This is a genomic window from Pedobacter sp. (assembly GCF_035317785.1).
GTDB lineage: Bacteria > Bacteroidota > Bacteroidia > Sphingobacteriales > Sphingobacteriaceae > Pedobacter.
This window is the reverse complement of record NZ_DATHGC010000382.1, coordinates 57,672-115,342: the sequence shown is the minus strand read 5'-3', so window position 1 is coordinate 115,342 and position 57,671 is coordinate 57,672. Positions and strand designations below refer to the sequence as shown.

Below are 57,671 nucleotides of genomic sequence, written 5' to 3'. Positions count from 1 at the left end.
AATTCAGGCATGATTAAATACAATACTATCGAAACGCCCAGAGGTGGTGAATATCATGTCATTCTTCCGGACGGAACCTCGGTATGGCTTAACTCAGCCTCTTCGTTAAAGTTCCCTACCAGATTTTCCGGGACAACCAGAGAAGTTACGCTTGTTGGGGAAGCTTATTTTGAGGTATTTCACAACGATAAACTGCCCTTTCATGTTCATGTAAAAGACACCAAAGTGGGTGTACTGGGTACACATTTTAATGTTTCTGCTTACGAAGATGACGATGGCGTAACGACCACACTTTTGGAAGGATCTGTGTCGGTGTCAAAGGATAAGAAAGAATTTGTATTGAAACCGGGGCAACAGTCTGTAACGGCCGGAAATGCAGGCCGTATCGTTGTGAAGAGTGCTGATATTGAGCAGGTAATGGCTTGGCGGAACGGGTATTTTAGGTTTAATGATGAAGAAATTGGCAGTATCCTTAAAAAGGTGTCCAGATGGTATGATGTGGATATAGAATATAGGACGGTCAAGCAGGGACAGCGATTGGGTGGAATTTCTTCCCGGTCAAAAAGTCTGAATGACTTGATGGATCAGCTGGAGAAGATAGGCAATCTGCATTTTAAAATAGAAGGAAGGAGGATTATTGTTTTAGACTGATACTAGCAACAATGGCTCCCGAAATTGCCGGAAGTGTTTGCAGCACTCCCGGTTATCGACTCGGGTCAGATCATTATTTTATGGCTTAGACAACCAGATATTAATTAACCTAACAACCAAATGTATAAAAATTCCACTACAAAGGCAAGGAGTGGCCCTGGCTCGCCCTGGCAAAAATTTCTTCTGACAATGAAATTAATTTGTGTCCTATTAATGTTAACTTTTTTACAGGTCAGCGCATCCAGTTACGCTCAAAAGATCACTTTGAAGGCAAATAAGATGCCTTTGCTGACCTTCTTTCTACAGGTACAAAAACAAACAGGCTATGATTTTCTGTACAATACGAATGATCTTGAGGCGACGCTGCCAGTGACGCTGGATGTAACAGCTATGCCCGTAAGAGAGGCCCTGGAACTGTGCTTTAGTGGTCAGCCCCTTGATTTTGATATAGACAAGACATCGATTCTTGTTAAAAGAAAAAAACTCAGAGCCCGCATCAACGGACTTGTCGTTGATACTACAGGGATAGGTCTTCCCGGCGTTTCGGTCAGTGTCAAGAACAACAATGCAGTAGGTACTTCTACAGATATGAACGGACGATATGTCCTGGAAGTAGAGGAAAATGCTGTTTTAGTATTTAGCATGGTCGGCTTTATAACGCAGGAATTGTCTGTAAAGAACAAAACTGTACTCGACGTAGTCATGAAGGTCTCTACAAATAACCTGGAAGATATTGTTGTTGTTGGGTTTGGCAGGCAAAAAAGAAGTGACCTGGTGGGATCGGTGGTTTCAATAACACCCAAGGATCTTAAAGTGCCCTCAAGCAATCTTACTACTGCTTTGGCGGGTAGGGTTGCCGGAATGATCGCCTATCAAAGAAGCGGTGAACCCGGACAGGATAATGCCGATTTTTTTATACGCGGTGTTACTACGTTTGGTTATAAAGTTGATCCGCTGATTCTGATTGACAATGTTGAGGTAACCAAAACTGACCTTGCGCGTTTGCAAGTCGATGACATTGCGAGTTTTTCGATTATGAAAGATGCTACTTCTACTGCGATATACGGTGCCAGAGGTGCAAACGGTGTAATTTTGATAACGACAAAAGAAGGTACGGAAGGAAAGGCGCAGCTTTCTTTTCGTATTGAGAATTCTTTGTCATCTCCGACACGTACAGTAGAACTGGCTGATCCCATTACTTATATGAAATTGCATAATGAATCCATGCTGACACGCAATCCATTGGGCGGGGCTTTCTACACGAGAGAAAAAATAGACAGGACCATTGAAGGAGATGATCCTCTGAATTTTCCTGTGACAGATTGGAAAAAATCGCTTGTGAAGGAATACACGATGAACCAGCGGGCTAATTTGAGTGTAAGCGGGGGAGGCAAGCTTGCAAGATATTTTGTCTCCGGGGCATTCAGTAAAGATAATGGAATATTGAATGTGGATCAACGGAATAACTTCAATAGCAATATCGATCTTAAAACATATACCCTGAGATCAAATGTAAATATGAATCTTACTAATACAACGGAATTTTTAGTGAGGCTCAACGGGTCGTTTGACGACTATTCAGGCCCGATAGACGGCGGATCTAAAGTGTATCGTGATATTATGCGAACCAATCCGGTGCTGTTTGCGCCTTCCTATGAACCAGGTGCGCATCAAAGCTATATTAAGCATATACTTTTCGGTAATTCTGGAAATGGCGATTATTTAAACCCATATGCCAATCTGATGATGGGTTATAAAGATTATTCACGTTCAATGATGCTTGCCCAGATTGAGTTGCGTCAGAAACTATCTTTTATAACTGAAGGTCTTACCTTCCGTACAATGGCAAATACCACCAGGAATTCTTTTTTTGACGTTAACCGCAAGTATAATCCTTTTTTTTATGAAGCGATGGGAGTCAATCTGACAACTGGACAGCCTAATCTTGTTCTTCTGAATGAAACAGGAGGAACGGAATATCTGGATTATTCAGAGGGTCAAAAAACCATCAGTTCTGTCTTTTATATGGAATCGGCTTTGAATTATGCCAGGGTATTTGGAGAAAAGCATTCATTAAGCGGATTATTGGTGCATATTTTAAGTCAACGATTAAATGCAAATGTGGGAGACTTGCAACAGTCGCTTCCATATAGAAACACCGGGATATCCGGACGATTAACTTATGCGTACGACAACCGGTATCATGCGGAGTTTAATTTCGGATACAATGGTTCCGAACGTTTTGCAGAAGAGAAGCGATTTGGTTTCTTTCCATCAGTGGGTCTGGCCTGGAGTGTTTCCAATGAGAAATTTTTTGCGCCGCTCAAACCTGTTGTATCTAATTTGCGTTTACGGGGAACCTATGGCATTGTAGGTAATGATGCTATTGGTAGTGCTGCAGACCGGTTCTTCTATTTGTCTAACGTAAATATGTCTGATGCCAGCCGGGGAGCTGGTTTTGGAACAGAACGCGGCTATACCCGTAATGGTATAAGCATTGATCGTTATTCCAACCCGGATATTACCTGGGAAACAGCGGCTAAGAAGAACCTGGGATTAGAAATAGGACTTTTTGATAAAGTTCAGATCATGGCGGACTTTTTTAGTGAAGAAAGAAAAAATATCTTGATGACGAGAAGCTATATTTCTGCTACCATGGGTTTAAATGCCCCCGTCAGAGCAAACGTTGGAGAAGCTACTGGCCAGGGAATAGATGCATCTATTGATTATTCGGGAAATCTGGGTAGAGGCGTTTGGTTTCAGGCAAGGGGAAATTTCACTTATGCTACCAGTAAAGTAAAAGTCTTTGAGGAGCCTTTATATAAAGAAAAATATCTTTCTACAATAGGGTATTCTTTGTCTCAGCAATGGGGATATATTGCGGATCGCCTTTTTGTAGATGATGAAGAGGTATTAAACTCACCTAAACAGAATTTTGGTGAGTATATGGGTGGGGATATTAAATACCGGGATGTAAATAATGATGGACAGATAACTGGCCTTGACCGGGTTCCGCTTGGTTTTCCAACTAATCCTGAAATCGTATATGGATTTGGTTTTTCTGCAGGCAAGGGAAATTTTGATATTTCTGCTTTCCTTCAAGGGCTTAGCCGTGAATCTTTTTGGATTGATGCAGCGGCTACTTCTCCTTTCGGCAGCTATAGGTATAGCGGTGAAACTGCCAATAAGATAGTCCAAACCCAGCTGCTAAAAGCCTACGCCGATAACCATTGGTCTGAGGAAAACAGAAATTTATATGCCTTGTGGCCGAGACTGAGCTCAACCCGTGTTGAAAATAATGAGGTGAGAAGTACTTATTTTATGCAAAATGGTGCTTTTCTTAGACTGAAGCAGGTCGAGTTTGGTTATTCTCTTTCTAAAAACCTAAACAAGAGGCTTCATACCAACAAGGTTAGAATATATTTCAATGCAACCAACCTATTTACCTGGAGTAGTTTCAAGCTGTGGGATGTAGAAATGGCAGGGAATGGACTTGATTACCCAATTCAGCGGGTATTTAATTTAGGTCTGCAGGCTTCGTTCTGATTGCAAAAGCTAATCTATGAATGGCGTACGGTAATAGCTGAGACCAATAAAGTCATTTAAACAAATAATATAGAAAGTGACAAACCATATACTAATGAAAAGAATAATAATATTTTGTACCATCCTTGTGATGGTTTCATCTGTATCATGCAAGAAATATCTTGACATCGTGCCAGATAATGTGGCGACATTGGAAAATGCTTTTGCCATGAGAAACACTGCGGAACAATTCCTCTTTACCTGCTATTCCTATATGCCTTTACATGGTAATGATGAAAGAAATCCAGCCCTTGCAGCGGGAGATGAATTTTGGAGACCCTTGCCTGCACCGACCGATCCCCAGGAAATTGCTAAAGGAAATCAGCGTATAGTTGACCCCTACATGAATTTTTGGGAAGGATTAAATGGAGGAACCCGCTTGTTTGGCGGGATCAGAGATTGTAATATATTTCTGGAAAATATTGGTGTTGTTCCAGATATGGAACAAGCAGAAAAGGATGTTTGGATAGCGGAAATAAAAGCATTGAAGGCATATTATCATTTTTACCTTTTCCGCTTATATGGCCCCGTTCCTTTAATCAGGCAGAATCTGCCAATATCGGCAGGAGTAGAAGAAGTTCAGATAAAACGTAGCCCCTCCGATGAATGCATAAATTATATTGTTGAGCTGCTGGACGAAGCAGCGCCTGATTTACCGCCTAGAATTATCAACGAGGTTGCAGAACTTGGGCGCTTTACCCGGTCTATTGCCCTTGCGTTGAAAGCAGAGGTACTGATGACTGCGGCAAGTCCGCTATTTAATGGAAATGTTGACTATACTGGAATTGTAAATAAAGATGGTGAGGCTTTATTTAATACTACTTATGATAAATTAAAATGGAACAGAGCCGCTGATGCACTTAAAATGGCCATCGATTTTTGTGAGGCTGCTGGCTATAAGTTGTATGAATATAAAAATCAGTATCCGCAATATGCCATCTCGCCCGTTACCATCATTCAAATGAGTATTAGAAACAGTGTGTGTGAGCCATGGAATTCTGAAGTCATATGGGGGGATATAAATAGCAGGGCTGATGCCATCCAGAACAGAGCGGCTCCTCGTGGTTTAGATCCGGCTTCTGTAGGTGTTGGCGGACTAAATGGAAATATTGCTATTCCTCTCAAGATTGTTGAAATGTTTTATTCAAACAATGGTGTTCCTGTGGATGAAGATAAAAATTGGGATTACGCAAATAGGTTCAGAGTTAAAACAGGTGATACTGAACATAAATATGTAATCAGGGAGGGCTATCAAACTGCTGAGCTCAACTTTAAAAGAGAGCAACGGTTTTACGCAGACTTAGGCTTTGACGGAGGTATTTGGTATGGACAGGGTAAATTTGATGATAAGGGTACTGATTTGCTATTTGTTTCTTCAAAAAAGGGAAATCCTGCTTCAGAAATAGTACCGAATTATTATTCAGCTAGCGGATACTGGCCTAAGAAGTTATTTCATTTTCAGAATATTGTTACTGGTTCATTGGTTAAACGCCCTTATCCATGGCCGGTAATTAAGCTTTCGAATCTTTATCTTTTTTATGCAGAAGCGTTAAATGAAATAGGAGGGCCTCAGCCTGAGGTCTTTTCTTATGTAGATCTGATCAGAAAGCGTGCGGGATTGCTGCCGGTAAAAGAGGCCTGGACAACTTATTCCCGCAATCCAAATAAATTTAATACTCAGGAAGGTCTGAGAGAGATTATCCATCGGGAGCGTTTAATAGAGTTCGCGATGGAAGGGCAGAGATTTTGGGATTTACGACGCTGGAAACAGGCAACAACAGAAATGAACAAATCTATAACGGGTTGGGATATTAATAAATCTACTGCCTCCTTATATTACCGGGAAACATTTATTTACAATCAAAAATTCTCTGCACGAGATTATTTGTGGCCAATAAATGAAAACGAATTATTAAAAAATGGTAACCTAATACAGAATCCAGGCTGGTAACTAAAATATTTTATTATGATTTCATTAAAAAAAATACTTTTATTCGTTGTGCTGTTATGCGTTGCGGCGGCATGTAATAAGGCAGATTTTGTTAAGCCTCAGGATTCCGGACCATTATCCGGCGTTATAAGCGGCATCACTGTGGAGAACCTTCCCGGTTCGGCAAAAATTAGTTATAGTCTTCCGGATTCGAAAAATCTGCTGTATGTCAAAGCAGTGTATTCCACAAAACCCGGAGTTTTTAAGGAAGTAAAGGCATCTTATTTTAAAAACTATATGATATTAGATGGTTTTGCCGATGAAAATGAGTATGAAGTAAAACTGTATGCCGTAAGTAGGGCCGAGCAAATTTCAGAGCCGGTAATTGCTAAAGTTAAGCCTTTAACTCCTCCGGTGATAGCTGCGTTTCGAGATCTTCAACTGAAAGCAACTTTCGGAGGTGCGGTAGTTACTTTTACAAATTCGGCAGAAGCAGATCTTTCTATTTTTTTCTTAGCAGAAGATGAAACTGGAAAATTAGTGCCTGTTCAAACATTTTATTCCAAGCAACAGCAAGTAAGTTATTCTATCAGAGGTTTCGCTGATAAAAAAAGAAAATTTGCTGCATATATAAAAGACCGTTGGGACAACTATTCAGAAACCGTTTATGCAGAATTGACCCCTCTTTTAGAATCGCAGCTTGACAAAGGAAAATTTTCCATCGTCAGGCTTCCCGGCGATACCTGGGAACCCAATGTCGCCGCCCGTACACTTAACAAGATTTGGGATGGGCTCACTACCGGTGCCGGCAATAGTTTTAATGGGAAAGTCGGTGTAGGATTTCCACAGCACTTTACCTTTGACCTGGGCGTGACTGCTGCGATTAGCCGTATGGTTTACTATCCTAAAGCCGTTGCTGGTGATAGCTATACTACTACAGCGCGTTATTTTGAGATATGGGGTAGTAATGATCCGGATCCAGATGGAGGATGGGACAATTGGGTAAAGTTAGTGGACTGCGAGTTGATTAAGCCATCCGGGTTGCCAGGCAGCGAATATACAGCAGAAGATTTTGCCTATTGCCAGGCTGGAATAAATTATGATTTTCCTCCGGGAACGCCTGCTGTACGTTATTTACGCCATAAAACATTAAGCTTATGGAGTGGAAGTAATTTAAATGTTTATGAAATCACCTTATTTGGGGCTACTCAATAGGTGAAATGACAAATTATAAGATCATGAAAATAACTACTGAAAAAGAAAAATTAGGATATTTTATAATGCTGATCGTCTTATGTTGTTCCTGTCTGATTGGGTGCAGTAAAATGGACGACACTTACAAAGATTTTATTAAAGATGGGGAAAGAGTTTATGTGGGAAGGGTTGACTCTTTAAAGGCCAGACCAGGCCTGAATAGACTCCAGTTATCCTGGTTAGCCATATCCGATCGTCAGGTGATAAAAGCTACCATCTTTTGGAATAACAGAACCTCAAAAAAGGATGTTCCAATTCAAAAAACTGCGGGGATAGATTTGATAGAGGTGATATTAACAGACATACCCGAAGAAAATTATGCATTCGAGGTCATAACTTACGACAGTGACAATAATTTTTCGATGCCGGTTAATATTACATCGAGGGTATATGGAGACCAGTATGTACGTTCCCTTTATAATAGACTGATTATATCCACAGCAAAAAAGACCAACACACTACAGATTAACTGGGATGCGGCAAGTACCGGAACTGTGAGGACAGAGATAGAATATACAGATGTTTCAGGTCTTACCAGTACTGTAAATGCGGCAGGAAGCGAACTCATTACAGTAATTGCTAATTATAAAACAGGTACCTCATTTAAATACCGCACCTTATTCCTGCCAGAGCCTTTAGCATTAGATACCGCTTATACAGACTTCGTAGTAATAAACTAAAATTGTATTCCAATGAAAAAGAACATGAAATTAGCGGAATTATCAAACAAAATTTCAAGGCGCAGGCACCTGAGGCAGTTGACGATGGTCACCACAGTATTTGTTTTATCGCTCGTTTTGATCTCCTCCTGTCAGCAGGAAACCGACAAGCCGGAAAGTCTCAGTACCACCAAAGGCGTGCAAAATCAGGAATTTGCCGGGCTGATGTCAGCTGCCGTACACACCAGTATCAAGTTGTTTGATGGGGGAACCGGAGGCTTTCACGCGTATCGCATCCCTTCCATCGTACGTACAGCCAGTGGTACGCTCATCGCCTTTTGCGAAGGGAGGGCAGATAGTGATCATGATTACGGCAACATCAATGTAGTCTGTAAAAGATCTTCTGATAATGGCGTAACATGGCTTCCGCTCCAGACCGTAGCCGGAACCACTCTTGGTACATGGGGCAACCCCACATCAGTTGTGGATTGGGACACTGGCCGGATATGGCTTTTCATGTGCTGGAACGATGCTGACCATAGTGAATTTGGTGGCGGCGATACCGATCCAGTTGATACTTGGGGTCAAAGACGCGTGAAAGTGACCTGGAGTGATAACAATGGTGCCAGCTGGGCAACTCCAGTCGACAAAACAAGTACGCTTTTGCCCTCTACAATGACCTGGGATACCATGGGGCCTGGCGTTGGTATCCAGACTACCGGTGGTCCTCATCCCGGCCGTCTGATCATTCCTGCCAGAAGACGAAATATTTACAGCGATGACCATGGACTGACATGGCAATATCAGATCGTTCCCAAGGGAACAGACGAAGGTACAATCGTAGAACGCGCAGATGGTACGCTTATGCGTAATGACCGACCTGGAAAAACCATATGGGATATAGCCAAAAGAAGATATATTTCAACCGGGACGATTGAGAATGGATTTTCGGAATTCACTGCGGTTTCGGCCCTGCCTGATCCCCGTTGCGAGGGCTCTATATTGCGATACACAGGCGACCGTTCACGCATCATTTTCCTGAATTCAGCCAGCGAGACTACTCGCTATAACATGACGGCCCGGGTGAGTTACAATGAAGGACAAAACTGGTACGCAAGCCGGAGGCTGCACAATACAATCACTCAGGAAGAGGCAGCTGCACAAGGTAAAGGGGGGTATTCAAGCATGACCAAGACGGCTGACTTTGCAATTGGCGCGTTGGTGGAACAGCGGGAGCTACCTTCTAACGACAACAACAACTGGTCCATAGAATTCCAAAAATTCAATTTGACATGGCTCCTCGACGGACAACCTGAACCTTGATAGATAACCGGCCGGAGCTTTCCGGGGCGAATTTCAACGGAAACGATAGCTGACAACGTAGTACATAACCACTAAATATAAACCAAATGAATCTTTTTAGAGCCCGCAGCAGAGATCTGCTTTTCTTAATAGTAATACTCATACTTGCTTCCTTTTCGAAGCCAGAACAACCAGACCCGAATTTTCACCTTTACCTGCTCGTCGGGCAGTCTAATATGGCTGGCCGCGGAACACTTACAGCGGAATACCGCAATCTTTCCCAACCAAACGTGATGATGTTGAACAAAGATGGTAAATGGGTAGAGGCTTCGCATCCGTTACATTTCGATAAGCCGGCCAGGGCGGGAGCAGGACCGGGACTGATGTTTGGCCTTGAAATGGCGAAAGCCAACCCGTCTGTCCGGATAGGATTGATCCCATGTGCGGTTGGAGGCACTGCCATCGAATCCTGGGAGCCGGGCGCAATGGATTCTGTTACCAGGAAATACCCTTATGATGATGCAATTGCGCGGTTGCGTTTAGCCATGAAAAGTGGTGTAATCAAAGGCATCATCTGGCATCAGGGAGAAGCGAACAGCAGACCCGAACGAGCTGCTGGCTACCTTGAAAAGCTTGAAACACTAATTGGCCGTCTGCGCGAAAACGCGCAGGATAAAAACCTGCCTTTTGTTGCAGGCGAACTTGGGCGTTACCGCGATACTTATCAATTGGTGAATGATCAGTTGAGGCTGTTACCGGAAAAAGTAAAACGCACTGCTCTTGCAAGTTCGGAAGGGCTTGTCCATAAGGGAGATAAAACACATTTCGATGCAGCCTCGGCTACGGAGCTGGGCAAACGGTTTGCAACGCAAATGATTCATCTACAGCAAAACAAATAGACAGTGATGCATTTATTACGTAAAATTTCATACAATTAACGACATTATTGTGTTTTTTAATGGCGATTGGCCAACCTGAAACTAAAGCATATGTCTACCAATAATTGTTGAGCAGAACCAAATTTTGTTTATGTAAGTTATTGAATGTTAATTGTATAAACGCAAAAAGCAGCTCAACAAGAGCTGCTTTTTGCGTTTGGTGGAGTTGAGGGGTGCTCAATCGAACCCTTTGTTAAGATTTTGGAGTTGGTAAGACTGATTAATGAGGAGAAGATGAAGGAAAGATTCAATAATCGGTATTGATGCTGTTCAAAAGCGCATCGAGAAGTTGAACCTATTGCCAGTCAAACACTATCTTATCTAATAAGAGGCAGCACTGCTTAGATTTGTAGTAAATTTTGTTTCTGTATACTCATTTCCGAATCTGCCCACATCTTAAGCTGAGTAGTTCAATTCAGCGGTGTTAGATAAAAATCTCAGCAGTGAGCAGATTTAACGATAGCTTAATTTTGCAAATCTACCTTTGCCAAAGCAATTAGCTCGCATGATGGATCAGATGCTGGAACTTAAGTGGTGGGAAGCCGTCCGGCAACAGGACGACAGGAAATTATTCGATCGGCTGTACCTCATGCATTGGGAGAAGCTTTATGCCATCGCATGGAACCGTACCAAGGATGAAGCGGTGGCCAAAGACATCGTGCAGGATATCTTTGTTAGCTTTTGGGAACGACGAAAGGATATCATCATTCGCACAGGCGTTTCACAATACCTCACGGGTGCGCTGAAAAACCGGTTGATTGACTACTTCCAGTCCGAGCAGGTCAAGCAGCGGGTGTTTACCCATGTTCTCGGGCAGATAGATATTTTTTTTCAGCAGCCAAATGGTGTGCTGTCCTATCAGGAAGTAGAAGATATCCTTGAAGACGAGTTGGAAAAAATGCCGGATAACATGCGCAAGTCGTTCCTGTTGAAACTGGACAATCTCAGCACCCCGGATATTGCAAAAAGCCTGAACCTTGCCGAACAAACGGTGAGCAACTTACTCACCGAAGCGTCCAAGCGCCTGCGCAAAAACCTGCCTCATCGGTTTCATGATGGCGCAATACCCATTTTGATTGCCCTCCTTCAGATAGTTCACGATTTGTTAACAAATAAGTAACTTATTGTAGAAGTAAATCCAGCCCTTCCGGCCGACGTATCAGTGTAAAAGACGAAATACGTGCAACCATATTTATTTAAGGAATTATTACGGAAGTACCGTGAAAGAACGGCTTCTTCGAGGGAAACCAAATTGGTAGACGATTGGTATGCATCATTCGGCGAAGCGTTTCCGGAAAAAGACCTGCGGCAGAAAAAAGCCCTACGGAATGAGTTGCATGCTGGCATCCAACATCGGCTGTCCAAGGATGAAGCAGGGCCCGCGAGTTCAATACGTTGGTCTTTGCTGCCGGGAATTGCCGCGGCAGCCATGGCCATGATCGTTATAGGAACCGGTGTTTGGTTTTTGGCGCGATGGGATGGCGCATCGCAGCCACGGAAAAACAGACAATGGGTAACGGTAACCGCCAAACAAGGGACACTAAAAAAAGTGCAATTGCCGGATAGCACAACGGTATGGTTGAATGTGGGAAGTAAACTGGGGTTCTATATCCCGTTTGGCCAAGCCGATAGCCGGGAGGTAATGCTGGAAGAAGGGGAAGCTTTTTTTGACGTAACACCTGATGCCGATAGACCTTTTATAGTTCGCACAGGTACCCTTAGTACGCGCGTGTTGGGCACGTCCTTCAACGTGAAAGCATATGCGGAACTGGATGAAATGCAGGTGTCCGTATTGACCGGGCGTGTGGAAGTGTCGCAGGGAGACAGCCTTGTATTGAGGATATTGCATCACGGAGACGAATTGACCTATAGCAAAGCAACGCAAACAGCCGATATTCAACAGGCAGCAACTGAAAACAGCAACGGATGGATGGTTGGTAAGACGTATCTCCGGCAGGCATCGTTCGATGAGCTAGCGGTGGTATTGCACCATTCTCATGGAATACGGCTTCTGGCCGGTAGTAATGCAATTGCCAAACAGCGCTATAGCATTCAGCTCAGTCGGGATGTCCCCATCGACAACCTGATCAGGGTGATTTGTGAAGTTCATGATAATCAATACAGAAAGGAGGGAAATACGATTACGATACGCTAAGGAATAAAATAACCGGCAGGCGACAGCATCGCCATACCGGTAAGGATTTGGACCAGTAAACGTTTGGGAGCGCATCACTGGCCTTGAATAGCAATTAAGTTAAACAACTACTATTTCCATCGCAAAGATAAGACAGTCTTGGCAATAAACAAGCAGCTTGTAGCTAGCTTATTGGCAGGGTATGTCCGTCTTTAGTCCTTTGGAAGTAGTTTCAATGGAAAAAGAAATCAATGAATAATTTACTACTGTATTTAAAACAAGTAATGAAAATATCCACATTAGCGGTTTTTATAACGATACTGATGACGGAGGTGCTCTCTGCAAGAGAGGCAACGGCGCAGTTTCGAAATAAAGTGAATATCCGTTTGGAAGGAGACAATGCCTTGACGGCTATCCAGCAATTGGAGAGGCAGAACGTGCGGTTTGCCTATAATGCCCAGCAACTGGGGCTTGACCAGATCCGGATAGCCGATCGGACGCTGGAAAAGGCCACAGTGGAAGAGGTGCTGGCGTACCTGCTGGATCATACTGACGTGATGTATGAAGAAACCAAGGGGTTTGTCATTTTAAAACGAAAGCAGCAACCTGGCCGCCTTGTCGGCCGAATCACTGATGAACGAGGTGAACCCCTCCCCGGAGCCAATATCCGGATTGTGGAGCTTAACCGCAGTTTCAGCACGGATGGAAAAGGGTATTTTACCATTAGTTTGCAACCCGGCATATATTCCATGGAGGTGAACTACGTCTCCTACCAACGGCAAACTAAACAAGGCATCAAAGTGGGGGAAGGCAGTACCGTGACTGCGAATTTTGTTTTGCGGGAGTCTTTGGATGCATTGAATGAAGTGGTGGTAACTGCCCTGGGTATCTCACGACAGGAAAAATCGCTTGGCTATTCCGTCGGGAAAGTTACTGGCGACGAATTGGTAAAAGTGCCTCAGGAGAATGTACTGAACGCACTTTCCGGAAAGGTATCGGGCGTAACGATCAACCAGACCGGTCCCACGGGTTCTTCCGTAAGTATGGTGATCAGGGGAGGAACTTCCCTCGCCGGAGATAATCAGCCGCTGTTTGTGATCGATGGTATTCCCGTGACAAGTACATTGAATAATGTCGGTCAATTCGGATCGGGAAACGCGGTTGACTACGGTAATGCCATTTCCGACCTGAACCCGGAAGATATTGAAAGTATGACGATACTGAAGGGGCCGAGCGCAGCTGCCCTGTATGGTTCACGCGCCGGTAGCGGCGTTGTGGTGGTTACCACTAAATCGGGGAAGAATGCAAAAGGACTTCGGGTGGATCTCAGCAGCAGCACCGTATTCGACGTTCCGTACAAATTTTACAGGAAGCAAGATTTATTTGCCCCGGGAAGTCGATCGATCACTCCCGACGATGTCCCCGAGGGTACGATCCTGGACCTACCGGCAACTGTTACTACCGGAATGGGAATACCTTTGGATAAAGGCATTTTCGCCACCCAGTGGCGCAGACCTGAATACGCTAATGAACCCCTTCTCCCGACCGAGGTGGTCGGCCATCCGGATAACTTCAGGAATTTTGTGAATACGGGTTTAACCAGTACGAACTCCTTATCGCTTAGCAATGGAAACGAAAGGATGAACTACCGCGTGGGTGCTACCAACATGACCAACCAGGGAATTATTCCCGGTACCGACCTGAACAGAAATAACTTCTCTGCAGCCGGACAATTCAAAGGAGGGAAAAATTTCACTTTCTCGACGAATATCAACTACACGCAAAGCTGGGCGGACAACAGACCGGCAGGAAACCGTGGCACCAATGTATTGCAATATGCAATGCAAATGCCTAATAATCTCGACATCAAAGAATTCGAAAACTACTGGGTTACGGGTAAAGAAGGCCAGGAGATTGTTCGTCTCTATGAGGGATGGGATAATCCCTATTTTCTGGCATATGAGGTCAAAAATGCTTTCCGCCGTGACCGCATTTATGGCAATATGATGGCAGAGTATCAAATTCTACCAAAATTGAGTGCCATGGTGCGTATGACTATGGATAATTTTTCTGAACGGCGCGAAACCAAAATCCCGAAAGGCTACTCTGGTGAACCCAATAACGGTGCTTATGGCCTGGGCAATATTACAAACTATGAGCGCAATACCGATTTTTTGATCAAATGGAACGATCGTGTGGGTGATTTCGCTTATACGCTTTCGGCAGGAGGTAACGAGATGTATACCAAGGGTACCAACATATCCAATTCGTCGATTTCCGGCAGAGGATTGATCTCTCCGAATGTGTTTACCATCAAAAATATCGCGCCTGACAACCTATTGTATAACAGTGCCTGGTCGCAAAAAGCCATCCAGAGCCTGTATGCGTTCGCCAACCTGGGTTGGAAAGATATGGTGTATCTGGATCTGACTGCGCGTAATGACTGGAGCAGTACGCTCCCCAAGAACAACAGGTCCTATTTTTATCCTTCGGCGTCCTTGAGTTTACTGGTCGATCAGGTGTTCAAATTAGATCCCCGGGCATCCTCGATTAAACTGAGAGGCGGTTGGGCGCAGGTGGGTAACGATACTTCACCTTACCAATTGCTTTCAACGTACAATGCGCTTGAACCATGGGGTACCACAACGCGGTATGGCAAATCGGGCACTATGCTTGTACCCAACCTGCAACCGGAATTGTCGACCTCAAGAGAATTCGGAACGGATTTTGGATTTTTCCAGAACCGTCTGAGATTTGAAGGCACCTATTTCGTGGTGAATAACGAACACCAGATCGTACAAAATCAGCCTATTCCCAGTTCGAGCGGTTACAGTACCACAACACTCAATATGGGTCTGGTGCAGAGCAAAGGATGGGAGTTTACCCTCGGAGGTACGCCCATCAAAACAGCTGGCTGGAAGTGGGATATCAACGTTAATATGACAAGAACCCGTGCGGTACTTAAAGAACTTGCCCCCGGAATTACAAGATTACCGATTTGGAACGAAGCTTCGCAGGGCTCTGCATCGTGGGTTAACGTTGGAGAGGAGATCGGAAACATTTATTCCCCAAAGGAGGTGAGGGTAACCGACCCAACATCTGAATATTATGGATATCCGATCCTTAACGCTGAGGGTCGCTGGCAGAGTGTGTCGAGAGAGGTCGCCAATTATAAATCGGGGAATTTCAATCCCGATTTCATACTCGGCGCCAATTCTGTCTTATCGTACAAAAACTTTGCGTTGAACTTTACGCTCGACTGGAGATACGGCGGCGAATTCTTTTCGGATACCGAGCGTCGTATAAGAAATAACGGCGCATCTCCCCGCGCTTACGAAAAAGAAATTATAGATGCCGGAGGTCGCACCGGCAAGGAACTCAGCGACTGGCTGAAAACCAATCACCACTTATTTACGGATGATGGTCTGCTCAGATATGTGGGAGGCCCCACTCGTGATATGGGCGGATACCACGCTCCCGACGGCATTGCATGGGATGGATCTTTCGCTCCGGGTGTATTGGAAGAAAGAGATGCAGACGGTAATTTTATCAGGTATGTTGAACACCTGGGCCAAGGAGCTGAAACAAAATGGGGTACTTTCAGGCAATTTGATACCTCATGGAGTTTCCCACAGGCAAGCATACTTCCTGCCGATTTTATCAAACTCCGGGAAGTATCCCTGACGTATAATATCCCGTCGAGATATTTGGAGAAATTGAAGATCAAAGGGTTGGCTATCTCCGCTTACAGCCGTAACATTATGCTTTGGACAAAGGCCAAGGTGAACATAGACCCCGAAAGAGCGTTCGTGCCCACTACCGAGGGCGACGGCAGAAGAGGTATCCAGATGAGACAGGGGACGGAGGAGTTCAACATCGAACCCTGGGTAATGCCGATGGGCATAAAATTAAACTTTACTTTTTAACATTTTACAAGGTTGACAATGAAAGTATACGGCATAATATTATTGTTTTTAATGGGTCTTTTTCTGGCATCCTGCAAAGACCTCGATGAAATGAACATCGACCCCAACGGAATTGACCCATCGATAGCGAATCCCAGCCAATTATTACCGACGGTGATAAGTAGAAGCGGCAGCGCGGTCACAAATTTGGGATTTGGCGATATTTCAGGCGTGATGCAACAGACTCAAAAAGACGGCTGGTCTGGTGGTCATAACGATTTTGCATGGCAAAGTTCCAGCCATAATGGAGTTTGGCTAAGTCTATACCAAAACCTCAGCGATTCCAAAGAAATGTTGCACAAGGCTGAAGAAGCGAACAATGACTTTTTCAGAGGGACAGCCCTGATCATGATGGCCTACAATTTCGGCTATATTGCCGATTTGTGGGGCGATGCTCCTTTTTCTGAGGCGCTTAGGAACGACGAGGGAATAATGAGCCCCAAGTACGATTCGCAATTCGATATTTACAAGGGCATACTCAATTACCTCGACCAGGCAAACACCCTGCTGTCAAAAAACCAGAGCGAATATAACACGATCGCTAACGGCCAGGATATCCTCTACGCCGGCAACGTATCCAAATGGCGTAAGTTTGCCAACTCGTTGTCGATAAGGTATAATTTGAGGCTTTCGGAAAAAGAGTCTTCATTCGCTCAGGCGAATATAGGTAGGATCTTGGGAGACCCTGCCAAATATCCCCTTATTTTGGAAGTTGCGGACGAAGCCGCTTTTGCATATCCCGGAAACAATCCGTCGAGTTCATGGCCTACTAACATTGTTGGAAATACCGATCTGAGTTCCGATTATCACAGAAGAAAAATGTGTTCTACGTTGGTAGAAGAGATGCGGCAGCATAACGACCCCAGGTTGGGCGTATGGGCAAACAGAGTCGAGTTGCCCTTGCATCTTGACGAAAGCAAAAGCGACACCTACGACAATGTCGAAGATGTTGTCTTCACGATCAATGGAGAGACAACAACGGTAAGATGTCGCGTGATCGGCAAGGGAGTTGCGGATGATTACGTTGAAAAATACGATGAGCCTGTTAACTATAATCTCGATTTTATCGGGATGCCCCCCAACTGGACAACCCTTTCACTGTTCGCCTATAATGTGAGCCCGGTAACGTATCAGGGAAGGCCGAACCCACACTGTTCGATGCTTAATGATATTTACAAACTGGCTTCCCATGAGTTGTTGAAATCGAGAATGTTGTCTGCTGCTGAGGTTCACTTCGACCTTGCCGAGATCGCGCTGAAAGGATGGGGTGGCAATGCTTCATCTCATTATAACGATGCGATTAGGACATCTTTTGAAACCTGGGGTGTAGCCAATGGTTACGCCACTTATATTGCCCAACCCGGCGCGGCATTTGCCGGCACCCTGGAACAGATCATTACACAAAAATGGGTTGCCAGCTGGAGCGCCACCTGCGAAGCGTGGTTCGACTGGAGAAGAACAGGGTATCCCGCATTTGAAACCGTTGGTCAAGGCGCTAAACAAGAAGTAATACCTATCAGACTGTATTACCCTACAAATGAAGAGACGACCAATGCTGAAAAATTAAGAGGGGCATTGTCGAATTTTGAAGATACACGTTATTCTCTTGAGGAACCCGACAACGAAGCGTTTCCTGTAATGAAAAAGAACAGTGCATGGGCAAAAATGTGGCTGTTGCAAGGTACCAGCAAGCCCTGGTAAAATATATTTTATAATGTTATAATAAATTAGAATTGAAATGAATACTTTTTTTCGTTATTTCGCAGTTTTGATACTGCTCTCCTCGGCTTGCGCCGCCCAAAAACAGAAGGTAGACTTCGTACCCATTACCGAAGTAAGAGACCAAGTATTGAAGCGTCTCATCAAACAGGAGCCCAATGAACGTTTTGATAGTTTGGACGATAAGTTTGTGATGAACTTTATCACAAAGGAAGAAAGGCATGTTTTTGCCAATAATGGTTGGCTATTCACTGTCGATAAGCCTGCAATCGTATCGGTAATGCGGTTCAAAGGGCAGAAAACAGTCCCATTTTGGCTGGAAGAAAGTGGTTTTAGAAACACAGGAAAAACCGTTAGTAATGGTAGTTTCGACTATGATGTGTGGCAAAAACAATTTCCGGCAGGGAAAATAAACCTGGGAATCAATGGCTTCGACCTCGATAGAGTAGTCTATTTTGTTACGATCGGGCCTGTAGAGAAAGGCTCAAAGTTGAACATTACTGATGTCTACCCTAATAAGTTTCCCATTATTAAAATGAAAAAGGGCGCATATACATATAACGACTGGCCTAGCCTGACCATAAAGGAGATGCCCGACGAATTGGAGGGACACACCCTGTTTACCACCATCCGTGGTCGTGCCCGGGAAGCCAGCGTGGTGAAGAGTTTTCGCCCGACAATGCACCCATCGTCTACGACTCCCGACGAAGTCGTGTTGTCCTGGGAGGGTGACAATACCACCACTCAGGCAGTGCAATGGCGAACCGATACGACCGTAACCGACGGCTATGTCCGTTACTGGAAGCACGGTGCTTCTGAAAGTGGTGCACAAGAAGCGGCCGGAACGGCGCTTCGCCTTAAAGACGTTTACATCAGCAATCACATGGAGATCAATCATTGGGGCCTCAACCTTACCGGATTAACCCCGGGTACGAAGTATGATTACAAAGTGGTCAGCAAACAACAAGGCACAAGCAGCGAAATGTATACATTTACAACCGCTCCGGCTAAGAAAGAGACACCGTTTAAATTTATTTACATTGGCGACACCCACAATGCCGATATCGTAAAACCTACTTTGGAACAGGCCCTCAAAGACTGTCCGGATGCGGCATTCTTAACCCATACCGGTGATCATGTCAACACAGGTTTGTTCCGTAATGAATGGGACAGACAATTTTACCTGGGTAAGGATATGTTTGCAAGGGTTCCATATATGCCTGTGTTGGGTAATCACGACAGCCAGGACGGACTTCCCCCGGAACTCTATACGCAACTTTTCAGGCTGCCCCAAAATTCCGGCTGCGGCCTGATCCCCGAACGCAATTATTCGTTCACTTACGGAGACGCACGTTTTATTGTAATCGATGTTACCGGAGGAAATGCCGAGAAAATTAAATGCTGGCTCGACCAGGAGATGAAAAATGCAACCGAGAAATGGAAAATAGTCATGATGCACTTTCCGCCGTATCATAACGACCGCTACTCTCCGCAGCTTCGTGCATGGTGGGGACCTCTGTTCGATAAGTACGGTATAGATCTGGTATTATCGGGGCACATCCACCAATATTTTCGCTCGTATCCAATATTCGGCGACGAAGTAGTGAACACACCCGGAAAGGGGACTGTTTATGTTGCATCAATGGTAGTGAAGGGAAATGAGAGCGAAAGAGTACCGTCGTCTAAATATAACGTAACTTATTCATTTAAAGGAGGGCAGTATCAGATCATTGAAATAAACGGTAATAAACTTGATTTTCTGTCGAAAAGTAGCGACGGAGAGGTTATCGACAAATTTCAAATTGTGAAACCACAATAGTTTTTGCATCATCTCCATTAATTAGTTGGACAGTGTGAGCAAGGTGCTGCACCCTACTCACACTGTTTTTCTGAAATGCAGGTAACAGGATCCCTCCATTTTATCATTTTAAAATACAATCGCATGTTTAAAAAAGTTTTATTCGTAGCATTATTGCAAACAGCAGCTATGGCCACAGCCTGGGCACAGGAAACAACACGTTTTAAGGAGATTGAAAAGGCATTCCTGTCTCCCGATTCAAAGATAGTAATGATCGCCTCCCACCGCGGTACTCATAACGAATTTCCAGAAAATTCTATGGCAGCGTTTAGAAAAGGGATCGAATTGGGTATTGATATTATTGAACTGGATGTCCGCCATACGAAAGATGATTCTTTGGTGGTCATGCACGATGGTTCAGTAGACAGAACAACAAATGGTAAAGGTAAAGTGTCTGATCTTACTTTTGAAGAAGTAAGAAGGCTGCGTCTGAAATTCAATGGCCAGCTTACAGATCAACAGGTTCCTACCTTGGAAGAAGCGCTGAACTTGGCCAAGGGAAAGATATTGGTAGACCTTGATATTAAAACAAATAAAATTGCCGAAATCATGAAAGTGGTTGATAGGACCCAAACAGTAGGTAATACCATGTTCTTTTTAGGTCGTCCTGTTTATGCCAAAATGGTAAAAGAGAAAAATCCCAGTATAAGAACACTGGTAAGAACACACAAGGCGGCAGACATCGATTCCCTTTTTGCTATAACCAAAACAGAAGCTATACATATAGACCCTTCCCACAATACTTTGGAAGTAACCAGCAAAATAAAAAAGAATGGCGGACGTGTCTGGATCAATGCTTTGGGAGTGATAGACAAAAGAGCGGCAGCTGGTGACCTGGAAGCCTATGGGGAATTACTGATGAATGGTGCGAATATGGTGCAGACGGATTACCCCGCTTTACTTATGAAGTACCTGCAAAGTAAAAACCGCTATTATTTGGGCAAGAAAAAAGGGAGGATTTAAAAAATCCTCCCTAATGTGGAGCCGAAGGGTTTCGAACCCTTGTCCAGTTGTGTGATAAATTATGCCTTCTACATGCTTATCTTCCAATCAATTGTCGGGATCTGGCGGGCTGGAAGCCGACCTAGCCGTTCACCTTAGGTACTTTATCTCGCAATTGTACCGTACCTTACAATTGCCAGCGTTGTTATTTCGATGCCCCATATTCTGACCTAACATCGCAGCAGCCAGAGGGACAAAAGCTATTTAATTCTAAATTAAGCAGCTAAGGCGTAGTTATTTTCGCCAATTATAGTGTGAACGTTCTCTTTTAAGTGCTCTCCGTACAACGCACTGCATGCTAACATACTTAGCTCCACCCTGTCAAATCCAAGACGGCCCCATTTGTTAGTAATTACAAAAGTACTAAAATTATGCCAGAGTTCTGCCCGGATATTGCTTTAAAGCATGTTCAAGGCAGTCCATAGCCCTGTTTAAAGCCTCTGTATTAAGTACATAGGCCATCCTTACTTCATTTTTTCCGGATCCTTTTGTCGAGTAAAATCCTGTTGCGGGTGCCATCATGACAGTGGCGCCTTCGTGGTTAAAGTGTTCCAGTATCCATTGACAGAATTTGTCTGAGTCGTCTATCGGCAGTTTGGCCACGATATAAAAAGCTCCTCCCGGGTTCGGACAAAAAACGCCGTCTATGTTGTTGAGTCTTTTGACCAGTGTGTCCCTGCGCAGGGTATATTCCTTGTTTACGGCTTCAAAGTAACTGTCAGGAGTGTCAACGGCTGCAGTACCTGCTATTTGTTCCACCATACCCGGACTTAACCTGGTCTGGGCAAACTTTAGTGCTGCCTGGATCACTGCTTTATTCTTAGTGATGATACAGCCAAGTCTGGCTCCGCAGGCACTGTAACGCTTCGATACCGTATCAAGCAGGACTACGTGTTCGTCAAGGCCGCTCAGGTGCATTGGAGAGACAAATTCCCTGCCATCATAGCAGAACTCCCGGTAGGCTTCGTCTGCCATCAGGAACAGATCGTATTTCACGCACAATACTTTTAATGCTTCCATTTCTGCCCTCGAGTACAAATATCCTGTTGGGTTGTTCGGACTGCAAATCAGAATGGCTTTTGTTTTTGGCGTGATCAGTTTCTCAAATTCTGCGATTGGAGGTAAGGCAAAGCCGTTCTCTATGTAAGACAATATAGGTTTTACAACTACATTGCTCATACAGGCAAAACCATTGTAGTTGGCATAAAAAGGTTCGGGAATGATGACCTCGTCTCCTTCGTTTATACAGGTTTGCATCGCAATAGTTATGGCTTCTGAGCCTCCAACAGTGACGAGTATATCTTCGGGACTGATGTTGTAGCCCAGTTTATTGTAGTACTCTGTAAGTTTGGTTCTGTAACTGAGCGTACCTTCTGAGGCCGTGTATGCCCAAACATTAAAATCGATGTTCTTTATGGCATTGAGCATGCCTTCCGGAGTAGCTATGTCTGGCTGTCCGATATTAAGATGGTAAACTTTTTTGCCCTCTGCTTTGGCTTTGTCAGCGTAAGGGGTTAGTTTTCTTATCGGGGATGCAGGCATCTGAATCCCTTTCTCTGAAATAGTTAGCATGGAACAAAAGTAAAAAACCTCGTTGATTAACGAGGTTTTTTTTAAAAAATATCTTAGTGTGAATCTATTTGGTTGCTGTCGGCGGAACGTTTCCTTTAATGTAAAGCACTTTTGTAGTGGTTTTCGCATTAGAGAGGATGGTAATAGATTTGTTAAAAGGCAATGTGCTTGTTGGGTTGTATGTAACCTTAATAATACCTGATCCGCCTTTTTTTACAGGTGTTTGAGTGTATTCAGGAACGGTACATCCGCAGGAAGTCTCCACCTTGCTAATGATCAGAGGCTCATCTCCGGTGTTGGTAAACTTAAAATCGACAACTGCTGGTTTGTTGGCAGCAATCATTCCAAAGTCGAAGGTTTCCTTGTCAAACTTAAATTCAGCGGGTTTAGCCTGAGCATTTGCTGCAACACTTATTCCTAAAATTAATGTAAATAGCAGTATTAGCTTTTTCATGTTATGTGAGTTTATAAAACAAATTTAATGTTTTATGTGATAATTCAAAAAGTATTCCAACATATAAAATTACCGCACACAGTTGAGTCATACTTTAGATTTTATGTATCTTTGCCGCATACCGATTTGCTTATGATGCCAGATATAAAACTCACCACTAATCCAATCGATGCCTCAGAATTAAGTTTTGATGATTTCAAAACCATTGTTATTAATGATTATAAGATCGCTTATGAAAGCAGGCAAGCCAGCTTATTAGGTCGAAAAGAGGTGTTGACGGGTAAGGCCAAGTTTGGTATTTTTGGGGATGGTAAAGAGCTGCCGCAGATTGCTATGGCAAAAGCTTTTAAAAACGGCGACTGGCGCTCCGGCTATTACAGGGATCAGACCTTCGCATTCGCCACCGGTATTTGTACACTAAAAGAATTTTTTGCGCAGTTGTATGCCAATCCAAGCATTGAGGCTGATCCGGCATCGGCAGGAAGACAGATGAACTGCCACTTTGCCACCCGTTCGATCAATGAGGACGGAAGCTGGAAAGACCTGACTGAAATTAAGAACAGTTCGGCGGATATTGCCCCGACCGGCGGACAGATGGCCAGACTGGTAGGTTTGGCCTATGCGTCTAAATTATACAGACTGAACCCTGAGCTGGAATATTTAAAGAATTTCTCGGTAAAGGGGAATGAGGTTGCCTTTGGTACCATTGGTAATGCTTCTACATCGGAAGGAGTGTTCTTCGAAGCGATCAATGCTGCGGGAGTTCTGCAGATTCCCATGGCCATGTCGGTTTGGGATGATGGTTACGGAATATCTGTCCCTGCAAAATATCAGACCACAAAAGAAGACATTTCTGAGATACTAAAAGGCCTTCAAAGAGACGAAAATGCGCCCGGTTATGAGATCTATAAGGTTAGGGGCTGGGATTATCCGGCCTTGTGTGAAACTTATCAGCGTGCCATTGATGTTTGCAGAGCTGAGCATGTCCCGGTACTGATCCATGTGACCGAAGTAACCCAGCCTCAGGGACATTCCACTTCGGGATCGCATGAACGCTATAAGGAACAGTCGCGGCTCGACTGGGAGAAAGAATACGATTGTATCATTCAGATGCGTAAATGGATGATTGAATCTGCTATCGCTACCGAAGAGGAAATCGAAGAACTGGAAAGTTCGGCAAAGATATTTGTCCGGGATACACAAAAAGAAGCATGGAATGAATTTTTAGCAACGATTAAAGGTGAAAAGGACCTGGTTGTGGAAATGATCAATACCCTCGCCGACCGGAACCCTGGAATCAGGAAGATATCTTCCCTGTTATCGTCGACACCGGATGCATTCCGTAAGGAGGTCATCTCGTCTGTGAGAAAAACATTGCGCCTTACGGTTAACAGTCCATCCCCTGAAAGGGATACCTTGCTGCAATGGTATGCTGCCCAGGCTGACCTCATTGAGGATAAGTATCATTCCAAATTATTTACTGATGGCAACGAGAGTCCTTTTCTGGTCGCTCAGGTCCCTGCTGTATATAATGAAGAAAGCCGGATGGTCGACGGACGGGAAATATTAAATGCCTGTTTTGATGCTAATTTTGCCCGTGATAAGCGATTGGTGGCATTTGGCGAAGATCTTGGGGCTATTGGAGACGTAAACCAGGGTTTTGCAGGTTTGCAGGCTAAATATGGTGAGCTCAGGATTACCGATACCGGCATCAGAGAGATGACCATTATTGGTCAGGGAATTGGACTGGCCCTGCGTGGTTTGAAGCCCATAGCTGAAATACAATATCTCGACTATTTGATCTTTGCGTTAAATGTACTTAGTGATGATCTGGCTAGTTTGTCGTATCGGACTAAGGCAGGCCAAAAAGCCCCGCTGATCATCAGAACCAGAGGACACCGACTGGAGGGTGTCTGGCATTCTGGTTCGCCGATGTCTATGATACTCGGTTCTTTGAGGGGACTTCACATTTGTGTTCCGCGCAACATGACACAGGCTGCGGGAATGTACAATACATTGTTCAGGTCTGATGAACCTGCTTTACTGATTGAATGTTTAAACGGCTACAGATTGAAAGAAAAGCTGCCGGAAAACATTGGCGAATATACTGTGGCCTTAGGAAAAGCTGAGGTTATCAAAGAAGGCACAGATATCACTGTGATATCTTACGGTTCGACCTTGAGGATCGTGGAAGAAGCAGCCGAAGAACTCGCGCTGCTCGGCATATCGGTTGAGATCATAGATCCGCAAACGCTTTTGCCTTTTGATAAAGCGCAGATCTGTGCCTTGTCACTGTCAAAAACCAATAAACTGCTGGTGGTGGATGAAGACGTTCCCGGAGGCGGGGCTGCTTTCATTTTGCTGCAGATACTGGAGGAACAAAATGGATATTACCACCTGGACGGTCAGCCAAGGACATTGACTGCCAAAGCGCACAGGCCGCCTTATGGATCAGACGGTGATTATTTTAGTAAGCCTTCTGCTGATGATGTAATAGAAGTGGTTTACAATATGATGAATGAGAGTAATCCTGGTAAGTATCCGGCGATATTTTAGATAAAACAAAACAAGCAGGTTATAACCTGCTTGTTTTGTTTCTCAGCAGATGATCTGCAAGGACCAAAGCAGCCATGGCTTCTACGATGACCACCGCTCTTGGCACTACACATGGATCGTGACGGCCTTTACCTTTTATCTCTGCAGCCTCTCCAGCGGCGTTTATGGTTTGCTGATTGTGCATGATCGTCGCAACAGGTTTAAATGCTACGGTAAAGTTGATCTCCATACCATTGGAGATTCCCCCCTGAATTCCCCCTGAAAAATTTGTTAATGTTTTTGGTGTTCCCGTCTGACTGGCCAGGAAGATGTCATTGTGTTCAGATCCCTTCATTTCACTTCCCATGAATCCTGAACCATATTCAAATCCATGTACCGCGTTGATGCTTAGCATGGCTTTGCCCAGGTCGGCATGCAATTTATCAAACACAGGATCACCAAGACCAACAGGACAGTTTTTGACGATGCAGTTGATCTTTCCGCCTACAGTGTCTCCATCTTTCCTTATGCCGTCTATAAACTCAATCATTTGGTTTGCAGTGGCGGGATCCGCGCAGCGAACAATATTGTCCTCGCGCACAGCCAGCAATTCGCTGATGTCATTGCCTTCCAGATTCGGGGCTTGTATTTTTCCAACGGAAGAAACATGGGCAAAGATCTCGACGCCATGATGCTTTAAAAATAACTTGGCAATCGCACCTGCGGCTACTCTTGCTGCGGTCTCTCTTGCGGAAGAGCGGCCACCTCCGCGGTGATCACGGATGCCATATTTGGCATCATATGTATAATCGGCATGGGAAGGTCTGTAGACATCGGTATTGTGGCTGTAGTCTTTGCTGCGCTGGTCTTCATTGGGAATTAGCATAGCTATAGGAGTACCTGTGCTTTTGCCGTCAAATGTCCCGGACAGGATTTGTACGACATCACTTTCTTTACGCTGGGTAGTGATTTTTGATTGTCCGGGTTTGCGTTTGTCCAGTTCTGACTGAATGAAATCCAGGTCAATTGGCAATTGTGCAGGACAGCCATCCAGGATTACGCCAATTGCGACTCCATGTGATTCACCAAATGTAGTGATGCGAAATATTTGTCCGAATGTATTACCTGCCATTTTAATAGTATTAACGTTTACTGATCTGATTAAACTTCTTTAACTGTAAATTCTGCCTTTTGCAAGTCCTTCCAGAAATCCGGATAAGACTTTTCTACGACATCCATATCTTCAAGTACAATTTCTTTGATGAGCAGGCTCAACGGAGCAAATGCCATGGCCATCCTGTGATCTTCATAAGTTTTGAAACTTACCCGGTCAGGGAAATTAAGTCCATCGCAATTTAAGGTATAAATAAGATTGTTTTCCGTGAGCGTTACCCCAATTTTGCCCAGTTCATTTTGTAATGCAAGGATACGGTCTGTCTCCTTGATCTTGAGCGTCTCCAGGCCCGTAAAGGCGAGATTTTTCTTTAATGCGGCTGCACATACAATGATCGTCTGTGCCAGATCAGGGCAATCTTTCAGGTCCAGTATTTCATCGCTGAAATTCTGTTCGGTTGATGTAACAGCGATTCCATTATCAGTTTTACTGGTCCGGACACCAAAAGCCACCATGATCTCACGTATCCGGCTGTCGCCCTGCAGGCTTTTGCCTTTTAGGTACGGAAGGCTGATCTGTCCGTTGTCCAGGAGTGCAGCAATACTGTACCAATAAGAGGCGGCGCTCCAGTCCGGCTCTACCGTAAGCACAGCAGGTTTAAAAGGCTGAGGCTTGATGGTGATGCTGCTGTCATTCCAGCTGTGTGAAATTCCTGCCTCTTCCAGCATATCCAGGGTCATCTTTACATAGGGAAGAGAGGTAAGTTCCCCCTCAATTTGCAATGTTAATCCTTGTTGAAGAGTTGGAGCGATCATCAACAGCGCCGAGAGGTACTGGCTGCTCACATCGCCTTTGATCTTAACTGTGTCTGTGCTTTGCTGCAGAGGCCCGTTGATCAGCAAAGGAGGATATCCTTCCTGCTGGGCGTAGGACAGGTCAGCGCCAATGGCTTTGAGCGCTTCAGCTAAAATGCCTATTGGACGCTGCTTCATTCGTTCAGTTCCGGTTAAAAAGAATTTTCCGGGCAGTGCAGAAAGATACGCAGTTAAAAAACGCATTGCAGTTCCCGCAGGCCCTACATCAACTGTTTGCTGATGTGGGCTGTCATGCGAGATATTGTTTAAAATACCATTCAGGGTAACCGTATCTGCCGCGTTGGACACATTGTCAACTTTCACCAACCCCTTACTAAGTGAACTGATAATTAGTGCCCTGTTACACTCGCTTTTGGACCCCGTAAGTGTTATTTCTGTATTGATATGTTTGTTTCCGGTAAAGGAAACAAGCGCATTTTTGCTCATTGTTAAGATTTAACTTCTGTATGTGCTTCTGCTGCAATACCCTGTTCGGCTTTGCCCGCGTTCATGATCTCAGTTTGTTTACGGATAGATTCACCATGAACAAGCTCCAGGAATTTTTCAGTGAAGTTTACATCCAGGTTCAACGCTTTTGCAAATGAGATTCCTTTTTTAATAATCGCATCCCAGCGGTTTACTTGTAAGATAGTTACCTGGTTGTCACGTTTAAATTCACCAATTTTACCAACAATAGCCATGCGCTCACCTAATTTCTGCAATAAAATATCATCTATTTTGTCAATCTGCTTACGCAAATCTGCAAGCTGATCAACGAAAGCTTCGTTTTTAGATTCTGGTTCACGAACCGTTAAACGTTCTGCAAGTTCACCAAGGGCAGCAGGAGTAAGCTGTTGTTTAGCGTCTGTCCAGGCAACAGAAGGATCTACATGTGACTCGATCATTAATCCTTGCATATCTAAATCCAATGCTTTTTGAGAAATGTAAGGGATCAGTTCGCGGTTACCGCAGATATGACTTGGATCATTGATGATTGGAAGGTCAGGTAATAATGTTTTCAACTGGATCGCAAGTTCCCACATGGGTTCGTTACGGAATGAGCTTTTCTCGAACGAAGAGAAACCGCGGTGAATGGCACCTAACTTGGTAATACCAGCACGGTTGATACGCTCCAATGCACCTGCCCATAATTGCAGATCCGGGTTAACCGGGTTTTTTACCAATACCGGAATGTCTACGCCTTTTAAGGCATCAGCGATTTCCTGAACTGTAAACGGGTTAACTGTAGAACGCGCGCCAATCCATAAGATATCTACGCCGGCAGCCAAAGCTTCCTCTACATGTTTTGCATTCGCAACTTCAACGGCAGTTGGTAAGCCTGTTTCTGCTTTAGCTCTTTTCAGCCATTCCAGTCCGATGCTTCCAATACCTTCAAATTCTCCCGGACGGGTACGTGGTTTCCAGATACCAGCTCTCAATACAGATACTTTTCCTGTCGCGGCCAGCAAATGAGCTGTGGTCAGCAGTTGTTCTTCTGTTTCAGCACTGCAGGGACCAGAGATGATCAATGGCTCGTTTTTAATGTTTAGCCAGGTGTTTAATGGCTGGATGTTCAATTGTAATTTCATTTTTTTGGGGTTTGATAATGTGTTAATATTTTATTTAAGCGGGCCGACGGGAGAACTATACTTTATCGTTCTTTTTGTATTCACCCATAATGTTAAAGTTCACGGTGTATTTTAATGCCTGACGTACAGCTTTGTCGTAGCCTTCCATGTTGTTCCATTCCACATCCACGTAAAAGTAATAGTCGTTTCTTTTTCCGAGTACGGGCATGCTTTGGATCTTGGTCAGGTTCACCTGCTGTTCGGCAAATATGTTCAGTACTTTAGATAACGCACCCACGTGATTGCTTACCTGGAAGCAGATCGACGCTTTGTTAATCTCTTTCACTTGTTCGGATTTATCATCTTTAAGGATCAGAAAACGGGTAAAATTCTTTTTGTTGGACTCTATCCTTCGTTCAATAATGTTCAGACCATATAGTTCGGCAGCAAGTGTATTTGCTATGGCGACTGTGTCCGTAAGCTGTTCTTCTTTGATCTTTTTGGCGCAGGCTGCTGTATCACTGCCTTCGATTACCTGGATATGAGGGAAGTCGTAAAAAAAATCAACACACTGACGAAGCGCAATAGGATGGGAGGTTGCAAATTTTATATCCTTAAATTTTACACCGGGTAGAGCCATTAAGTGCAATTGAATAGCAAGGTAAACTTCACCAACAACTGCAAAGTTGTATTCTCTTATTAAGGTGTAATTGGGCAACAGGCTGCCGGCAATAGAATTTTCTATAGCCATGATGACATAGTCAGCTTCCTTGTTTTCCAGTACCTCACAAGTTTGTTTAAAAGAACTGCATTCAACGGTCTGAATGTCGTTCCCAAAGAACTTGAAGGCAGCTTCTTCATGGAAAGACGCTTTGATACCCTGAATTGCTACTCTTGTTGGTTTTTTCATTTTCTTATTAATGCTTTGCCCTTTGCCGGACGGTATTGCTTTGTTTTTTGTGCTTAATAAAAAAGTCCCGGCGTTTGGCCGGGACTTTCGTATACATTTATCTTGTTGATATCATTGCATATTAGTCCCGGCTCTTACTAAAGTAGTAGAAGTAACCAAACCAATATGTAGTGATATTTTTCATTTAGAACCTATTGTTTCTTTTTGTTTCGCCAAATGTACTAACAAAATTTAATTTGTCAATACTTATTTAAAAAAAATTATTTACTGTTTCTCAGGTTTTGTTGCTGAACTTCAGAATTTTAACACTTATACCTATTTAGGCAAACTGTTATAGTAATCCAAACTCTCCAAAATAGCTGCTGCAGAGACCCTGCAGTTAAAATCACAGGCGCCGATTTTGCTAAGCAATGAAAACATGATCTGCCCGTTTTCGTTTTTCTTGTCGCTTTGCATGAACTCCATCAATTGTCCGAAACTTTCTTTTTTAATGTGATAGTCCGGATAAAGCGCCAAAATATAAGTGCTGATGTCGGTGAGTTCCGCTTGAGTCAGCGTGTTGTTGCCGGCCGACAAGTACCCTTCACAGATCATCCCAATGGCGATGGCTTCTCCATGGGTCAATGGCTTTTTATCATTGATCAGGGAATAGGTTTCTATTGCATGACCTATGGTATGGCCATAATTTAAGATCTTGCGCAGGCCTTTTTCGTGCGGATCTTCAGTGACAACTTTATTTTTGATCTCTACAGAACGATAAATGGCAGGAGCAGTGATCTCTTCATAATCGGATTTTTTAAGATCTTCATAATAGGAGCTGTCTGCGATCAGCCCGTGCTTAATCATTTCTGCAAATCCGGACAGCAATTCGCGTTTTGGAAGAGTTTTCAAAAAGGAAGTCTCGATAAAGACCGCTTGCGGCAGCGTAAAAGTACCTACCATGTTTTTTACATTGTCTACATCGATCCCTGTTTTACCGCCTACGGATGCATCAACCTGTGAGAGCAGGGTAGTGGGGATGTTGATAAAATCGATTCCGCGTTTGTAAGTAGAAGCTACAAAACCGCCCATGTCTGTGATCACGCCTCCACCCAGATTGATCATTAAGCACTTGCGGTCTGCGCCAAAATCCAGTAATGTTTTCCAGATGCCGATACAAAAGTCTATATTTTTATTTTCCTCTCCCGGATCCGTCTCAATCAGGTCAAAGCCCGTATAATCTCCAAGCATTTCCTGAAATAAGGGAAGGCAAAGTTCAGAGGTATGACCGTCAGCAAATACAAAAATTTTGCTGTACTTCTCTGACGTTAAGATTTCTGTTAATGGTGCGAGCTGTGATTCAAAATGAATGGTGTGTCCGGCGCTGTCTAGTTTGTTCATTAAATTACAGTTATTTTCTGGCCCATAAAATCAATTACATCCCCTACGCGTACCTTAAGCCGCTTGCGGTAGTCTACTTTTCCATTATATTTGACAAGACCGTCTTCTACAACGGTTTGGGCTTCACCACCGCTTTGTACAAGGGCAGTTGCTTTGAGCAATTGAATCAGGGGAATGAATTCGCCTTCCAGTTTAAATTGTATCATGATAGGGCAAACTTACAATTATTTATAAAGTGTTTTACCACCCATAGCATTGGAATTCATATTTTTGCCATCGAATTGACTAACTGACATTCATAAATGGAACTATCCCCCAAGAAATCGTTGAATTTTGATGATACAGAAGTTGCATTCCGCAACCAATCCAACACCGAGCTTAATTCAGCTTATTGGCTCTTTAAGATCATTAGCAGTAATTTTCTGACTAAAATCGGCCCGCCCATTACCAATTTCTTTTTAAATGCCGGTCTTCCTGTTAAAGGAATCATCAAGGCAACTATTTTCAAACATTTTTGCGGTGGAGAGACCATCGCTGAATGCGAAAACACTGTAGCGCAGCTGGCCTCAGGTCATGTAGGGACTATTCTGGACTATTCTGTGGAGGGGGAAGATGAAGAATCAGTTTTTGATTTTACCTGTGAAGAGATCATCAGGACCATTGAAAGGGCCGCTGGGGATAAGCGCATACCCATTACGGTATTTAAAGTCACAGGAATTGGCCGCTTTGGTTTACTGGAAAAACTGGACGCAAAAAATGAACTTTCTGAAACTGAACAGCGTGAGTTTGAAAAAGTGAAGCAGCGCTGCGAGAAGATCTGCAGAACAGCGTTTCATAAAAATGTGCCTGTTATGATTGATGCCGAAGAAAGCTGGATCCAGGACACCATTGACCAGCTGGCAATGGACATGATGCGTTTATTTAATCAAAAAAGCATTATTGTTTACAACACTTACCAGATGTACCGCCATGATAAGCTGGCAGATCTGAAAGCAGACCATCTGATCGCTAAAGCCACGGGATATATTTTAGGGGTGAAAATGGTGCGCGGTGCCTACATGGAAAAGGAAAGGAAAAGAGCAGAAGAAATGGATTATCCCTCGCCGATACAACCTGATAAGGCGGCGTCTGACCGGGATTACGATGAATCTTTAAATTATTGCATAGCTCACATTAATGAAATTGCTTTTGTTTGCGGTACACACAATGAAGAAAGCTGCCGGATTCTTGCCCGGCTTTTGGATGAGCATAACATCAGCCACAATCATCCGCATGTTTATTTTGCCCAGTTGCTGGGTATGAGTGATAATTTAAGTTTCAATTTATCGGACGCAGGCTATAATGTGGCTAAATATGTGCCTTATGGTCCTATTAAAGCTGTTATGCCTTATCTTTTCAGAAGAGCGCAAGAAAATACCTCCATTGCCGGTGCAACGAGCAGGGAGCTCGGATTGATTATAAAAGAGAAAAAGCGCCGAAGGCTTTAAGGAGCAACCAAAGGCATCATAAAAAACAGCCTTAGCTTGTGCAAAGCTGTTTTTTATGATATTATCCTTCTAAATATATCATTCCAGATCAAACCGGTCAAGATTCATGACTTTGTTCCAGGCCGATACAAAGTCTTTCACAAATTTATCCTGCGCGTCTGCGCTTCCGTACACTTCAGCAATAGCTCTCAGTTCTGAGTTAGACCCAAACACCAGATCTGCACGGGTGGCTGTCCATTTTATTTCACCAGTAGCGCGATCACTGCCTTCATATAGTTCCCTGTCCTGAGATGCCGCTTTCCATGCAGTGCTCATGTCGAGCAGGTTTACAAAGAAATCGTTGGTGAGCTGTCCCGCGCGTGAGGTGAAAACACCATGTTTAGAACCATCAAAATTTGTGTTCAATACGCGCATTCCACCCACTAAAACTGTTAATTCCGGTCCTGTAAGGCTGAGCAACTGAGCTTTGTCTATCAGCAGCTCTTCAGTGGATACCGGAATTTTTGATTTACGGTAATTACGGAAGCCGTCAGCAATGGGTTCCAGGTAGCCAACAGATTCCACATCGGTTTGTTCCTGGGAAGCATCCATGCGGCCGGATGCAAAAGGAACGGTGACCGCATGTCCCGCATCTTTTGCTGCTTTTTCGATACCTGCACCACCGGCTAGCACAATCAAGTCTGCCAGAGAAACCTTTTTGCTGTCTGACTGTGCACTATTAAATTCTTTTTGAATACTTTCCAGCGTGTCGAGGACCCTTTGTAACTGTGATGGATTGTTGACCTGCCAGTATTTTTGAGGAGCCAGACGAATCCGGGCACCATTGGCACCGCCGCGTTTGTCTGATCCACGGAAGGTGGAAGCTGAGGCCCATGCCGCAGACACCAGTTCCGATATGCTCAGCCCTGATCCCAATACTTTTGACTTCAAAGCCGCAATGTCATTTTCGTCTATTAGTTTATGGTCAACCGCAGGAATAGGGTCTTGCCAAAGCAGTTCTTCTTCCGGCACATCAGGGCCCAGGTAACGTGCACGAGGTCCCATATCACGGTGTGTCAATTTAAACCATGCACGGGCAAAAGCATCCGCAAATTCTTCCGGGTTTTCCAGAAAGCGCCTGGATATTTTTTCGTAAGCCGGATCAAACCTTAAGGCAAGGTCAGTGGTGAGCATGGTTGGCGCATGTTTTTTTGAGCCATCAAATGCATCCGGTATAATACCCCCTGCATCTTTGGCTACCCACTGGTGCGCACCGGCCGGACTTTTAGTAAGCTGCCATTCAAAACCAAGGAGGTTTTCGAAGAAATTATTGCTCCATTGAGTTGGTGTTTTCGTCCAGATTACTTCAAGCCCGCTTGTAATCGTGTCAGCGCCTTTACCAGATCCATAGCTGTTGCTCCAGCCCAGGCCCTGCAATTCCAGGTCAACGGCTTCCGGTTCTTTGCCTACGTGGGTAGCAGGGGCAGCGCCATGTGTCTTACCGAAACTATGGCCGCCTGCAATCAGGGCAACTGTTTCTTCATCATTCATTGCCATACGGCCAAAAGTATCACGGATGTCTTTAGCGGAGGCGATAGGGTCAGGATTGCCATCAGGTCCTTCAGGGTTTACATAGATAAGGCCCATCTGCACAGCAGCAAGCGGCTTTTCCAGCTTGCGGGAGTGGGTATCGCCGTCTGCATCATCATCCGAAACCAAAACGCCATGATTCTCTTTCACACCCTCAGATCCGTGAGCATAACGCAGGTCACCACCAAGCCAGGTACTTTCGGAACCCCAATACACATCCTCATCTGGCTCCCACACGTCGGGACGTCCGCCGGCGAAACCAAATGTTTTAAAGCCCATTGACTCCAATGCTACATTACCAGCAAGGATCAGCAGGTCTGCCCATGAAATTTTGAGACCATACTTTTGTTTAACAGGCCACAGCAGTCTGCGGGCTTTATCGAGGCTCACGTTATCAGGCCAGCTATTCAACGGGGCAAAACGTTGTTGTCCTGCACCCGCACCGCCACGGCCATCACCCACACGGTACGTGCCTGCACTATGCCATGCCATACGAATAAACAATGGGCCATAATGGCCGAAGTCTGCCGGCCACCAATCCTGTGAGTCGGTCATCAGTGCGTGAAGGTCTTTTTTCAGGCTGTCCAGGTCGAGGCTTTTAAAAGCTTCGGCATAGTTAAAGTCTTCACCAATCGGGTTGGATAAGGAAGAATGCTGACGAAGAATGCTCAGCTTCAATTGGTTTGGCCACCAGTCACGGTTCCGGGTGCCGCCACCGCCAACATTGTGCTTCATACTGCCATTGTGAAACGGGCACTTGCTGATATCGTTAGAATCGTTTTCCATTTTAATGATTTTTTGTTAATGAACGGATGCTTATTATCTAAATATACAACAGATAATAACGACTAACAAACTGCTTTTTTCTATAGCATTATAGCTAAAAACTATTCATTTATTTAATGAAGCATTAAGGGGTTATAAGAGATGGTTTTCAATTAAAACCTGTTCCAGCTCTTTAGGGTGTCTGGTCATCAGCAGCGTATTTAGTCCGGCTTGTTTGGCGCCCTCGATATGCTGCGGACTATCGTCTATAAATAAAGTCTCAGCAGGATCAAGTTGATTCTCCCTGACGACCTGTTCAAATATTGCCACATCAGGTTTGCGCAAAAACATCTGCTGTGAATAATAGGCCTTTTCAAACAGCTCACTATTGTCACTTATACTGAATTCCCTTTTCAGGTAATCCAATATATAGTTGTAATGTGTTTCATTAGTATTGCTCAGCAAAAAAGTGCGGTATTTTTGCTTTACTTTAAGCAGCACATCATGAACTCCGGGAGGTACGCCGATCAATAAACTGTTCCAGGCCGCATCGATTTCCTGGTCGGTTAAGTTTTCATCCCCTGCCGCCAGGCGTATTCCGGCCCTGAATTCAGCTGGAGAGATGGCCGCAATTTCAAAATCATTAAAAAGATTATTGTGGCTTTTATGTGCGAAAAACTCCTGGATATCTGCAATACCGAGTTGTAAAAGAGCATTTTGCGCCTTCTTAAAGTCTATTTCGAAGATGACATTGCCATAATCGAAAATGATGTTTTTTATTTTTTGTGTTGAAACAGTTTCCATAATTGAATACAAATATGTAACATTGCACTCGCAAAATCTAAAAGATTTTACAGGGCCATTAGCTCAGTTGGTTAGAGTAGAAGACTCATAATCTTTTGGTCGATGGTTCGAGCCCATCATGGCCCACCCTTTGGGTAAACACGTTTCAGCGTTGTTTGCCCATTTTTTTTGCCTTCTTTTTTTTTGGAAATCATGCAGATGACAGAGACGACTTCTATATTGCAGCCCACCGCAATATATTAAGTGTAAAAATTTTGTGGCTGACTTTGGATTATAATGTTAAATTTGTTTTAAGCAGACATTAAATTCATGAATTGCAGACTCTTATCTGATAACGAATTAATTGTTCTTTTCAAAGGAAGTTGTCAGCATGCATTTAAAGAAATTTACCTCAGGTACTGGCAAAAGGTCTACCAAGTCGCTTACCGGAAAGTACATCACAAAGAACTTGCCGAAGAATTAACCCAAAATCTCTTCACAGAACTCTGGAGACGAAGAGAAACAGCAGTTATAAACTCATTAAGCGCCTATCTTTTCGGGAGTTTAAAGTATAGCATCATTAACCACTACAAATCATTATTGGTTCAGGAAAATTACCACAATTACATAAAGGCATCCAATAATTATGGAATTGTAAATAATACGGATTATTTGCTGATGCTTAACGAATTGTCTGAAGCCCTTGCCAAAGGGATTGCGTTATTGCCAAAAAAAACTGCCGAAGTATTCAGGATGAGCCGCATAGAGCACAGGTCAGTAAAAGACATTTCCGAACAGCTTAATATCTCAGAAAAAGCAGTGGAATACCACATCACACAATCACTGAAATCAATTCGGTTTTACCTTAAAGAGTACATGCTTCTTTTGGTTACTTTTATTATTTTCCAATAAATCTTAAATTTTCAAATATTTTTTAGGGGTAGGGTCGACTTAGCTTACATATAGTTTAAAAGCTATAAAAATGAGCAGAGAAGCGTTTCATCTATTGTTAGAAAGATACCTGCAGAACAAGTGTACGGATGAAGAAAAAGAAATTATTGAAAAATGGTATGGAATGCTTGATCAGCAGGACATGCAGGATATTGCCCCGGCGCAGGTAAAAGCGCTTGAACAAAAGTTATGGGACAGAATACACGAAAATGCACTCGCATCAGAAAGTGAAATCCCCATTCGTAAACTGAAACCTGCGTTCAGATTATCAATGATTTTAAGGACAGCCGCGGCGATGATTGCAAGTTTTATATTGATAGCGGGTTATCTGTTTTTTAGTACGGAGAGTGAGAAACCTGAATTCATCAAATCTGCATCTGCAAATGATATCAATTCTACTGCAAATGATACCGGTAAACCATTGATCGTTAAATTGGAAGATGGAAGTTTGGTCACGCTTCAGCCAAATGCAATGCTGAAATACCCCCGGCACTTTTCTAAATCCGTTAGGGAAGTATCCTTAGATGGAGAAGGATTTTTTGAAATCAGTAAAAATCCATTAAGACCATTTCTTGTCTATAATAAAAACGTCATTACCAGAGTGGTAGGCACAAGCTTTATTGTAAAAACCAATAGTGCGGCAACTGAAACAGAAGTAACTGTTAAAACCGGAAAAGTAATCGTTTCTCCAAATTCAGGTAGCCTATCCTTTAAAATTGACGGGCTGCTAACATCAGGTAAGGGGGTAGTACTTACTCCAAACCAAAAAACGGTCTACAATGCATCGGAAAATAGCTTTGCAACCACCCTGGTTGACAAACCATTGCCGATCGTTACAAAAAATAATAAACAGACTGCAAAGGAGAGTTATTCCTTTAATGATATCCGTGTAGCAGAAGTGCTAAACCAGCTTCAGAAATCGTACGGAATCGAATTCACTGTGGAAGACAAAGAGTTATACAATTATACGTTTACAGGGGATCTGTCTGAACAGAACCTTTATAGTCAGCTGGATTTTTTATGTGAATCCATACAGGCCACCTATGAGGTCAAAGGGACTAAAATAATTATCAAAGGAAAACAATAAAATTCAATCAACCAGAACTCACCTAAACCAGTCAGACTTATGAAAAAAAGAGAATTCTACTAAGTAAACACTCAAAAAAAAACTGACAATGTTGTGGGACATTGCCAGTTAACAATTCTGTACGAAAACTTTCATATTAACGAACAAAACTCCTAAAGTTATGAAAATAAAGCGATTTGTTGCTTTAATAAAAACAGCAATGAGGATATCTATAGCCCAAATATTTCTTGTAGTTCTCTTTACATGCGGCGCAGCGGCAAAAAATGCGGAAGCTCAGGAAATACTGAATAAGGAAATTTCCATCAGTATCAATGATGCCAGGGTAACTGAGATACTCAACGAAATACAAAACCAGACAAAAGTTAAATTTATTTATAGTCCATCGGTAATTAAATCTGACCGCATCACATCTGCAAATTATATCAAAAAACGACTTGGAGATATTCTGGATAAAACATTAAACCCATTAAGTATCTTTTATAAAGTGATCGACAACCGGATTATTCTCTATGATAAAGACGCTTCAAAAAAACCAGCTCCACCCGATGCCAATAAACCTCCTGTATCCGTTAAGGGCAAGGTAACTTCTGCAAAAGGCGAAACACTGCCTGGTGTAAGTGTAAAGGTAAAAGGCACGACCATCGTTACCGTTACAGATGCAAATGGGAATTTTGCAATCAATGCGCCTGATGCAAGTGCTACGCTGATCTTTTCTTATATCGGCTTTACTTCTAAAGAAGTTCCCATAAATGGAGAAAACACTTTAAGCGTACAGCTTATTGAAGAATCGACTTCATTAGGAGAAGTGGTTGTTTTAGGCTATTCCACTCAAAAAAAGAAAGACCTGACCGGTGCCGTTTCAGTTGTAAACGTAGCCGAAATGATTAAACAACCCAGTCCCTCTATAAACAATCTTTTACAGGGACAAGCCTCAGGAGTCACCATCCTGGGTTCAGGTCAGCCCGGGGAAGAACCTCAGGTACGTATCAGGGGGGTAAATACGTTCGGAAACAATAATCCGCTTTATGTAGTGGATGGGGTGCCAACACTTAACGTTGCTGATTTAAACCCTAACGATATCGAGTCCATGCAGGTGTTGAAAGATGCGGGTTCGGCCTCTATATACGGGTCGCGTGCTGCAAATGGGGTAATTGTCATCAGTACAAAAAAAGGTAAAGATAAAGTGAAGGTACAGTATGATTCTTATTACGGTACTCAACGCCCTAAAACCGGGAATGTCTGGAACATTTTATCTCCGCAGGAGATGGCAGACTTAAAAAGGCTCGCCGAAACAAATTCCGGTGCCGATAGCTTTGATGATCCATTATATGGCAATGGGCCGACTTATGTTTTACCAGATTATATTTATCCGCTTAAAGCTAAAGAAGGAGATCCTTCAGTAAATCCAGCTTTATATAATGTGAAGCCGCTGTTTACATCTGACGATGAATACAATGCCTTCTACAGGATCAACAGGGCAAATAAACAAGGTACGAACTGGAACGACGAAATATTTAATCCGGCTCCAATCACCAGTCAGAATGTCTCTGTAAGCGGTGGTTCAGATCAGGGAAACTATCTTTTTTCGGCAAACTACTTTAACCAAAGAGGAACGCTGGACAGGACTTACCTGAAAAGGTATACGGTTCGCTCCAATACACTGTACAAAATCGGCAAGTACGTCAGGGTGGGTGAAAACCTGGCTTATACCATTACCAACAATCCCAAAGTAGATGGACTTACCGGCGATAATGCGATTGGCCATGCATTCAGAGAGCAGCCCATCATTCCTGTATACGACATCAAAGGGAATTTTGCAGGTGGTTACGGTGGCAAGCTGGGTGATGCCTACAATCCTGTAGCCATGCTTTACCGTACTAAAGACAACAAAGCAACAGACAACAGGTTATTTGGAAATGTCTACGCAGAGGCTGATCTTCTTCCGTTCTTAACGCTCAGAACTGTATTTGGCGCCGACTCTTATTCGGGTGCATCAAGATCATTTGTCTATCCTCAATATGAAAATGCGGAGAATACCACGAGCAACAGTTATGCGGAATCTTCTAATACAGGACTGGAATATACCTGGACAAACACATTGTCATTTAATAAAACTTTCAATCTGCACAGTTTAAAAGTGCTGGTCGGAACGGAATATAACAAGAACCGTTACAGTACAATGAGCGGTAGCAACAAGGGATATTTCTCTTTTGATCCGGATTATACGAACCTGTCCAATGGCAGCGGACCAATGGAAACCACAAGTGAAAGGACTGCAGATGCCTTATTTTCTCTGATTGGCCGTGTTGATTACGCATTTAATGACAAGTACCTGATTGGTGCTACCATCCGTCGTGATGGTTCTTCAAAATTCCTTAAAAATACTTATGGGGTATTTCCGGCTGTAAGTGCAGCATGGAGGGTTTCTAAAGAAAGTTTCCTGTCGGATGTGAGCTGGATCACTGACCTTAAAATAAGAGGAGGCTGGGGGATCATGGGCAACCAGGTAAATGTTTCCGGCGCCAATTCTTTTACCACATTTGGAAGTGGAATCGGCCAGTCTTATTATGCCATTGGCGGCGGCAATGCTGTTGTTGCGGGCTTTTATCAAAATCAAACCGGAAATCCTGATGCCAAATGGGAGAAAAACGTGAACTCAAACTTCGGATTTGATGCGACATTGTTTGGTGGAGGAATAGAGATTTCCGCAGACTATTATCAAAAAAATGTTCGTGACCTGTTATACAATCCTGAAATGATTGCAACTGTTGGCGCCGCCACGGTTCCGTTTGTAAACATTGCGCAAATGAAAAACGATGGCTTCGATATTTCACTGACCGGGCATAAGGATATCGGTAAGGATTTTAAAATCAATGCTACGGCAACGATCACTACGTACCGTAATGAAATAAAAAAAGTATCTGGTGATGTGGATTATTATGATGTTGATTCAAGGAGATTCGATGGCAGCCGTATCATCCGTAACGCTGTTGGCCATTCTGTAAGTGAGTTCTTTGGCTACCAGATAGAAGGATTCTGGAACTCGGACAGCGAAATTGAAGCTGCAGATCAAAAAACCCGGGATGCCACTGGTGATCCAAATAGTGTTTATCAGGACAATGTTAAAGTCGGCCGGTTTAGGTATGCCGACGTTAATGGCGATGGGATGATCACTGCCGATGACAGGACTTTCCTCGGCAATGCAAATCCTGATTTTAGCTATGGGCTCAATTTGGGCGCAAGCTTTAAAAGCTTTGATTTCAGCGCTTTCTTCTATGGTGTTCAGGGCAATTCAATCTGGAACCAGGTGAAATGGTGGACGGATTTTATGCCTTCATTTGGTGGTGCAAAAAGCCATACTGCGCTTTACGATTCCTGGACAAGTACCCGTCATAATGCAAAGGCACCCATCCAGGAAACTGAGCAATCATTTAGTACAAACAGTGTCCCTACTTCCTATTTTGTAGAAAAGGGATCATACCTGAGGCTAAAAAATGTGCAGATCGGCTATACGTTACCGGCGAATGCACTTCAGAAAGTTGGCGTCAGCAGATTGAGGCTTTATGTCTCGGCGGCTAACCTGTTTACAGTTACAAAATACTCAGGGGTGGATCCGGAAATCGGAACATCAAGCGAAACCGGACAGCAAACTGCTTATGGTGTTGACGATGGGTCTTATCCAAGTCAGCGGACCTTTCTATTGGGCATAAATTTACATTTTTAACGGTTAATGTTTAAGAAAATGAAAAGATCAACATATATATTATCAGTTGTCATGTTGTTTGCAATGCAACTCATCTATTCTTGTAAAAAGGCATTGGATCAGCCTCCTCTTGGCTCATTGTCAGAAGAATTGATAGCCACAAAAAATGGAGTTAACGGATTACTGATTGGTGCCTATGCAGCTCTTGACGGTATGCAGGGCGGTGATGTCGCCCTCGGCGGCGGAGACGCCTGGCAGGCATCTCCAACCAACTGGGTATTTGGATCTGTGGCCGGGGGCGATGCCAATAAAGGGAGTGATGGTGCAGATCAGCCTGCTATTGATCCTATTGTCAACTTTTATTCAGGTGCAACCAATGCTTATTTCGACGGAAAATGGAAAGCGCTGTATGAAGGTGTTTCAAGAACAAATAATGTCTTGAAGTTGATGGTAAAAGCCACAGATTTGAGCGATGCAGAACGTAAAAGCATAAGTGCCCAGGCTCGTTTTCTCCGCGGCCATTATTATTTTGAATTGAAGAAGATGTGGAACATGGTTCCCTGGGTTGATGAAACCACGACCAACTTTAATCAACCAAATAATGTGGATATATGGCCGAGAATTACTGAGGATCTTAAATACGCTTACGACAATCTCCTGCCTGCACAAGTCGAAGTGGGAAGAGCTAATAAATGGGCAGCTGGCGCTTACCTGGCAAAGGCTTATCTCTATCAGCATAAGTATGATGAAGCCAAGCCTGTCTTTGATGCGGTGATCACACTGGGGCAAACAAGTTCAGGTATAAAGTATAATTTAAATAAAAACTTTGAAGACAATTGGCTGCCAAGCCGTGAAAATAATCCTGAGGCAGTTTTTGTCATTCAAATGGCTGCAAATGCAGATCCAACCGGTCCGTCAAATGCCAACAATGGCGATATGCTTAATTTTCCTTATGGTGATGGCAGTCCTTTCAGCTGCTGCGGATTCTTTCAGCCATCAGTAGATCTGGTCAATCATTTCCGGACTGATCCTGCTACAGGGTTGCCATACTTCACTGCCTATAACAGCTTTCCTGTAAAAACTGATATGGGTGTAGAGGCAGAAGATGATTTTATACCTGATGCGGGAACACTTGATCCGCGTTTGGACTGGACAGCCGGGCGCCGGGGCATACCGTATCATGACTGGGGAATTTATCCGGGTAAGCCGTGGGCCAGAGATCAGAGCTATGGCGGGCCATACGGACCGAAAAAGAATGTTTACTGGAGTGAAAATGCCGATAGCGATGGAGATCAGGGCACCTGGGCCCCGGGAACGGCCGTGAATTATTCTATTATCCGCTTTGCCGACGTACTTTTAATGGCCGCAGAATGTGAAGCACAGCTCGGAAATTTAGACAAGGCACAGGAATACGTAAACAGAGTAAGAGAAAGGGCAGCAGATCATGAGAGCTGGCTGTTCAAATATAATGATGATGAAGATCCATCCGCTGGCTTTTCAGATGAACCCGCGGCAAATTATAAGATCAATGTATATCCGGCAGGCAATTTTACCGGACAGGGCAAAGATTACACATTGAGGGCCATCTATTATGAAAGAAAAATAGAGCTGGCTATGGAAGGGCACCGTTTCTTTGACCTGGTGCGCTGGGGAATTGCGGATCAGGAATTAAATGCTTACTTTAATTTTCAGGGTAAGATCACTTCCGACGTGAGGAACGGTAAATTTGTGAAAGGAAAGAATGACTACTACCCTATACCGCAGCGCCAGATAGACTTAAGCCAATCAAACGGAGCACCGGTTTTAAAACAAAATCCAGGATATAACTAATCTAGACAATGAACCAACCACAACGTTTTTTATCGCTCGATGTATTTCGGGGTATGACCGTATGTTTCATGATCATCGTGAACACACCTGGTAGTGGTGCAGAACCTTTTGCCATGCTGAACCACGCAGCATGGCATGGTTTTACGCCAACAGATCTGGTATTTCCATCTTTCTTATTTGCTGTCGGAAATGCCATGAGTTTTTCAACGAAAAAATTTGCCGGGATGGAAAATGCTGCAGTGCTGGCAAAAATACTTAAGCGTACCCTGCTCATATTTCTTCTTGGATACCTCATGTATTGGTTTCCTTTCTTCTATTATAACGAAGGAGGAGGCATTAGCCTTTCTCCAATAGCTAATACCAGGATATTGGGCGTATTGCAGCGTATCGCACTTTGCTATGGCATAGTATCCCTGCTCATTCATTACCTGAGTACAAGAGGTGTGATAATCACAGGTATTTTGTTCTTAATCGGTTACTGGGTAGCTTTGCTGCTGTTTGGCGATACGGCAGATCCTTTCAGTATGGCCGGTAATGCGGGACAATACCTTGATCTAAGGGTCTTGGGCGAAAAGCACATGTACCATGGCGAAGGTATTGCCTTTGATCCCGAAGGGATACTGAGTACCATACCCTCCTGTGTAAACGTGATCATCGGGTATCTGGCCGGTAAGTTCATACAGGAAAAAGGAAAAGGATTTGAAACGATCTCCAAATTACTCCTTACGGGTGGCCTGCTGATATTGCTCGCAATATGCCTTAATTCCGTATTTCCAATTAATAAAAAACTTTGGACGAGCTCCTTTGTCCTGGTTACCTGCGGCTTGGATCTGGTCATCATTGGCGCATTGATCTATATCATTGAGGTAAAAGCTTCGGTAAAATGGACTTCCTTTTTTACCGTTTTTGGAAAAAATCCGCTGTTTATCTATCTCGTCTCAGAAGTGCTGCTGACAATTATTGGGCTAATCGTTCCCGGCCTGAATTTCAACCAATGGATCAGCACCCGGTTCTTCCAGGTCATTGCTCCCGGCCCGGTTGGGTCATTGCTCTTTGCAATTTCCTTTATGCTGACCTGCTGGTTGGTTGGCTATATACTTGATAAAAGAAAAATATACATACGCGTTTAGCTGTAAATAAAAAATGAAGAAATTCTGTATTCTGATCACGCTGCTGTTTAACAGTCTCCTGAACGCCTATGCGCAATCTGCGTCGCCATTTAAAGTAAGCGATCTGCACATTACACGCGAAGTAGTGAATAATATTGATGGCGGTACACACTCCGTATTGACCATAACCAATAATGGAAAACAAGCATTACCTGCAACAGGCTGGAGCATCTTTTTCAATTCCAGACCGATGAATGTTGCCGGTCCCGACACACTCAATGCGAAGATAAGCCACGTAAACGGTGATCTCTTTCGTCTGGCCCCTTTAAAGAGTTTTAATGAGTTAAAGACAGGATCATCGGTTAAGATAAATGTGCTTTCGACAGAGGTTAAAAATATTACTGACCTTTCATCTGGCTTTTACCTCGTTTGGGACAAGGCTCCATCAAAGGGATATAACATCAGTAATACCAATATCAATCCGGTTGAGCAGGTAGAAAAAACTGAAATTGTGGTTGCCGCGTATGCATTTGGCCAAAATAAAGCGGTAAAGGACATTCCTTCAGATCAATTGCCAAAAGTTTTTCCTACACCGGTTTCTTATAAAGAAGGTGCGGGCATTTTCAACCTGGTACCTGAAGTTTCTATCGTTGCCGATGATGAGTTTGCAAAAGAAGCGGCATTTTTTGCCGGTGAATTACTGGCCATTTTGGGCAAAAAACCTACACTTGCGAAAGTCAGTGCAAAAAATTCTATTGTACTGATAAAAGGTAAAGTCAGGGGCCTTGAATCTTATAAATTAAGTATCACACCAGAAAGAATATTGATTACGGCAGACGATCCTGCAGGTGCGTTCTATGGCATTCAATCGTTAAAAACATTGTTCCCTTCCACTTCGTGGGGAGCTGTCCAAAAAGAAATCGCAGTACCAGCGGTAGAAATCGAGGATGCTCCCAGATTTGGATTCCGTGGTTTTATGATGGATGTAGGTAGAAACTTCCAGTCTAAAAAACAAGTATTGAAGACCCTGGATGTCATGGCCCTTTACAAGATGAATGTGCTGCACTTTCATCTAACTGAAGACGAAGGCTGGCGGCTGGAAATTCCCGGCCTTCCTGAACTGACCAGTGTCGGTTCTCAACGCAGTCATACCATGGGCGACGAAAATAACATCCTGCCATCTTACGGATCCGGTGCAGATACAGGTGTGAACTCCGGAAGCGGATTTTATACCCGCTCAGATTTTATTGAAATTCTAAAATATGCGACAGCAAGACACATCCGCGTGATCCCCGAAATCGAAACACCCGGACATGCCAGGGCTGCAATCAAGTCTATGGATGCGCGGTATCACCGGCTCATCAAATTAGGGAAAAAGCAAGAGGCCACACAGTATTTGCTGCGTGATCTGGATGACAAATCTGAATACGAATCTGTTCAGGGATTTAAAGACAACGTTATTAATGTGGCTTTGCCATCGGTATATACTTTTCTGGAGAAAGTTGTAGATGAAATGCGCTCCATGTATGTAGCCGCAAACGCACCCTTAGCTACCATTCACTTTGGCGGTGATGAAGTACCTGCCGGAGTGTGGGAAAAATCCCCTGCAGTAACCAATCTGCTGAAAAAAGATACTTCAATCCGGGGAGTCGACGAAATGTGGTACTACTATTTCAATAAAGTGAATGCTATGTTAAAAGCAAAAAAACTCTATTTATCAGGATGGGAAGAAATTGGTTTGCGTAAAGCACTGGTAAATGGAGAGAAAAAAATGGTGCTGGACGATCGTTTTTCTAAAGAGAACTTCCATGCAGATGTTTGGAACAACTTAAAGGGAAATGAAGATCTGGCGTATAAATTGGCAAATGCTGGTTATAAAGTGGTCCTTACCTGTGTCACCAATCTTTATCTTGACCTGGCTGCCAATAAAAGCTTTAACGAAACCGGCCAGTATTGGGGTGGTTATGTTGGAATAGATAAGCCTTATTACTTTGTTCCCTATGATTTATTTAAAAATTTAAAGGAAGATGAAAGTGGCAATCCGATTGATAAAAAAACACTTGAAGGTAAAACCTCCCTCACTGAATTTGGAAAATCTAATATCGTAGGAATCCAGTCACCCCTGTGGAGCGAGATCATCAAAACTCCCGAAAGATTTGAATATATGCTTTTACCAAAACTATTCGGCGCAGCCGAGCGGGCATGGGCAAAGGACCCGGAATGGGCTACAGAAACAGATACCGCCAAAAGTAGCATCGCGTACAATCAGGTGTGGTCTGAGTTTTTGAATATTGTTGGTAAAAGGGAATTGCCAAGATTAGACCACTATGCCGGTGGTTACAACTACAGAATTCCGACCCCTGGTGTCGTTATAGAGAACGGACGGGTTATTGCAAATGTCCAGTTCCCGGGTTTTGTAATCAGGTACACGACAGACGGAACCGAACCGACTGCAAATAGTGCCGTATATGCTTCACCTTTAAATTCAAAAGGAACAATTCAACTAAAGGCATTTAATGCGGAAGGAAAGGCAGGAAGAGCCGTAAAAATACAAAATAACTAAAGAAGAACCGGGAGGCTTTTTGTGACTAAGCTTCAAGGTATTTGTTCAGAACGTCTTCCAGTTCTTTTGGAAACAAGGGTTTCTTCAACAGTTTTATAACGTAGGGATTTGCTTCTGCTTTTTTGATGTCACCAAAATCAAGGGTAGAAGAAAGCATGGCGATCAAACACTTGTTTTTAAGTTTTTCGGGAAACTTTTTAAAGATCTCCATAAAATCAAAACCATCCATTTCCGGCATTTGTATATCCAGCAAGATAAAATCAGGCAGGCTTTGCTCATCATCAGCATGTTTGTTTAAATAGGCCAGTGCTTCATCACCAGACAGGCAGGTGATGATCTCATCAAATAGCTTTGATAGGTTGATGATTTTTGAGTTGATCTTCAGGTCCACTTCATTGTCGTCTATCAGCATTACTTTTCTGTATTTATTTTCCATTTGGAATTGTAATTTTAAAGGCGGTCCCCTCAGAAAGATCAGAGCTTACGGTTATCTTACCATTAATTTTATTTAGCGCCTCTTTAACAATGAACAACCCGAGACCGGTTCCATGATTTGTTTTAATCTTAAAGAACTGCGTAAAGATCTTTTCAAGGTGTTCATTTAAAATACCCATTCCATTATCACTGATTACGATCTCTGCAGCATTATTTTTAACCTCAATAATAATATTAACCTTTTTATCTCCTTCGCCTTCCTTCTGATATTTTATCGCGTTTGATATCAGGTTACCCAATATCACTTCAATTCTAAATGCATCACCATAGAAATCACTGTCCTGTTTGATGTCTACATGAAAATGAGTGTCCTTATCAGTATAGGAATAGAGATTGATCAGTTCGGGAATCAGTTTTTCAAAATTAACAAGAGTATTTTCTGAAGCAATCTTATTGTTTTTATAATACTGAAGTGTTTTCTGTATGTAGTAATCCAATTTGTTTGAACAGGTTTCTATGAGGCTCCAGTATTCGCCGCAAGAATCATATAAGCCTTCCATCTTTACGACATTTATCACACCCATTGCAGAAACAAGAGGAGCTCTTAATTCATGTGAAATGCTGTAAATGAATCTGTTCAGTTCGTCATTGGTCTTTTCGAGTTCTGAGACTTTTTCGCGCAGGTCGATTTTTGCCTTATACGCATCATACGCGTTTTTTATGGAATTGTGCAGTTCAAGATCATTCCAGGGTTTGGTAATGTACCTGTAGATATCACCGTGGTTGATCGCATCCGCAAGCGCTTCAATATCTGTATATCCGGTAAGCAGAATTCTAACCGGATCGGGATGGGTTTTGGCAATGCTTTTAAAAAATTCTACACCCGTGGTCTGGGGCATTTTTTGATCAGCAATGATCACATGCAGCACAACGTTTTCTAAAATTTTTAACCCTTCAGCAGCAGAAATAGCTGTGTAAATTTCATATTGTCTTCTGAAACCAGCCTTAAATGCGTTTAAATTGTTTTCCTCGTCATCAATATACAGAACCCGGATTGTTGGCATATAGACCTGCTATTTAGTGTTTAAAGGCAAGTTAATAATAAATTCTGTTCCTTCACCCAAATTTGTGATAACATCTATATTGCCATGATGATTTTCTATAATCCTAAACGCAATTGATAGGCCAAGGCCAGTTCCTTCTCCTACATCCTTTGTCGTAAAAAACGGTTCGAAGATCTTTTGCTTTACCACTTCAGACATTCCGGTCCCCGAATCTTTTAGGCTTATTTTGGCAAAATTGCCCTCACGCCAGATTTTGAGTGTGATATACTCGTGCTCATTTTGAATTTCCTTAGATTTGATCGCATATATTGCGTTTGTGATGAGGTTCATAAAAACCTGGTTTATTTTACCGGGCATACACTCCACTTCCGGGATAGGCTGATAGTCTTTGATGATCTTCAGATTAGCAGGGAATGTACTCTTGATCAGGATAAGTGTACTGTCCAGTCCTTCAGCCATATCTGCAGGTTTGGTGTCATTCTCATCCAGCCGGCTAAAATTCTTAAGACTCCTGATAATCTCAGCAGTTCGTTTCGCACCCTCAGAAATTCCTGATAGCAGAGATTTGATCTCTTCCCTTACGAATGCGATGTCTATTTGTTTTTTAAATGATTCGATTTTAGAAATTTGAGGGGGCAGTTCCGCACTAAAATCGAGTTTTTCATACATCGTAATTACATTGGCCAGATCAATAATATCAAGTTCCAGTGGTTTAATGTTAGAGGTGACGAAATTAATTGGATTATTGATTTCATGAGCGATACCTGCTGTCAGTTGACCCAAACCAGCCATTTTTTCTGCATCGACCAATTGTGATTGGGCTTCTTTTAAATTAATTAAAGCCACATTTAGTGATTGGTTGGTGTTTTCCAAGGCTTCTGTTCGTTCTTTTACCTTTATTTCCAATAATATGTTTTGTTCCCGTACCAATTTTTCATTCTCGGTTAACACCCTCAGTGCCTCTGCCTGCGATTCTTCTTTTTCTTTTTTGAAGATATTTATTTTGTCGGCCAGTGCAAATGAAAGTAATACTGCTTCAAGCCCGGAACCGATAAGAATGGAATTATTAGTAAAGAACGACGAAACGAGTACACCGATATCCTTTAAAATAAATATAATGACTCCAAGCAGAAAACAGGACCATGAAATCACAAAATATAACGCCGGCCGGTAATTTCTGCGGTAAACTACTATACCAGTCGTAATGAGAGAAATAGAAACGATTATTGTTAAAATTTGCAGCATCATCTGAGCCTGGAGTGGATACCCGAGCAAACTGATCAGCAGTCCGACACTATATAACAATATGAGTATATTCAAATAGTAATTTACCCGTTTTGAGTACTGCCTGACATGAAGAAACTCCGCAGCGAAAAGCACGGATGTTATTCCAACCAGAACAATAGACAGAACGATGCCTTGTATATTTAGTGAAAGGTTATCACCCCATAAAAATATCTGGGAATATCCCAGCAAGGACATTTGCGTAAAGCCTACACTTAAGATATAGATTACATAAAACAGATAGCTTTTGTCCCTTACCGTAAAATATATAAAAATGTTGTACAAGAACATCGTTATAATCAGTCCGATGTACAAGCTAAATATACTGTCTCCTAATGTTATGGAACTCAAAGTAGATTTGAAACTACCCAGGTATACGGGCAGAGTTAAAGGATTGGAAGATTTTACACTCAGGAAGTATGTTGTAGTATCTTTTGATGTTGGAGAGAGTCTGAATATTGGATTTTGATGATGTACCTCGCGTTTTTTAACGTCGACGACCATACCGGATATATGGCTGTTGAACTGACCATTTTGCTCAGGCATAAAAAGTTCTACCCTGTCAAAAGTCGGATTTTTGATTTCAAGAAAAATATCCTTGTACTTTTGTGGATTAACAATTTGAACCTTTAACCAGATGGTAGATGAAGTGAGTCCAAAGTTTGCTATTTTTTCAGCAATAAGCTCGAATCCCTGTTTTGCAATTACTTGATCCAATGAGAGTTTTCCAGACAGATCTTCATAAACGGAAATATTATTACTGATGTTTTGTTGTTTATAGATATCCTCGTTAATGCGAATTATTTGAGCAATTGCACCATTTTGAAAAAAAATAAATGCAAATAAAAATGCTAAGGAAAGAATCTTTTTTTTGAATAAATTCACAATAAGAAATTAAGTTATTTTTAAATCATACATTACTTCGATATCTCCTCTAGGTCCACTTTCTTTCTTTATTTGAACTGGATTCTCAATTAAGTCGAACACCAGTTCCCTTATTCCAGGTTCTGCATTTTCAAGTGTCCTCAAATTGCCGATAATCACTGCCGTTGCAATCAAATCTAATTTGGGATAATAAAACTGTCCACTATTGCCTAAATCAACGTTAACGTCGAAGCCTGTTTTCTTTACGCCTTTAACTGTTGCCGGAGCACACAAGGCAAAAAGACTATTCAAACCTAACGCATATGCCAGAGCGACAGAGGCTCTTATTAAAAAAATACTTCCCACTCCAAACCCTGCAATTTCTCTCGAATTCCAAAGTCCGCAAAGCTCTCCTGTTTTAAGCGGCTTTCTTTGCTCGATCTGCTTATATATATTCATGTCAATCTTACCGATAGCTTCCTGTATCGGAAGGGCAAGTACTTCATCAGCGATTTGAATCCGGGCACCGCCCAATGCCCTTTTGTCTTCCATTGATTCTACGATAATAACATAGGTATTATCGTGATGGACCCACTGATGTTTTGCAGAGGTGATCATTGTTATTCCATATATTTCCAGAACCTTTCTGTGCCCCTCTATAAATTTGTGACACGCAGCTTCATCGTCAGTGGCTTTAAACGCTTTGAATCTTATCATCTAAGTATTTAAATTTGACATAAATATTTGATTCATAGGTAAGCGTTCTGATGGTGTACCACTATTTTCTGCATAAAATAATCTAAAGAGAAATACGGGTATTTCTTTTTTGTCAGTTTGAGGAAAGCATTTATAAAACAAACTGCTCAGATGGGAAAATTTTTCTTTTAAAAATTCGTCATTATCCAGTGCTTTACCAAATTTGAGAATATTAAAATGGAGTATGCTTGCCGTCATTGGGTGTACGGAGATCTTATTTTTATTTGCGGTTAACCAAGCCCTTTCAATCGCTTTTCCACCATCAATAAAATTTGCGGCATCATACTCAGACATCGTAATTAGTCCGAGAGCCGACGAAGCATTTCCCGCCTTTCTGGACATCCGCTCCAATCCGGAGCCCATTTTCCAGTTTTTAAGTAAATTGAGCACTTCCGGATCTTTCGCCAACCTCATACCTATTGCTTCCAGAGGGGTCAGTTCAAAAGAAGCTAGATCTAACCCATCGCCACTTTCTTTACTTTGCTCTTTTGTCCACCTTAGCTCTATGTTAAATAATTCATGGTGACCTGTGGGAGTAAAAAGGCGTAGTTTGTCCGCTTCTCCCATTACCTGAGCCATAGTGTTTATACTATTCCCGTCCTCCGTAAAATAAAATTTAGCGCCCTTGATTAACTCGGTTTCTTTCTTTATTTCCAGGAGTTGATCACTGTCGATGGGTTTTTTAATCTTGGGAACATTTCTGTTGGTATGCCTGATTCCGGTAAAATTAGCAAGAGGATCTTTTTTGAAATTGGTATCGGCTTTTGAGAATTGGATAACAGCGATAAGCGAGGAAATGGTTTTGTCAGGAAATGTCATTTCATGTGCAATTAATCCCAGTGATTCGGCTTTTAATCTGACACTTTCAAGAGCAACGCCAAATCCCAGGTAAGCGACAATGTTGTCTTGGTTCGCAAATGAGGAAGAACGTCCTGCATCATGAAACAGGTAAAGTGAATCATTTTCATAATACCATTTCCAAGGTTGATTGTTGCCTGCAGAAGCTGCCCTCTGTGCAGTGATCATAATCTCATCCAGTTCCTCATTTTTAAGTGAGATGCGATTTGGTATTGAATTGACTTTTATTTTCTTAGCTAATGCTTCAATGTCCTCAAAGGTTATTTTGTCGTCTGAGAATGATATGGTTTGCTGCTTATCTTCCGTTTTAGGATCTGAAATGATTTCCTCAATATCAACAAAAAATCTTCCCGATATACTTAGTTGCTTAAGCAAAATTCTTCTGGCCAGATCCGCTGTAATGCCGCCTCCGTAAGCAACAGCACTGGCCAGTTGTGGCCAGGAAGTGATGGTTTGTTCAATTTCCATCATAGAAGCCTTCATCCTGGTTGATAATGTTTCTACGCCCGCAATTGGTAAAATGTAAGGCACTTTTTCTTCATTTGTTTTTAGAAACTTAACTTTGGAAACATCCAGGTGTTCAATGTAACCATGAAGTATCGGACGCGCAGGCTCAAGATCAAAGCGTTCAATGTCTATAGTCCCCCTGTCGCTAGCTTCCATCAATACGGGTATTTGGTATTTTCTTGCTTCGAGGCGACAGAGAATTTTTATATCTATACCATCGCATTCATCAATAAGAAGATCGAGTTTGCCATTATCTGTTATAAAAGCATCGATGTTTTCCTCCGTAATACCTTCATGAAAACAGCTTACTTTCAAAAAAGGGTCTATTTCTGCAATTTCCCTTGCTACAATAACTGTCTTTTTTAAATCTACGTTAGAGACGCCTGCACGGATACGGTTTAAATTTGTCAGGTCAAGTAAATCAAAATCTGCTATCCTTAGTTCTCCGCAACCCCTTTCTATTGCTAGGGTTAAAGATACAGACTGACCAACAGAAAGCCCGATTACACCTATTTTTTTTTGAATGAGCTGATCTTGTTCTTCCTGGGTTATTTTGTGCTTGTTCCTGCCGGTACGAACCCGGATAAATTCTTGTTCATCAAGCATATGTACCAATTTCTCTGCCCAGGGATAGTATACCCAGACCCCATATTCTCCAAGATCTGTTCCGTTAAGGTGTTTTGTGATAGCCTCATCAACTGTAAATTCGTTAAATATGATTTTCGGATTTAATCCTTTAATAAGATCCTGAAGCTGATTTTGAATGGTGTCAAAGACATGCAGATTCGGTCTTTCTGCAATTAAGGCAGCCAGGGCTGCTCTTTCAACTGCGTTCTTTATTCTGTAAAACTCAGGTTTGCATAACTCTCTGGATGCTGCCGTCGATGAAATTAGCGCTTTTATCGATTTTTTTAAATCTTTACCTAAATGCATTTGTCGTAATATGAAATTATCCCTTTAAACTAAAAATAGATTTAGCTAGCGCCAAATATCATTAAATTTATACTTTTTTCGAGTGATAATGAAGATTAAACGTTAAATTATTTAGACATTTTACCATGGGTTTATCAGCGGGCAAGCCCGACTGTTTCCATATTATATTTTGACGTTTACAAGACAGAGAGAAATTTAAATAGGAAATTGTCTTCTAAGATTTATAAAAATAATATATTTATAAAAATATTCAATAAAATGCCTTCAGATGCTGTAATAAATGTATTATATATAGACGACGAAGTTCATAACCTGAACTCTTTTAAAGCGGGATTCAGAAGATTGTTTAATGTATTTACCGCTGAATCTGCAGCAGAAGGGAGAAAGATACTAGAAACGGAGAAAGTGCAGGTGATCATCACAGATCAGCGCATGCCGGTAATGACGGGTATAGAATTTTTAGAATCCATTATTCCCGATTTCCCGGACCCCATTCGAATCCTTTTAACAGGTTACGCCGACATCAATGCGGTGATAGATGCGATCAACAAAGGCCAGGTTTATAAGTATATCCAAAAGCCCTGGATGGACGAAGACCTGCGGATAAACATAGAGAAGGCATATGAGATCTATGCGCTTAGAAAAGAAAACAGGGAGCTTACCGAGCAATTATTACTGGCAAATAAACAATTAGAATTTTTATTGAGACAAAATCTCTTATCTTAGTTATGGGGTAATTTTTTGTAGCTATGAAAAGGTGGGGGTTAGTTTTTTTTCTGCTAATTTTTTTCCCATTGATCTACAATGCGAAATCGCAAAATATTTCAAATGAGGGCACGGACTTTTGGGCTGTGTTTCCCAGTCATGACCCGTCTCCCAGCCGGGACGGCCCGCAGCTTGCGAATATTACAATTTATGTAACCAGTAAATCGGAATCATACGTTACGGTGACTTGTAATGGAAGACCTCCGCAAAGTAGACCAATCCCTCCCAATACTCCGGTTCCCTTCAATGTCCCGAGGGCGGATGCTTATATAGACTATAATGAACAAAATACTAATCTGGTAAATCGCGGCATTCATATACAAGTTCGTGAAGGTGCTCCAAAAGTGGCAGTATATGCCCATATTTATGCTGGAGCCCGTTCTGCGGCTTCATTGATTTTACCTCTGGAGTCTTTAGGACAGAAATATTACTCCATGAATTACGATCAAACGCTGGATGCCTCCCGTATGAACCGTAATTTTTTGATCGTAGTAGCAACAGAGCCCAACACCGACGTAATTATTCACCCGCGTAGCCGTCCAGCTGTAAAAGTAACCTTAGCCAATCCAGGTGATCTCTATCAATATATGCCGGAGGGAGCTCAGGATATCTCAGGAACACTTGTTGAGATAGATCCCTCTTCGCCTGACAATTGCACAAAACGATTTGCCGTCTTTTCCGGAAGTACTTCAGTAACCATTGGATCATCTGACTGCAGTACTTCCAGGGATCCGTTATATCAACAGCTTTACCCGACTTCCAGCTGGGGGAAGACCTATTGCATAGTGCCTTTTAAAGACCGGTTTTATCATTACCGGATATTGGCAGAGGAGGACAACACAAAAGTAAATATAGGTGGTCAGGTGATTACGCTTAACAGAGGATTTCCTTATGTCAGCCCAATTTATGTCAGAGAGCCAGTCCTTGTTTCTGCGGATAAAAAGATCAGCGTTGCCGAATATTCCCTTACTCAGGACTGTTCAGGTACATCCGGAGCGCGCATTGGGGATCCCGAAATGGTCATGCTTAATCCTACAGAATTCAATATTAAAACAGTAACTCTATTTTCTTCAGAACTTCAGGATATCGCAGAGAAATACATCAATGTAAGTATCAAAACAAGTGCTGCTCACACTTTTAAGATAAACGGAATAGCGCTTCCGGAGGGATCATGGAATGAAATGCCCGCAAATCCGGAATTGTCTTACGCCCAGGTCCGTGTCTTTGATGAAAGCTCGACGCTCACTGCCAATGAAGGATTTAATGCAATAGCTTACGGATTTGGCGATCATGAATCTTATGCCTATTCTGCGGGCACGAACCTGGCCGCCAACAACTATCTTCTTGTGAGCAATTCCGTTACAGGTTATGATTCACCAAATGCCTGTATAGATCAGGAATCTGATTTTAAGATCGTATTTCCTTTTCAGGTCCAGAACAATAAAATAACCTGGCAGCTTGACAACGAACCCGCTGTCGAGATCACAGCTCCTCCCAGAATCTTTAATGCACCCAACGGTGACCTGCTCTATGAATATATTTACGACTTAAATAAAATATTTCCTGATGTGTCATCGCATACGATGGCTGTAACTGCAACCATGCCCAATGCAAACAACTGTATTGGCAGTGTCATTGAATATGCATTTGATTTTAATTCTTACCCCATCCCGACAGCGGCCATTTCGGTACCTGCTGAGGCTTGTTTTGAGGAAGAAGTGATGTTTATTGACAACAGTCTTTCAAATGTTGCCGATAAGCCCGTCAATAAATGGCTGTGGGATTTTGATGATGGAACTACTTCAACCGAACAGAATCCTAAGCACATTTACAAAACTGCCGGTCCATTTCGTGTGAAATTTTCTGCCGGGCTTGAAGATGGTTGCCTGTCTGATGTGATCGAGAAGACGATTACAGTCAAACCCAAAATATTGCCCGATTTTAAGGTTAATCCCGTAGAATGCATTACTTCAGAGGTAGTTGTTGAAGACCGCTCTACTGTGGAAAATAACGGTGCAGTCATCAATTCCTGGTCCTGGGATTTCGGGGACGGGAGTCCGCCGGTACTTACAAAAATTGCCAGCCACACTTATGCATTGCCCGGTGAATATGACATCTCTCTCATTGCAGGTGCTGCCAATGGATGTATAAGTAAACCAAAAACTTATCGTGTTACGATTAAAGGCCTTCCTATTGCCGGCTTTACAGTGCCTGAAGTCTGTATTAACGATACGGAGGTACGTTTTATAAACACATCTACCGACGCCGATGGAAGCAGTACTTCAAATTTGACTTACTTATGGGATTTTGGTGACGGCATCAGGTCTTCAAGAGACCGCAATCCGCCACCACTCAGGTTTAGTGCAGCAGGCAAATATACCATTAAACTGAGGGTGGTTACAGGTGATGGTTGCATTACCAATGTCAGTAAGGATCTTGTTGTAAACGGTGCAGTGATCACACCAGTTTTTACCGTAGTTAATCAGGATAATCTTTGCAGTCAAAATAAAGTTACGGTCATTAATAAATCATCTGTAGACCAGGGTAAACCTGTTCGGGTAGTATGGTTCAAAGATTATGATGGCAATCCTCAGGATTTCATCACAGATGAAGACCCTGAGGAGGGCAAATCTTATGAATTTGAATACCCGCCGGCAAGTTCCCCGGCACCAAGGCCGTTCACTATCCTCATCCGTGTTTACTCAGGGATCACATGTTTTGAAGAGTTCAGACAGGAAATTATGATATATCCAAGTCCTGAACTGATTTTTGGCACTATTCAACCAATTTGTCTGAATAGTGGACTGTTCACGGTGAATCACGCAAAAGAAGTTCTTGGATTACCGGGTAAAGGAAAATATAATGGCCCGGGCATTAGTACAGACGGGACTTTTGACCCCAAAGCAGCCGGCATTGGCTCCCATACCATCAGCTATACATTTGAAGCTGACAATAGATGCAGCGAAATGAAAAC

At 42.9% G+C, this 57,671-nt stretch carries 38 protein-coding genes, 1 tRNA gene and 1 other RNA gene (2 of these 40 cut by a window edge); 24 read left to right on the top strand and 16 right to left on the bottom strand.

The window, feature by feature from the left end; all coding sequences use genetic code 11:
• The 13 genes from VK541_RS24475 to VK541_RS24415 form a co-directional block, all read left to right on the top strand.
• Positions 1–651: the 3' portion of a FecR family protein gene (locus VK541_RS24475; RefSeq protein WP_324373240.1), read on the top strand. The gene continues 555 nt to the left of window position 1, outside the view; only the last 651 of its 1,206 coding nucleotides appear in the window; the start codon falls outside the window, past its left edge; its stop codon occupies positions 649–651.
• A 213-nt stretch (positions 652–864) separates the two neighbouring features.
• Complete coding sequence (locus tag VK541_RS24470; protein ID WP_324373239.1) at positions 865–4,197, top strand: TonB-dependent receptor; 3,333 nt, start codon at positions 865–867, stop codon at positions 4,195–4,197.
• A 94-nt stretch (positions 4,198–4,291) separates the two neighbouring features.
• Positions 4,292–6,187 (top strand): RagB/SusD family nutrient uptake outer membrane protein, encoded by a 1,896-nt coding sequence (locus VK541_RS24465; protein WP_324373238.1) that lies wholly within the window; start codon positions 4,292–4,294, stop codon positions 6,185–6,187.
• Positions 6,188–6,202: 15 nt separating this feature from the next.
• Positions 6,203–7,381, top strand: a complete 1,179-nt coding sequence (locus tag VK541_RS24460) for a DUF5000 domain-containing lipoprotein (protein WP_324373237.1) — start codon at positions 6,203–6,205, stop codon at positions 7,379–7,381.
• Between the two features lie 23 nt (positions 7,382–7,404).
• Positions 7,405–8,100 carry a DUF4998 domain-containing protein gene (locus VK541_RS24455; RefSeq protein ID WP_324373236.1) on the top strand — a complete coding sequence of 232 codons (696 nt, stop codon included), beginning with the start codon at positions 7,405–7,407 and terminating at the stop codon, positions 8,098–8,100.
• Positions 8,101–8,112: 12 nt separating this feature from the next.
• Positions 8,113–9,402: a sialidase family protein gene (locus tag VK541_RS24450; protein WP_324373235.1), complete on the top strand. Its 1,290-nt coding sequence runs from the start codon at positions 8,113–8,115 to the stop codon at positions 9,400–9,402.
• 86 nt (positions 9,403–9,488) lie between these two features.
• Positions 9,489–10,280, top strand: coding sequence for a sialate O-acetylesterase (locus VK541_RS24445; protein WP_324373234.1), 792 nt, complete (start codon positions 9,489–9,491; stop codon positions 10,278–10,280).
• A 544-nt stretch (positions 10,281–10,824) separates the two neighbouring features.
• A complete protein-coding gene (locus VK541_RS24440; RefSeq protein ID WP_324373233.1) occupies positions 10,825–11,439 on the top strand; it encodes a sigma-70 family RNA polymerase sigma factor in 615 nt (204 codons plus the stop codon).
• A gap of 60 nt (positions 11,440–11,499) precedes the next feature.
• Positions 11,500–12,474, top strand: coding sequence for a FecR family protein (locus VK541_RS24435; protein ID WP_324373232.1), 975 nt, complete (start codon positions 11,500–11,502; stop codon positions 12,472–12,474).
• Positions 12,475–12,704: 230 nt separating this feature from the next.
• A complete protein-coding gene (locus VK541_RS24430) occupies positions 12,705–16,379 on the top strand; it encodes a SusC/RagA family TonB-linked outer membrane protein (protein WP_324373231.1) in 3,675 nt (1,224 codons plus the stop codon).
• An 18-nt stretch (positions 16,380–16,397) separates the two neighbouring features.
• A complete protein-coding gene (locus VK541_RS24425) occupies positions 16,398–18,119 on the top strand; it encodes a SusD/RagB family nutrient-binding outer membrane lipoprotein (RefSeq protein ID WP_324373229.1) in 1,722 nt (573 codons plus the stop codon).
• A 37-nt stretch (positions 18,120–18,156) separates the two neighbouring features.
• Positions 18,157–19,956, top strand: a complete 1,800-nt coding sequence (locus VK541_RS24420) for a metallophosphoesterase family protein (RefSeq protein WP_324373228.1) — start codon at positions 18,157–18,159, stop codon at positions 19,954–19,956.
• 123 nt (positions 19,957–20,079) lie between these two features.
• Positions 20,080–20,958 (top strand): glycerophosphodiester phosphodiesterase family protein, encoded by an 879-nt coding sequence (locus tag VK541_RS24415; RefSeq protein ID WP_324373227.1) that lies wholly within the window; start codon positions 20,080–20,082, stop codon positions 20,956–20,958.
• Positions 20,959–20,971: 13 nt separating this feature from the next.
• Here VK541_RS24415 and ssrA read toward each other — a convergent pair.
• From ssrA to VK541_RS24400, 3 genes are all read right to left on the bottom strand, one after another.
• Positions 20,972–21,337, bottom strand: a transfer-messenger RNA (tmRNA) gene (gene ssrA, locus VK541_RS24410).
• A gap of 29 nt (positions 21,338–21,366) precedes the next feature.
• A complete protein-coding gene (locus VK541_RS24405; RefSeq protein WP_324373226.1) occupies positions 21,367–22,569 on the bottom strand; it encodes a pyridoxal phosphate-dependent aminotransferase in 1,203 nt (400 codons plus the stop codon).
• 64 nt (positions 22,570–22,633) lie between these two features.
• Entirely contained in the window at positions 22,634–23,023 is a 390-nt protein-coding gene (locus VK541_RS24400) for a DUF1573 domain-containing protein (protein WP_324373225.1), read from the bottom strand.
• A gap of 132 nt (positions 23,024–23,155) precedes the next feature.
• Between VK541_RS24400 and VK541_RS24395 the strand changes: the two genes are divergently transcribed.
• Complete coding sequence (locus VK541_RS24395; protein WP_324373224.1) at positions 23,156–25,579, top strand: alpha-ketoacid dehydrogenase subunit alpha/beta; 2,424 nt, start codon at positions 23,156–23,158, stop codon at positions 25,577–25,579.
• A 19-nt stretch (positions 25,580–25,598) separates the two neighbouring features.
• On the opposite strand, the gene aroC is transcribed toward VK541_RS24395, so the two are convergent.
• From aroC to VK541_RS24365, 6 genes are all read right to left on the bottom strand, one after another.
• On the bottom strand, positions 25,599–26,690 hold the full coding sequence (aroC, locus tag VK541_RS24390; RefSeq protein ID WP_324373223.1) for a chorismate synthase: 1,092 nt from the start codon (positions 26,688–26,690) through the stop codon (positions 25,599–25,601).
• A 29-nt stretch (positions 26,691–26,719) separates the two neighbouring features.
• Positions 26,720–27,973 (bottom strand): 3-phosphoshikimate 1-carboxyvinyltransferase, encoded by a 1,254-nt coding sequence (locus VK541_RS24385; protein WP_324373222.1) that lies wholly within the window; start codon positions 27,971–27,973, stop codon positions 26,720–26,722.
• A 2-nt stretch (positions 27,974–27,975) separates the two neighbouring features.
• Positions 27,976–29,115 carry a chorismate mutase gene (locus VK541_RS24380; RefSeq protein WP_324373221.1) on the bottom strand — a complete coding sequence of 380 codons (1,140 nt, stop codon included), beginning with the start codon at positions 29,113–29,115 and terminating at the stop codon, positions 27,976–27,978.
• 55 nt (positions 29,116–29,170) lie between these two features.
• On the bottom strand, positions 29,171–30,004 hold the full coding sequence (locus tag VK541_RS24375) for a prephenate dehydratase (RefSeq protein ID WP_324373220.1): 834 nt from the start codon (positions 30,002–30,004) through the stop codon (positions 29,171–29,173).
• A 315-nt stretch (positions 30,005–30,319) separates the two neighbouring features.
• A complete protein-coding gene (aroB, locus tag VK541_RS24370; protein ID WP_324373219.1) occupies positions 30,320–31,384 on the bottom strand; it encodes a 3-dehydroquinate synthase in 1,065 nt (354 codons plus the stop codon).
• Positions 31,384–31,590 (bottom strand): RNA-binding S4 domain-containing protein, encoded by a 207-nt coding sequence (locus VK541_RS24365; protein WP_324373218.1) that lies wholly within the window; start codon positions 31,588–31,590, stop codon positions 31,384–31,386. Before VK541_RS24365 ends, aroB begins: the two co-directional genes overlap by 1 nt.
• Before the next feature lie 96 nt (positions 31,591–31,686).
• Here VK541_RS24365 and VK541_RS24360 point away from each other — a divergent pair, with 96 nt between their 5' ends.
• The gene (locus VK541_RS24360; protein WP_324373217.1) at positions 31,687–32,871 is read left to right on the top strand and encodes a proline dehydrogenase family protein; all 1,185 of its coding nucleotides are present in this window, start codon (positions 31,687–31,689) and stop codon (positions 32,869–32,871) included.
• A 78-nt stretch (positions 32,872–32,949) separates the two neighbouring features.
• Here VK541_RS24360 and katG read toward each other — a convergent pair whose 3' ends face one another.
• Both katG and VK541_RS24350 read right to left on the bottom strand, forming a co-directional pair.
• Positions 32,950–35,226: a catalase/peroxidase HPI gene (gene katG, locus VK541_RS24355; protein ID WP_324373216.1), complete on the bottom strand. Its 2,277-nt coding sequence runs from the start codon at positions 35,224–35,226 to the stop codon at positions 32,950–32,952.
• A gap of 132 nt (positions 35,227–35,358) precedes the next feature.
• Positions 35,359–36,009, bottom strand: a complete 651-nt coding sequence (locus VK541_RS24350; RefSeq protein ID WP_324373215.1) for an HAD family phosphatase — start codon at positions 36,007–36,009, stop codon at positions 35,359–35,361.
• Between the two features lie 52 nt (positions 36,010–36,061).
• Between VK541_RS24350 and VK541_RS24345 the strand changes: the two genes are divergently transcribed.
• From VK541_RS24345 to VK541_RS24315, 7 genes are all read left to right on the top strand, one after another.
• A tRNA-Ile gene (locus VK541_RS24345) sits at positions 36,062–36,135 on the top strand.
• Between the two features lie 183 nt (positions 36,136–36,318).
• The gene (locus VK541_RS24340; RefSeq protein ID WP_324373214.1) at positions 36,319–36,900 is read left to right on the top strand and encodes a sigma-70 family RNA polymerase sigma factor; all 582 of its coding nucleotides are present in this window, start codon (positions 36,319–36,321) and stop codon (positions 36,898–36,900) included.
• Positions 36,901–36,970: 70 nt separating this feature from the next.
• Entirely contained in the window at positions 36,971–38,026 is a 1,056-nt protein-coding gene (locus VK541_RS24335; protein ID WP_324373213.1) for a FecR family protein, read from the top strand.
• A 199-nt stretch (positions 38,027–38,225) separates the two neighbouring features.
• Entirely contained in the window at positions 38,226–41,750 is a 3,525-nt protein-coding gene (locus VK541_RS24330) for a TonB-dependent receptor (protein ID WP_324373212.1), read from the top strand.
• A gap of 18 nt (positions 41,751–41,768) precedes the next feature.
• Positions 41,769–43,559, top strand: coding sequence for a RagB/SusD family nutrient uptake outer membrane protein (locus tag VK541_RS24325; RefSeq protein ID WP_324373211.1), 1,791 nt, complete (start codon positions 41,769–41,771; stop codon positions 43,557–43,559).
• Positions 43,560–43,567: 8 nt separating this feature from the next.
• A complete protein-coding gene (locus tag VK541_RS24320) occupies positions 43,568–44,689 on the top strand; it encodes a DUF5009 domain-containing protein (RefSeq protein ID WP_324373210.1) in 1,122 nt (373 codons plus the stop codon).
• A 13-nt stretch (positions 44,690–44,702) separates the two neighbouring features.
• Positions 44,703–47,231: a family 20 glycosylhydrolase gene (locus VK541_RS24315; RefSeq protein WP_324373209.1), complete on the top strand. Its 2,529-nt coding sequence runs from the start codon at positions 44,703–44,705 to the stop codon at positions 47,229–47,231.
• Positions 47,232–47,256: 25 nt separating this feature from the next.
• Here VK541_RS24315 and VK541_RS24310 read toward each other — a convergent pair whose 3' ends face one another.
• Genes VK541_RS24310 through VK541_RS24290 form a run of 5 tightly spaced genes read right to left on the bottom strand, consistent with a single transcriptional unit; the run spans position 47,257 to position 53,932 of the window.
• Positions 47,257–47,667, bottom strand: coding sequence for a response regulator (locus VK541_RS24310; RefSeq protein WP_324373207.1), 411 nt, complete (start codon positions 47,665–47,667; stop codon positions 47,257–47,259).
• Complete coding sequence (locus VK541_RS24305; protein WP_324373206.1) at positions 47,657–48,730, bottom strand: hybrid sensor histidine kinase/response regulator; 1,074 nt, start codon at positions 48,728–48,730, stop codon at positions 47,657–47,659. The genes VK541_RS24310 and VK541_RS24305 overlap by 11 nt, the downstream gene beginning before the upstream one ends.
• Positions 48,731–48,739: 9 nt before the next feature.
• Positions 48,740–50,899 (bottom strand): sensor histidine kinase, encoded by a 2,160-nt coding sequence (locus tag VK541_RS24300; protein WP_324373205.1) that lies wholly within the window; start codon positions 50,897–50,899, stop codon positions 48,740–48,742.
• 9 nt (positions 50,900–50,908) lie between these two features.
• A complete protein-coding gene (locus VK541_RS24295) occupies positions 50,909–51,595 on the bottom strand; it encodes a hypothetical protein (protein WP_324373204.1) in 687 nt (228 codons plus the stop codon).
• Entirely contained in the window at positions 51,596–53,932 is a 2,337-nt protein-coding gene (locus VK541_RS24290; RefSeq protein ID WP_324373203.1) for an Rv1355c family protein, read from the bottom strand. It lies immediately after the preceding gene.
• Positions 53,933–54,190: 258 nt separating this feature from the next.
• Between VK541_RS24290 and VK541_RS24285 the strand changes: the two genes are divergently transcribed.
• Together VK541_RS24285 and VK541_RS24280 are read left to right on the top strand one after the other, a co-directional pair.
• Positions 54,191–54,658 carry a response regulator gene (locus VK541_RS24285; protein ID WP_324373202.1) on the top strand — a complete coding sequence of 156 codons (468 nt, stop codon included), beginning with the start codon at positions 54,191–54,193 and terminating at the stop codon, positions 54,656–54,658.
• A 68-nt stretch (positions 54,659–54,726) separates the two neighbouring features.
• Positions 54,727–57,671: the 5' portion of a PKD domain-containing protein gene (locus tag VK541_RS24280; protein ID WP_324373200.1), read on the top strand. Its footprint extends 523 nt past the window's final position; 2,945 of the gene's 3,468 nt are visible here — the first part of the coding sequence; the start codon lies at positions 54,727–54,729; its stop codon lies off the right edge, out of view.

Excerpts from the sequence above, each read along its gene's own strand:
- VK541_RS24365 (WP_324373218.1), bottom strand. The coding sequence starts at position 31,590 with ATGATACAATTTAAACTGGAAGGCGAATTCATTCCCCTGATTCAATTG.
- VK541_RS24295 (WP_324373204.1), bottom strand. The coding sequence starts at position 51,595 with ATGATAAGATTCAAAGCGTTTAAAGCCACTGACGATGAAGCTGCGTGT.
- aroB (WP_324373219.1), bottom strand. The coding sequence starts at position 31,384 with ATGAACAAACTAGACAGCGCCGGACACACCATTCATTTTGAATCACAG.
- VK541_RS24425 (WP_324373229.1), top strand. The coding sequence starts at position 16,398 with ATGAAAGTATACGGCATAATATTATTGTTTTTAATGGGTCTTTTTCTG.
- VK541_RS24290 (WP_324373203.1), bottom strand. The coding sequence starts at position 53,932 with ATGCATTTAGGTAAAGATTTAAAAAAATCGATAAAAGCGCTAATTTCA.
- VK541_RS24385 (WP_324373222.1), bottom strand. The coding sequence starts at position 27,973 with ATGAGCAAAAATGCGCTTGTTTCCTTTACCGGAAACAAACATATCAAT.
- aroC (WP_324373223.1), bottom strand. The coding sequence starts at position 26,690 with ATGGCAGGTAATACATTCGGACAAATATTTCGCATCACTACATTTGGT.
- VK541_RS24310 (WP_324373207.1), bottom strand. The coding sequence starts at position 47,667 with ATGGAAAATAAATACAGAAAAGTAATGCTGATAGACGACAATGAAGTG.
- VK541_RS24315 (WP_324373209.1), top strand. The coding sequence starts at position 44,703 with ATGAAGAAATTCTGTATTCTGATCACGCTGCTGTTTAACAGTCTCCTG.
- VK541_RS24470 (WP_324373239.1), top strand. The coding sequence starts at position 865 with ATGTTAACTTTTTTACAGGTCAGCGCATCCAGTTACGCTCAAAAGATC.
- VK541_RS24335 (WP_324373213.1), top strand. The coding sequence starts at position 36,971 with ATGAGCAGAGAAGCGTTTCATCTATTGTTAGAAAGATACCTGCAGAAC.
- VK541_RS24465 (WP_324373238.1), top strand. The coding sequence starts at position 4,292 with ATGAAAAGAATAATAATATTTTGTACCATCCTTGTGATGGTTTCATCT.
- VK541_RS24285 (WP_324373202.1), top strand. The coding sequence starts at position 54,191 with ATGCCTTCAGATGCTGTAATAAATGTATTATATATAGACGACGAAGTT.
- VK541_RS24405 (WP_324373226.1), bottom strand. The coding sequence starts at position 22,569 with ATGCTAACTATTTCAGAGAAAGGGATTCAGATGCCTGCATCCCCGATA.
- VK541_RS24360 (WP_324373217.1), top strand. The coding sequence starts at position 31,687 with ATGGAACTATCCCCCAAGAAATCGTTGAATTTTGATGATACAGAAGTT.
- VK541_RS24320 (WP_324373210.1), top strand. The coding sequence starts at position 43,568 with ATGAACCAACCACAACGTTTTTTATCGCTCGATGTATTTCGGGGTATG.
- VK541_RS24395 (WP_324373224.1), top strand. The coding sequence starts at position 23,156 with ATGATGCCAGATATAAAACTCACCACTAATCCAATCGATGCCTCAGAA.
- VK541_RS24445 (WP_324373234.1), top strand. The coding sequence starts at position 9,489 with ATGAATCTTTTTAGAGCCCGCAGCAGAGATCTGCTTTTCTTAATAGTA.
- VK541_RS24430 (WP_324373231.1), top strand. The coding sequence starts at position 12,705 with ATGAATAATTTACTACTGTATTTAAAACAAGTAATGAAAATATCCACA.
- VK541_RS24330 (WP_324373212.1), top strand. The coding sequence starts at position 38,226 with ATGAGGATATCTATAGCCCAAATATTTCTTGTAGTTCTCTTTACATGC.
- VK541_RS24340 (WP_324373214.1), top strand. The coding sequence starts at position 36,319 with ATGAATTGCAGACTCTTATCTGATAACGAATTAATTGTTCTTTTCAAA.
- VK541_RS24375 (WP_324373220.1), bottom strand. The coding sequence starts at position 30,004 with ATGAAAAAACCAACAAGAGTAGCAATTCAGGGTATCAAAGCGTCTTTC.
- VK541_RS24325 (WP_324373211.1), top strand. The coding sequence starts at position 41,769 with ATGAAAAGATCAACATATATATTATCAGTTGTCATGTTGTTTGCAATG.
- VK541_RS24450 (WP_324373235.1), top strand. The coding sequence starts at position 8,113 with ATGAAAAAGAACATGAAATTAGCGGAATTATCAAACAAAATTTCAAGG.
- VK541_RS24400 (WP_324373225.1), bottom strand. The coding sequence starts at position 23,023 with ATGAAAAAGCTAATACTGCTATTTACATTAATTTTAGGAATAAGTGTT.
- VK541_RS24305 (WP_324373206.1), bottom strand. The coding sequence starts at position 48,730 with ATGCCAACAATCCGGGTTCTGTATATTGATGACGAGGAAAACAATTTA.
- VK541_RS24380 (WP_324373221.1), bottom strand. The coding sequence starts at position 29,115 with ATGAAATTACAATTGAACATCCAGCCATTAAACACCTGGCTAAACATT.
- katG (WP_324373216.1), bottom strand. The coding sequence starts at position 35,226 with ATGGAAAACGATTCTAACGATATCAGCAAGTGCCCGTTTCACAATGGC.
- VK541_RS24350 (WP_324373215.1), bottom strand. The coding sequence starts at position 36,009 with ATGGAAACTGTTTCAACACAAAAAATAAAAAACATCATTTTCGATTAT.
- VK541_RS24455 (WP_324373236.1), top strand. The coding sequence starts at position 7,405 with ATGAAAATAACTACTGAAAAAGAAAAATTAGGATATTTTATAATGCTG.
- VK541_RS24415 (WP_324373227.1), top strand. The coding sequence starts at position 20,080 with ATGTTTAAAAAAGTTTTATTCGTAGCATTATTGCAAACAGCAGCTATG.
- VK541_RS24440 (WP_324373233.1), top strand. The coding sequence starts at position 10,825 with ATGATGGATCAGATGCTGGAACTTAAGTGGTGGGAAGCCGTCCGGCAA.
- VK541_RS24460 (WP_324373237.1), top strand. The coding sequence starts at position 6,203 with ATGATTTCATTAAAAAAAATACTTTTATTCGTTGTGCTGTTATGCGTT.
- VK541_RS24420 (WP_324373228.1), top strand. The coding sequence starts at position 18,157 with ATGAATACTTTTTTTCGTTATTTCGCAGTTTTGATACTGCTCTCCTCG.